Origin of the sequence: Corynebacterium meitnerae, assembly GCF_027570075.1 — a bacterium.
Lineage (GTDB): Bacteria > Actinomycetota > Actinomycetes > Mycobacteriales > Mycobacteriaceae > Corynebacterium > Corynebacterium meitnerae.
In genome coordinates this window covers 1-57,671 of record NZ_JAKMUS010000007.1, presented here as the reverse complement: position 1 = coordinate 57,671, position 57,671 = coordinate 1, and the positions used below count along the sequence as shown (strand labels likewise).

Below are 57,671 nucleotides of genomic sequence, written 5' to 3'. Positions count from 1 at the left end.
TTCACAACCAGGGCTTGCCTATGACCCCCGTGGGGGATGACATCTGGGTCGTTGGGCTGGAGGACGAACTCACCCCTGACTACCGCTTCCAGGTGACGTACCCGGAGGGCGATCCGGTCATCATCGCGGACCCGTACCACTTCCTACCCACACTGACATCCTTTGACCTTCACCTCATTGGTGAAGGCCGCCACGAGCGTCTCTGGGAAGTTCTGGGTGCGAACCAGCACACCTACAACACGTCAATGGGTCAGGTCTCCGGCACCGCTTTCGCTGTGTGGGCGCCCAACGCCAAGGGCGTAGCCGTCGTCGGTGAGTTCTGCAATTGGAACCCCAACCAGTACCCCATGCGCACGCTGGGTGCTACCGGTGTGTGGGAAATCTTCATCCCGGGTATTGAGCCCGGGGCGGAATACAAATTTAAGGTGCAGGGGGCAGATGGCCGGGTCGTCGATAAGGCAGACCCCATGGCGAAGCGAACCAAGACCCCGCCGGAAACCGTCTCGGTCGTCGCTGAGCGAGACAACTACACCTGGTCGGACCACAAGTGGATGGCGGCGCGCCCTGGCATTGACGCCACCAACTCGCCGATGAGTATCTACGAAGTGCACGTCGGCTCCTGGCGCGTCGGCTACGGCTACCGTGAGCTTGCCGAAGAGCTCGTCCCGTACCTCGTTGAGCACGGCTACACGCATGTGGAATTCCTGCCCGTCGCCGAGCACCCCTTTGGCGGTTCCTGGGGCTACCAGGTCACCGGCTACTACGCTCCGACTGCGCGCTGGGGCTCACCGGAGGACTTCAAGTACCTCGTGGACACGCTCCACCAGGCCGGCATCGGCGTCATCGTCGACTGGGTGCCCGCCCACTTCCCCAAGGATGAATGGGCCCTTGCGCGTTTCGACGGCACGGCACTCTACGAACACCCCGACTGGCGCCGCGGCGAACAGAAGGACTGGGGCACCTACGTCTTCGACTTCGGCCGCAATGAGGTGCGCAACTTCCTCGTGGCTAATGCTCTGTACTGGCTCGAGGAGTACCACTTGGACGGCCTGCGCGTGGACGCAGTGGCCTCCATGCTCTACCTCGACTACTCGCGCGAACCTGGCGAGTGGCTGCCCAACCAGTTCGGCGGGCGCGAAAACCTGGATGCCGTGCAATTCCTCCAAGAATTCAATGCCACCGTGCACCGCGAGCACCCGGGCATTGTGACCATCGCCGAGGAATCCACCGCATGGCCGGGAGTGACCGCACTGACGTCTGCTGACGGCCTCGGTTTCTCCCTCAAGTGGAATATGGGCTGGATGAATGACACCCTGCAGTACTTCTCCGAAGACCCAGTCCACCGCTCCTACCACCACAACGAGATCACCTTCTCGCTGGTCTACGCCTTCTCTGAGAAGTACGTGCTGCCGTTTAGCCACGACGAGGTCGTGCACGGCAAGGGCTCACTGTGGTCCCGCATGCCCGGTGACGCGTGGAACAAGGCCGCCGGTGTGCGCACCCTCTTCGCGTACATGTTCTCCCACCCGGGCAAGCAGCTCATGTTCATGGGATGTGAATTCGGTCAGACCACCGAGTGGGCTGAGGCCGGCTCCATCAACTGGGACAACCTTGAGGGCTGGGACAGCGAATACCACCACGGCATCCGCACCCTCGTGCGCGATCTCAACCACTTCTACCGGGACACCCCTGCGCTCTACAGCCAGGACAACACCCCGATGGGCTTCCAGTGGATCAAGGGGGATGATTCGCAGAACAACCTCCTCGCCTACATCCGCTGGGGTACTGACGGGACCCCGCTGCTGACGGTGATCAACCTGTCCGGGACCTCCCAGACGGACTACCGCCTAGGCCTGCCTCGTGCCGGTGAGTGGGAGCTCGTGCTCAACACCGATGACTCGCGCTACCAGGGTGCCGGCAACCAGCTGGCAGGTGTTGTGGGTACGGAGGACACCCCGTGGGATAGCTTCGAGCAGTCCGCGGTGTTCCACATCCCGGCGATGAGCGTGCAGTACTACCGCCTGCGCTAAGGACCGCGGCGTTTCTTTAACGCGAGGCCCAGCAGTGGCGATGCCAATGGCGGCGGTCATCAGCCCGCCCACCCGTATCCCGGGGCCATGCCACGATGTGCGCGACACCAGGTGGAATGTTCTGGTTACAGCGTGGGCAGATGTAGAACTTCGTGGCAGAGGCTGAGCCCATCTGACGCACGAGGTACATTTCGCCGTTTGCCCAGCTCGGCCCCTCTTCTTCCCGGGTGCCCCAGTACGCACTGCCATCGCGTGGCAGCTGACGCGGTGCTCTACCGGTGGCCCGGCGGTTTCGGCGTGGCATGACGGTTAGAAGAGGCGGAGTTCGTTGGACTCGATACCACGGAGTTCGTCGTAATCAAGCGTGATGCACTCAATGCCGCGGTCCTCCGCCAAGGTGCGGGCTTGTGGCTTGATTTCCTGTGCCGCAAAAACGCCGCGCACCGGCCGCAGCAGTGCGTCACGGTTCAACATCTCCACGTAGCGGGTGAGCTGTTCCACGCCGTCAATCCCACCGCGGCGCTTCACTTCAACGGCCACAGCAGCGCCGTTCTCATCGCGCGCCATGATGTCCACCGGGCCCAAAGGAGTGGGATATTCGCGGCGGACGAGGGTGAAGCCGTCCCCCAGCGTCTCAATATGATCCGCGAGCAGCTCCTGGAGGTGCGCTTCCACGCCGTCCTTGATCAGGCCAGGATCCTCGCCGAGTTCGTAGGTCACGTCCGCGTGAATCTCCTCAATGGTCACGCGCAGCTGCTCTCCCTTCGGGTTCTCCACGACCCAGAGAGCAGCACCAGTTTCCTCCCCGTCCACATCCACGATGGGTTCTTCCGTTATCGTGCACGGCGGAGTCATCCAGTTCAAAGGCTTATAGGCGCGATCATCCGCATGCACAGACAACGAGCCATCGGCTTTCACCATGATCAGACGGTCCGCGAGTGGCAGGTGGGCATCAAGCCGACCAACATAATCCACTGAGCACCGGGCGATAACAAGACGCATGGCCCCTACCCTAGCCGGGCTACAGGTTCGTGCGGAAAGCGCGGTGCCGCAAAACGTTCATGTCCGAGCGCACTTGACGACGATCCGGTGCGGACTCCAGCCACGACACCAACGCCATCGCCGTCAGCCGATCACAGCCAAACTCGAACTCACGACCGTCCCCAGAAAACACAATGACCACCTCAACCTCGGGCATAAACTCCCGCTCGGTCTCGGTGGCCTCTCGCCTACCAGTAACGGTAATGGAATGGCGGCTCAGCACTACGTCAGCGCCAAAGGACAGCGAACGTAGCATGTAAAAGCTCATCCTGGAACCGCTGTAACGCACAATGCCATGGCGCCAACCATGAATGCTCTCTGCCGGCAACGCACGCATCAACGCCTGGGTGCCGGACTTACGTACTGCAAAAAACCGCCACACGCCCGCCGCGACAAACACCGCCGCAACAAGGCCAAGAGCGATCCAGAGCACGTTCATAACCACATAGTGTACCCAGCTTCACAGCAACGTTTGAACAGCCAAAAGTTGGGGATTTGGCGTCAATAAGCAAAAAGCAAAACCCCCGCCATTCCGCATGGGAACAACGGGGGCTAGAAAATGCCGGAGAACTAGGCGCTGCCCTTACGACGCAGGGCCGCCTGCTCAGCCTCGTGGCGAGCCTTCGCAGTCGGATCATTCTCATCGAACGCTTCGTTAGCATTCACCTCATCGGCGAAGATAGCAAAGTCCGCGAGAATGGTGACCTTGTTGCCCGTCACAGAGACGAACCCGCCCTGAACAGCAGCGACAATCTTGTCGCCGCTGATCGGGGTGATGGTCACGACACCGTTATCCTTGAGCTGGCCCAAGAACGGCTCGTGACCAGGCAGCACGCCGATCTCACCTTCGGTGGTTTGAGCGGTGACGATGGACGCCTCGCCCTTCCACAGCATGCGGTCAACCGATACCAGTTGCGCGGTGATTTCAGCCATGAGCTACTCCTACTTCTCTTGCAGCTTCTTGTATGCAGCTTCGACGTCGTCCAGACCGCCGAGGTTGCTGAAGGCCTGCTCCGGGTAGTGGTCAAACTCACCGGTAGCGAGCTTGTCGAAGGCGTCAATGGTCTCCTCGAGCGGAACGTAAGAACCTTCGTCACCGGTGAACTTCTTAGCCACGAAGAAGTTCTGGCCGAGGAAGCGCTGGATCTTACGAGCACGCATAACGGTGATCTTGTCGTCCTCAGAGAGCTCGTCCATACCCAGGATGGCGATGATGTCCTGCAGCTCCTTGTTCTTCTGCAGAATGTTGATCACCTTCTGAGCAACCTCGTAGTGGCGCTCGCCGACGATACCCGGCTCCAGAATACGGGAGGTCGAGGTCAGCGGGTCCACAGCTGGGTAAATACCCTTCGAGGCGATGGAACGAGAAAGCTCGGTGGTTGCATCCAGGTGAGCGAACGTGGTCGCCGGAGCCGGGTCGGTGTAGTCATCTGCCGGCACGTAAACGGCCTGCAGGGACGTAATCGAACGGCCCTTGGTCGAGGTAATGCGCTCCTGGAGAACACCCATCTCATCAGCCAGGGTCGGCTGGTAACCCACGGCGGACGGCATACGGCCGAGCAGCGTGGACACCTCCGAACCTGCCTGGGTGAAACGGAAGATGTTGTCGATGAACAGCAGCACGTCCTGGTTCTGGACATCGCGGAAGTACTCCGCCATGGTCAGGCCGGACAGGGCCACGCGCATACGGACCCCTGGCGGCTCATCCATCTGACCGAAGACAAGGGCGGTATCCGGAAGGACGCCCATGTCATCCATCTCCAGGAAGAGGTCCGTACCCTCACGCGTACGCTCACCGACGCCGGCGAAGACCGACGTACCGGAGAACTCGCGAGCAATACGGGTAATCATCTCCTGGATGAGAACGGTCTTACCCACACCTGCACCGCCGAAGAGGCCGATCTTGCCGCCCTTCACGTACGGGGTGAGAAGGTCAATGACCTTAATACCGGTCTCGAGAATCTCGGTCTTACCCTCAAGATCCTTGAAGGCCGGCGGCTCGCGGTGGATACCCCAACGCTCGCCGTCCTTGCCCACAGACGGATCATCAAGGCAGTCGCCGAGTGCGTTGAACACGTGGCCCTTGACCTGGTCGCCGACCGGCACCGAGATCGGGTTACCGGTGTCAACAACCTTGGCACCGCGGACGAGGCCGTCGGTCGGGGCCATGGCGATGGTGCGCACGAGGCCGTCGCTCAGGAACTGAGCAACCTCGAGCGTCACGGTCTTTGCAACTGCTTCGAGCTCGACCTCGACGTGCAGCGCATTGTAGAGTTCCGGCAGTTCGCCGCGCGGGAATTCCACGTCGACGACTGCGCCGATGACGCGAACGACACGGCCGTTGTCCGAACCCTGCGGCTTCTGGCCTTCGCCAGCACCGGTGTTCGCGACGGTACCGGAGGCTGCGACGTTGTCCTCAGCCCCGGTCGGCTCGTCGTTACGCTCATCAAAAGATTGAGCTGTAGTCATGATTTAGTCACTTTCTCCGCTACCGGACAACGCGCCAGCGCCGCCGATAATCTCGGTGATTTCCTGGGTGATTTTTGCCTGACGCAACTGGTTGGCTTCACGGGACAGTTCGCCAGCCAGCTCGGTGGCGTTGTCCGTTGCGTTCTTCATGGCCGTACGGCGCGATGCAGACTCCGCTGCGGACGCTTCCAAGAAGATCGAGTAGAGCGACCTGGAAACGTACGCGGGAAGCAGCTGCTCCATCAGGGTCTCTGCATCCGGCTCAAAGTCCATGTCCGGCTGCACATTGCCCGAAGTGGTGAGCAGATCTTCCTGCTCGAACTCCACGTCTTCAAAGACGGGCTCGATCGGAAGCAGCTGGTGGACAGTGGCCTCCTGCGAAAGCATGGACACGAACTTCGTGTACACAACATGCACCTGGTCAAAACCGATAACCGGCTGCCCCTGCGGCGCACGCAGGCCTTCACGCCAATCCGCTTCGCCTTCGGAGCTTGCCTGGAAGCCCTGGATCATGTGGTGACGCACATTATGCGTCGCTTCCCACGACGGATCCTGGGACCACCCAGTCCACGCACCCGCGATCTCCTGATCACGGAAGTCGTAGTGGGTGACGCCCTTGCCACCGGTGACGTAGCGGACTACGTCATACCCGGACTCCTCGAGCATCTTCTCGAGCTCAGCAGCCTTCTTGAGAACGTTGTGGTTGTAGCCACCAGCCATGCCGCGGTCAGACGTGACCACGAGCACTGCGGCGACCTTGCCGTTCTCACGCTCATGGAGCATCGGGTGGTCCAGGGATGTTGCAGCGGCAAGCCGCTCCATGACGTCCTGCATCTCGTTGGCGTACGGCTGTGCCGCAGCAACGCGCTGCTGGGCCTTGGTGATGCGCGAAGTAGCGATCAGCTCCTGGGCCTTGGTGATCTTCTTCGTTGAGTTGACTGACCGGATTCGGTCACGCAATTCGCGAAGTGTTGCCATGGTGTGTGCTCCTCCCTTCTCTTAGTCGTTTCTTTTCAAAGTGTGAACTTCCGCGTTAACCGGCGTGTATCCGATTAAGCGCGCTTCTGCGACTTGCGAGGGATGGTGAGCTGGTTCTTGGACACCTCATCGGAATCCAAAGCATCAGCTTCCGGCTCACGCACGATGTGCTCGTCGTCGGAGGTCTGGAAGGAGGATGCGAAGCGCTCGTTGGCACGGCGCAGGGTCTCCTGGGACTCGTCGGAAAGCGCTGCACCACCGTCGATCTGCGCGTAGACCTCAGGGGCCTCAGCGCGGATGAACTCGTGGAGCTCTGCCTCGTAACGGCGAACGTCAGCGACGGGAACGGAGTCGAAGACACCCTCGTTAGCGAGGAAGATGGAGATGATCTGGAACTCCACCGGCTGCGGCGAGTTCTCAGACTGCTTCAGCAGCTCGACGAGGCGCTGACCACGCTCAAGCTGACGCTTCGACGCATCATCCAGGTCAGACGCGAACGCTGCGAAGGACTCGAGGTCGCGGTATGCGGCCAGATCCAGACGCAGGTTACCTGCAACCTTCTTCATACCCTTAGTCTGCGCTGCACCACCGACACGGGACACGGAGATACCCACGTCAATAGCCGGGCGGACACCCTGGTTGAAGAGGTCGGACTGGAGGAAGCACTGACCGTCCGTAATCGAGATGACGTTGGTCGGAATGAAGGCACCGACGTCGTTCGCCTTGGTCTCAATGATCGGAAGTGCGGTCAGGGAACCTGCCCCCAACTCGTCGTTCAGCTTCGCTGCACGCTCCAGCAGACGGGAGTGCAGGTAGAAGACGTCACCCGGGTACGCCTCGCGGCCCGGCGGACGACGCAGCAGCAGGGAGATGGCACGGTATGCCTCAGCCTGCTTGGTCAGATCATCGTAGATAACCAGGACGTGGTTGCCCTGGTACATCCAGTGCTGGCCCAGAGCTGCACCGGCGAACGGTGCGAGCCACTTGAAGCCTGCAGAGTCGGAGGCCGGAGCAGCCACGATGGTGGTGTACTCCAGGGCACCGTTCTCCTCGAGGGTGCGACGCACACCTGCGATGGTGGAGCCCTTCTGGCCGATGGCGACGTAAATACAACGGACCTGCTTGGTCTTGTCGCCGGTCTCCCAGAAAGCCTTCTGGTTAAGGATGGTGTCAATGCAGACCGCGGTCTTACCGGTCTTACGGTCACCAATGATCAGCTGGCGCTGGCCACGGCCGATCGGGGTCATCGCGTCAATAGCCTTGATGCCCGTCTGCATCGGCTCCTCGACCGGCTGGCGGTCGAGAACGCCGGCAGCTTGAAGCTCGAGCACGCGCTCTTCTTCAGACTCGATCGGGCCCAGGCCGTCAATCGGCTGACCCAGTGGGTTGATCACGCGGCCGAGGAAGTTATCCCCGACCGGGATGGACAGGACCTCGCCGGTCCTAACAACTTTGTCGCCCTCGGAAATCGTCTCAAAATTACCCAGGACCACGACACCAATGGAGTCGGTCTCAAGGTTCTGAGCGACGCCGATGACGCCATTCGGGAACTCAAGCAGCTCGTTGGTCATGCAGCCCGGCAGCCCGGAAACCTGGGCAATACCATCTGCAGCCGACGTCACCGCGCCGACCTCCTCACGGGAGGCCTCCGCGGAGTAGCTCGAGGTGTAGTTCGCTATCGCGCTACGGATCTCATCGGAGGAGATCGTCAGCTCCGCCATGTTCTTCCTGCTCTCGGTAGATTCTTCCAGCATATTTTTGTTCTAGTAAGCCGTGTTGGCAGCCATGTCGGCACGCAGGCGGGCAAGCTTGCCACGCGTGGAGCCGTCAATCTGCTCGTCGCCAACGCGGATGGTCACACCGCCGAGGAGGCTGGGGTCAACCTCAGTGTGGATAGCCATCTCGCGGCCGTAAATCTTGCCTAGCTTTTCTGCCAATGCGTCGCGCTGAGAAGCGGAAAGCTCGGTTGCGGAGGTGACCTCTGCAACGGTCTTGCCGGTCAACTCGGCCGATTCGCGGGAGATGCCCGCAATATCGTCGACCGGGTTCTTCTCGGGACGACCCACCACCTGGAGTGCCAGGGCTTCGGTGTACATAGTCACCTTGCCGTAGAGCACGTTGGCCAGAAGGGATCGCTTCTGGTCTGCGGTGGCAGTGCGGTCGGACAGCAGCTGGGTGAGTTCGCTTTCGCGCTCGAGGAGGCGGGAAAGTGCGAAGAGTTCCTCTTCGACAGTTTCCAACTTGCCTTCGCTCTCTGCGCCGCGCAGAAGTGCGCGACGGCCCAGGTGGACGAGTCCTGCACGGAACTCGCGCGGCGTGGACCAGACCTGTGCTGCTGCCTCACGCAGGATGTTCAAGGTCGGCTCGGCAACCTTGTTGCCGAAGACCTCGCTGATAATCCCGGTGCGCTGCTCTTCCTTGAGGGAAGCATCAGCAACGGCAACGCGCAGAGTGCGGTCCTTCTCAAGCTGGTCCACAACAAGGAACAGCTCGGTGCCGGTCTGGGCTGCTACGGAAACGGTGTCAGCGCTGTCGGTGTCACGAATGAACGCGTCCAGTTTCTGCGCAACATTCGACAGTGCTTCGCGGCTCGCTGCTCTCATCGACGCCCTCACTTCCGGGTAGCCGAGCGTGCGGACACGGTGTCCAGCTGGCTCAGGAAGTTGTCGATGGTGTTGGAGCGGCGGGTGGAATCCGACAACTCAGCACCGAGGAGCTCCTCAGCGAGGTTGATAGAGTTCTGGCCCAGCTCGTTGCGAAGCTCTGCGACGACCTGCTCACGCGAGGCCAGCAGCTGCTTCTCACCAGATTCGACAATGCGACGGGACTCTTCCTCAGCCTTGACGCGTGCCTCTGCTTCGATCTCCTTGCCCTTTTGACGGGCAGCTTCGCGGATCTCCGCAGCTTCGGCGCGTGCCTCAGCGAGTTGAGCGTTGTTCTTTTCCAGAGCAGCCTTTGCCTGCGCTTGTGCGGTCTCAGCCCGCTCGATACCGCCCTTGATCTTGTCTTCGCGCTCCGCGAGCACTTCCTGGAACTTCGGAAGCACAAACTTCCAGAAGAGCAAGAAGATGACGAGGAAGACGACGAGAGACCAGACGATGTCGTAAGCCTTCGGCAGCAGGATGGAGTTACCGCCCTCAAGCGGGAACTGCTCTGCCCCCTCGGCTGCAAGTAGGTAGATGACGTTCGTCATGCGGTGCTCCTGATCTAAATGGTTTTACGAAACTTCTGGGTTGAAGAGTTTCTTTAGAACAGGAAGCCGGCGACCAGGCCGATCAGTGCCAGGGCCTCGACGAAGGCGATACCCAGGAACATGGTGGTACGCAGCTGGCCAGCCATCTCCGGCTGACGTGCCATGCCCTCGACGGTCTTGCCGACGAGGATGCCGATGCCGAGGCCCGGGCCGATGGTTGCGATGCCGTAGCCGATGGTGCCGAGGCCGGTGTACTTGGTAGCTTCTGCTGCCTGGGCGAGGATGATCTCGTTCATGGAAAGTCGTTCCCTTTCTTGGTGCCCGGCCCTTTGGTCAAGGCCCGAGCGGTGACAAAGTGTTTGTGGGGTTATTCAGTTGGCCAGTGTCAGTCAGTTCGCGCCTGACTAGTGCGAATCTGCGTGCAACGACAGCTCGATGTACACCGCGACCAGAAGGGCGAAGATGTACGCCTGCAGGAAGATAACAATCAACTCGTACAGGGTGAACAGGATCGCTGCGATCAAGGTCATGCCACTCAGTGCCGTCCAAGCGTTCAGCTGCCAGAAGAAGAAGTTCGTAGCAGAGTACAGAAGGACGAGAATGATGTGGCCAGCCAGGAAGTTCGCCATAAGACGAAGAGCCAGGGTGACCGGGCGCAGAATGAATGTCGAGAAGAACTCGATCGGCACAACCAAAAGGTGAAGTGCCGGAGGCAAGTTAGGAATCACGAGTGAGTGCTTCACGTATTTGCCGAAGCCGTGACGGGCAGCGCCCGCGTAGATCATCGTGAAGTACCCGACCACTGCCAGCACGATCGGAAGACCGATACGGGAGCTAGGCGAAATGTTCAGGCCAGGGATGATCGTGGCCACGTTCATGAAGAGCACTGTGAAGAAGATCGTGGCGATAACCGGAAGGAATCGACGACCCTCCTTCTTGCCCAAGATGTCCTCAGCGATGTGCAGGCGGACAAAGTCCACTGCGACCTCACCAAGGTTTTGCAGACCAGACGGAACCAGCTTCGGGTTCCGGAAGGCGATTGCAAAAAGAACCACAAGGATGAGCGCCATGAACAGGCGCACAATCATGATGCGGTCCAGCGCGAACCAACCGCCGAGGAAGTCCTCCCCCAGCATTTGGCCGTAGTATTGCCCCGGGAAAAATTCTGGGTCCAGTTCGGGTACGTGGAAGCTACCCTTCATGGCCAAAGTTGCAACGCTCAGCGTTCTCTCCCGTTCTCGGGCCGCACAATTTTCATGTGCGGTGCGATGGACGTCTTCAAAATCTGCCTCCCGCGGCGGACTCCGTCGCACATCAGCTACCGCGGTGCAGGGGATGATCTAGAAGAAGCGGGCAGGTAACCCCAAAAGGTGTAGCTCTCTCCTTCTAACCCGCGATTAGCCTATCAGCCGATCCGTAGAAACGGGCATGTTGGGGGGAGCTTGTCGCACCCAAAAGTGGGCACTCTCCCACCGGACCCCATTAAGGCTGGTCATAGGCGTTTGTTAGCTCAGTCACAGGAGCTCTTCAGGGGGAGAGAAAAAGGGCGCGGCAGTGTCGCCCCGCGCCCTTTTTATCCGAAGACTTAGCCCACGTATGTGGCACGCGTGGTCATGATGCCCCAGACCTCAGAGCCCAGGACAACGATGAGCGCCAGGATCACGGTCACGCCGAGCGCAGCTGTGTCATAAAAGTCCATGCCTCGAAGAACAAAAAGCACCGCGATCAAAACGACGAGCTTGAGCGTCCAGCTTCCCAGCACAACGGCCATCGTGGTGCTTGGCGACGTATTCGAGGTGGCCAGAACCGACACCACAGTCAGCAGAACAAATCCCCCGCCAATCGCGGCGCCAATAAGAACGCCCCAGATGCCAGGCAGATCACGCATTCCGCCCCAAACTGCAAGGGAAACGATGGTCAGGACAACGAGGGCCCAGCCGCCAAGTTTGAGGGCGCGCTTGAGGGGCGCCTGCGGGTCGTCGAACTCAGCGGGGTTCTCTACGGGAGTGGTTGAGGAAGTCACGCTCCCATATCCTACTCGTTCGCGCTAACCGGCCCGATCTTGCCCTGAAAGACTGGCACCGCGGTAGCCGCTGCGGCCAGAAGAACGGAGACGATGAGTAACAGCGCAGCATAGCGTGCCGGGAAGATGGAGAAGCTCACGGTGCCAAAGCCGATGGCGGAAACCCACATGTACAGCACCAGGACGGTGCGGCGGTGGGTATGCCCCAGGGCGAGCAACCGGTGATGGATGTGCTGGCGGTCCGCGGAAAATGGGCTCTTGCCCTGGGACACGCGCCGGACCACAGCCATGACAAGATCCGCCACCGGCAGAGCAATCGCCGCCAGCACGACGATGAACGGGCTGATCAGGGCGACGACATCAGCGGTGCCGTACAAAGCAAGGTTGATCTTGCCGGATGCAGAAATCGACGCAGCTGCCAAGAGCAAGCCAATGAGCATTGCGCCGGTATCCCCCATGAAGATGCGGGCCGGCTCAAAATTGTGGGGCAAAATGCCAGCACACATCCCCACCATGCCCGCACAGATGATCGCGGGCGGATAAGCAGACACTGCCCCACCCTGGTCGTGGAGCAGCGTCAAAGAGAACAACAAAATCGCGCCACCCGCAATAAGGCCAAGGCCAGCGCAAAGCCCATCGATTCCGTCGACGAAGTTAAAGGCATTCACCAAGGTCACAATGATCAGCGTGGACAGGATGATGCCTTGGGTGCGGTCGAGGATGAGGGTGGTGCCGCCGTCGATAGGCAAAAAGATGACGTTGTAGGACAGGCCCATGACGGAGACAGTGAGTGCCGCTAAGAGTTGGCCCGCGAATTTCGCGAGCGCCCCGAGCTCGTAGAGGTCATCGATGACGCCGACGACGACGATGAGGAAGGCTCCCACCACAACCGCTGTCATTTCTGGTGTGACCGGGGCAAATCCGCGGGTGAGCGCCGGCAACTGCATCGCCAAGAAAATCGCAGACAAAAAGCCCGTGAACATGGCCACACCACCGAGACTCGGGGTGGGTTGCGTGTGTACATCACGGGCGCGAATCTCTGCGACGCGGCCGGTGCGCACGAGGTATGAGCGCACAGGACCGGTGGCCAAGTAGGTGATCACTGCCGCAAGGAGGATCACCAGGCCAAGCTCGCGCAGAGGTACGCCGCTTCCCGTCATGAGTTAGCGGTCCTTCCGCCGCAAGTCCTCCGGGTCAAGTCCAAGAACTTCACCAATACGCTCCGCCGCGATGGCGCCTTCACGCAGAATGACAGGACGCGGACCAGAAATATCGATGATGGTGGATGGCTCCCCCACCTCAGCCTTACCGCCATCGAGATAGGTCTGAACAGCTTCGCCGAATTGGTTGCGCGCGCCAACAGCGGTCACTGCCGGCGGCTGACCGGAGATATTCGCGCTCGACACAGCCATCGGACCAACCTCACGGAGGAGCTCAATTGCCACCGGCTGCAACGGCATGCGCAGGAGCACGGTACCGCGGGTATCGCCCAGGTTCCACGGCAAAGAAGGGGCTTCGGGCACAACGATGGACAGGCCACCAGGCCAAAACGCTTCAACGAGAGTTTTTGCGGTGTCCGTGAACTCTCGCACCAGCCCCTGAATCGTGGTCCATGAGCCCACGAGCACAGGAATCGGCATATCCGGGCCACGGCGCTTCGTGGCTAACAACTTGGCGCAGGCGTCCGGGTTGAATGCGTCCGCGCCGATTCCATACACGGTATCGGTGGGCAGCACCACGCACTGGCCAGCCTTAACAGCGGCTGCGGCAGCCTCAATACCTTCTTTGCGGCCCTGTGGGTCCAGGCAGTCATACACTCTGCTCGGCATCGGCGATGATCCTCCTTTTAGGGTTGTACCTTACTCGCGGTGACAAACCTGTCCCGACCAGTGAGGTCTTTTAGGTTTCGGACGTGTTCAAAGCAGCCTTGCTTTTCCACGAGTTCCCGGGTCACCGCCGCCGTCGAATCATCATGCTCAATCCCCAGCAGCCCGCCGGGCATGAGCAGACGCGCTGCAACCGGGATGAGGCCACGGATGGCGTCCATGCCGTCCTCACCAGAGAAAACTGCTGTTTCCGGGTCGTGGTAGACCTCCGGATCCAGCAATCCTGCTTCCTGCGGAGCAAAAGGCACGTACGGCGGGTTGGAGACAACCATGGCAACGCGCCCGGAATACTCGCTGAGCAGATCCGGATCCGTCATATCGCCCTCGATGATGCGGACAGCGGAGCCGTGCTCGTGTGCATTGTCCATGGCAGCTTCAACCGCAACCGGTGACAGGTCCACGCCGATGACCTCATCAGCCTGCACGCGCTGGTCAATGTAGATCGCCAACGCACCAGACCCTGTGCCCAAGTCCACGATGATGGACTCATCCGGCTGGCCTTCGTATTCCTCGCTGAGCTTTTCAAATTCCGTCACTGCCCATTCAGCAAGCACTTCCGTTTCCGGGCGCGGAATGAACACGCCGGGACCAACCCTGAGATCAAGAATCCCAAAGGGTGCTGAGCCCACAATGTGCTGCAGCGGCTCACGCTTCTCACGCCGCTTTACTGCCGCCTCATAGGCGACAGCGAAGGACGCGGGAATTTGATCTGGGGAATAAAAACGCAAGGCCAAACGGGATGACTCCCCCAAAAGCGCCGCCGCGATCACAGTCGCGTCGACGTCGGGGGATGCGATGCCGGCGTGGGTGAAGCGGCGCCGGGCATCGTCGATAAGCGATGCGAGCTCGGGTGAGTTCCAGCGCACTGGACTAGTGCTCCGCCTCGAGTCGCTCCTGGCGCTCATGCGTCTGCAGAGCGGTGATCAGGTCATCCATGTTGCCATCGAGCACCGAGTCAAGGTTGTTGGCCTTAAAACCGATGCGGTGATCCGAGATACGGTTCTCCGGCCAGTTGTACGTACGGATGCGCTCCGAGCGGTCCATGTTGCGCACCTGCGAAGCACGACCCTCAGCGGCTTCTGCCTCAGCCTTCTCGCGTTCGATCTGCTCCAGGCGAGCCTGCAGAACCTGCATCGCGCGCGCACGGTTCTGAATCTGCGAACGTTCCTTCTGACAGGTCACCACAATGCCCGTGGGCAGGTGGGTGATACGCACAGCGGAGTCCGTCGTGTTCACGCCCTGGCCACCCTTACCGGAGGAACGGTAGACGTCAACACGCAGATCCTTCTCATCGATCTGAACGTCGCCGACCTCTTCGGTCTCCGGGAAGACATAGACACCAGCAGCGGACGTCTGGATACGGCCCTGCGATTCCGTCACGGGGATGCGCTGCACGCGGTGCACGCCACCCTCAAACTTGAGCATGGACCACGCGCCATCACGGGATGGATTCTTCATGGTCACAGACACCGTCATGTCCTTCACACCGCCGAGATCAGACTCAGAGACGTCCAAGACATCCCAGCTCAAGCCATGCTTCTCAGCGTATTTCTGGTACATGCGGGCAAGGTCGGCCGCGAACAGAGCGGCCTCTTCCCCACCGGCACCAGCCTTGATCTCCATGATCACGTCATCCGGATCGTGCTCATCGCGTGGGGCGAGCAGATCCGCCAACTCCTCCTCCAGGCGGACAATCTCACCTTCAAGGCGGGTTGCCTCTTCGGCGAATTCCTTGTCCTCGGAGGCCATTTCCTTGGCTGCCTCGTGGTCCTCGCGCGCCTGGTTGAGGTCGTTGTTCACGTTGATGATCGGCTGCAGCTGCGCGTAACGCTTAGACAGCTTGCGGAACAGGTCCTGGTCGCCGACAACCTCTGGGTCTGACATCTGGGCTTGGATGCCCTGGTACTCAGACACATAGTCATCAACGAGTGATACGTGTGATCCGGCCATTTACTGGTACTCCTCTGTATCCACATCAGCGGCCATCGGCGCAGACTGCGCAACACCAACGAGGAACTCACCGTTGTTCTTGGTCTTCTTCAGCTGCTTGATCAGCAGGTCAATAGCGGCCTGCGGATCCAGCGCGGAGAGGATGCGGCGCAGCTTGTGCATGACGCGGGCTTCCTCCGGGGCGAGCAGCAGCTCGTCCTTGCGTGTGCCGGACGGGTTGACGTCCACGGCCGGGAACACGCGGCGCTCAGCGATCTTGCGGTCGAGCTTGAGCTCCGCGTTACCGGTGCCCTTGAATTCCTCGAAGATCACCGTGTCACCAGCGGAACCGGTCTCCACCATCGCCGTAGCGATGATGGTCAGGGAGCCACCGTCCTCGATGTTGCGGGCAGCACCCAGGAAACGCTTCGGCGGGTACAGCGCGTTGGAGTCCACACCACCAGAGAGGATGCGGCCCGATGCCGGCGAGGAGTTGTTGTACGCACGGCCAAGGCGGGTGATGGAATCCAGCAGGACCACAACGTCCTGGCCCATCTCCACGAGGCGCTTCGCGCGCTCAATCGCGAGCTCCGCAACCGCGGTGTGCTCGCTCGGCGGGCGGTCAAAGGTGGAGGCGATAACCTCACCCTTGACGGAGCGCTGCATGTCCGTAACTTCCTCCGGGCGCTCGTCCACGAGCACGACCATGAGGTAGCACTCCGGGTTGTTCTGCGCGATCGCATTCGCGATGTTCTGCAGAATCGTCGTCTTACCAGCCTTCGGCGGGGAGACGATGAGTGCACGCTGGCCCTTACCAATCGGCATGACCAGGTCGATCACACGCGTGGTCAGGATGTTCGGCTCCGTCTCCAGGCGCAGACGCTGGTTCGGGTACAGCGGCGTGAGCTTGTGGAACTCGGGGCGCTGCTTCGCGTCCTCAACGGTCATGCCGTTGATGGAATCCACGCGCACCAGCTGGTTGTAGCGCTGACGGTTACGGCCACTGCCGTGGGAGTGACTCTGGCCGTTCGCACGAACCTGACCAATCACCGCATCGCCGGAGCGCAGACCGCAACGGCGCACAAGGTTGTTATTGATGAACACGTCGGCCTGGTTCGCCCGGTAACCGGTCGTGCGGACAAACGCGGCGTTGTTGTCAACGATGTCCACGATGCCAGCGACTTCCTGCAGATCCTCCGGATCAAAGTCCTGGTTGTTGTTGCCGTTGTTATTGCCACCGTTGTTGCCGCCACCATTGTGGTTGTCACGGTTACGGCGGTTACGGCGATTGCGGCGACCACGGCGGCCATTGCCGTCACCATCGCGGTTGTCGCGGTTGTCGCGGTTGTTCCGACCACCACGGTTGTCGCGGTTATCACGGCCATCCCGATCAGAGCCCTGACCGTCGTTGTTGTCGCGGTTATCGCGGTTGTTGCGGTCCGATCGATCGTCGTTACGCGAAGAGCTCTCAGAGTTGTCGTTCTGCTCCTGCTCGGCATGCTTCGCGCGGTTGCGGCGCGCGCGGCGAGCTGCGGAGCGGGACTCATAACGCTGATCGTCCTGCTCCTGGCCCTGCTCCTTCTGAGCGGGCTTCTCCGGCTTTTCCTGCTTCTCCTGCTTGTTCTGTGGCTTCTTCTCGCGGCTGTCCTCAGCCGGTGCCTTTTCAGCGGCAGCCTGCTCGCTCGCGCGCTGACGTGCGCGCTGCGGTACAGAACCGGTGGTGATGGCTTGAATCAGCTCGCCCTTGCGTAGGGCGGAGGTCCCCCGAAGGCCTTTTTCGGCTGCGATCTTGCGCAGCTCCGGCAGCTTCAGCGATGCGAGGTCTTGGCTCGCTGCGTTACCCGTATCGGTCACGGATGTCCTTTCATCGTGTCGTCCGGCGCGTGCATTCCGCGCGGCGTGAACGTCCCCTACCTTCCTGGCGGTGATGGTGCACAAACTCTCATAGCGGTGACCCTGCGTCAAGGAAGGTGATGCACGTTAGATCGGACTCGCACAAACGCAATCCCATGTAGTGAATGGATTAACGCGGTGCGGTTGTAAGTAATTGGTGGATGCGGCGCGGCGCAGACAGATGCGAATACGCCCCTGACCGTGTGAGAATCCACCACGGTCGCGATCTAGTGGCTCATTGTAGACCACGAAACCACGGTGCGGTGGAATGCCCCGCTTAAAAATGTGGCGCGCTAGAGTTGTGGGCATGCTCGCCACCATGCAGGAAGTGCCTTTTTCCGTCGGCCGTATCTTAAGTTACGGCTCTTCAGTGCACTCCACGACAAAGGTGACCACGTGGCGCACGGGCACCGCCGAAGAAACCACGTTTGGGGCTATCGGCTCCCGCGCCGCCGCGTTTGCTCACGCACTCAATGACATTTTGGGGATTGACGGGGACCAGCGCGTGGGCACGCTCATGTACAACTGCGCGGAGCACTTGGAGGTGATGTTCTCCGTCGCCGCAAAGGGCTCGGTATTCGTGCCGCTGAACATGCAGTTGCTGGAAGATCAGATCACCTACATCATCAACCACTCCGAGATGGAGGTTCTGGTTGCGGATCCACGCTTGGCGCCGAAGCTCGCGCGCATTTTGCCGAAGTGCCCGAAGGTCCGCGCAGTCTGTTTCACCGGGACGAAGCCTGTCGCGCCGCTTACTGAAGACCTGCCGGACTCCGTGTCTGTGCACAGCTACGAGGCGCTTCTCGACGGGCAGTCGACCCTCTATGATTGGCCCGAACTGCCCGAAAACACTGCGGCAGCCATTTGCTATTCGACGGCAACGACGGGAGCACCGAAGGGCGTAGCTTATTCACACCGCTCTATCTGGCTGACTGCCATGAGTCTGCGGGCAACAGACTCTCTTGCCATTACTCACGGCGAGTCTTTCCTGTGCTGCATCCCGATCTACCACGTGCTCAGCTGGGGTGTTCCCTTCACTGCGTTTCTGGCGGGCACCCCGCTGGTGCTACCGGATTCGGACGTGTCTGCGCCGACCTTGGCCAAGCTCATCGCTGGCACTCACCCGCGCGTGGCCCATGGTGTGCCCACCCTGTGGATTCAGCTCATGGTCTACTACCTGCACAACCCGCCGGAGCGCATGTCGCTCACGGAACTTTACGTCGGTGGCTCCCCTGCCCCACCAGCCCTGATCAAGGTGTGGGAGGAACGCTACGGTGTGGACGTGGTCCACGTCTGGGGTATGACGGAAACCTCCACCGTGGGCACAGTTGCCCGCCCGCCTTCAGGTGCCGGCGGTGAGCGCCGCTGGGCTTACCGCGTATCCCAGGGACGGTTCGCACCATGGCTGGATTACCGCGTGGTCAATGATGGCCAGATCGTCTCCGGTTCTGACCGTAGCGATGGTGAGATCCAGGTTCGCGGCAACATGGTTGCTGCTGCTTACTACCACCCCACCAATGCGGAGACCCAGGAGTACGCCTCGGTGTTCCGTGGCAAGGAAGTCACGGAGGACGATGAGTTCTTCACCGCCGACGGCTGGCTTCGCACTGGTGATGTGGGCACGGTGACCTCCGACGGGTTCATGACGTTGTATGACCGCTCCCGCGATGTCATCCGTTCCGGCGGCGAGTGGATCTACTCCGCCCAGTTGGAAAACCTCATCATGGAGGCGGACGAGGTCGTTGAGTGTGCCGTCATCGGCTACCCGGACAAGAAGTGGGGTGAGCGCCCCCTGGCAGTCACGGTTCTGCATTCCGATGTCACACCGTCAATCGACCTAGCGAAGAAGCTCCGCCAGGACCTCCAGCAGGAGCTGCCCACGTGGATGGCGCCGGAGTACTGGACGTTTGTCGCCTCCATCGACAAAACCTCCGTGGGCAAATTCGACAAAATCGACCTGCGCGAACACCTGGCCAAAGACGAATTCGACATCATCGCCCTCCCCGGCCCCGGCACACGCCCAGACAATGAAACCGCGCCCGCAGCCGAAGCAGCGGACGCGGATGACACCAGCGAGGACACCATTCCGGTGCCCGACCCGGACCAGGACGACGACTAAGCCGACGTCGAAGGCCTAGCGTCTAAGAACGAAGCAGCTCCGCCGTCGCAGGGCCGGCGATATCGAGCTCGAGTACACGGAGGCCATCCTCACGCGCGGACTCGAGGATCTTCGGGTCAATCGGCTCCGTGGACAGCACCATCGCGGTCGGACCAGCGCCAGACAAGAAGGCAGCGTAGCCACGGTTGCGCAGACGGTTGACCCACTCAGCCGTGACCGGCAGAACGTCCGCACGATATGGCTGGTGCAGGCGGTCGCGGGTGCCTTCCCACAGGAATTCCGGGTGGGTCTGGATTGCCACTGTCATCACGGCGGTGCGGGAGACGTTAAAGCGGGCGTCCGTATGCGTCACGTGCGAGGGCAGCACCTTGCGCACGGCATTCGTCGACGCGTGGAAGTTGGGCACCAGTGCGGTGGCCTTGATATCCGGGTGCACCTTCAACGGCACAGCGCGGTACTCCGGCTGGGACACACCATCGACGGGGATGTCCGTCCAGGACACCACTGCCCCACCGACAACGCTGGCAGCAGCGTTATCCGGGTGGCCCTCGAAAGCAGAGCTGAGCTGAATCACGTCATCGGTGCTCAGTGGGCTCCCTGCGAGAGTGTTGCCAGCGATGACACCGGCAACAGCAGCGGAAGCGGAAGAACCCAGGCCGCGGGACTGCGGGATGTTATTGGTGCATGTCACCTTCAGTCCCGGTGCGTAAGCGTCAGCGGCGTGCAGGGCCGAGTTGATCGCCTTGACCACGAGGTGGGAGGCATCGCGCGGGAGGTCATTGGCGCCCTCGCCGAAAATCTCCACCTCAAGGCCAGAGGCCGTGACTTCTACTTCCACGGTGTCGTAGATACCTACGGCAAGACCGAGGGTGTCAAAGCCGGGGCCCAAGTTGGCGGTACTGCCAGGCACGGTGACGCGGGCGCGCAGGCCCACTTCAAGGTCAATGCTCACGAAGAGTCCTTCCGGTTAACGCGGCTGAGGAATGCTCAGTGGGGCTTAGGAGTCGAGGCGGATCACAGAGTTGATCTCGCGGACTTCGTCGATGTCACGCAGCTCGTCGACGATGCCACCGAGCTTGCGCTCCAACGACTTGTGGGTAACCACGATGAGGCGGGAATGCTCACCCGATTCCTCCTGACGCACAGCGGAGATGGAAATTCCCTGCGCAGCGAAGCGGCGGGAGATCTCCGCGAGTACGCCCGGACGGTCAACCACGGACATATCGATGTGGTAGCGCGTCGGCACATCGCCAAAATCAGCGACGGCGTAGTTCGCGTACGGGTTCTCGGCCGGGGCGCGGCCACCGTGGATCTTGTTGCGGGCTGCACCGACCAGGTCACCGAGCACAGCAGACGCGGTGGGAGCACCACCCGCGCCATTGCCGTAGAACATGAGGCGACCAGCGGCTTCCGCTTCCACGAAGACAGCGTTGTAAGACTTATCCACGCTCGCCAGAGGGTGCTCATTCGGCACCAACGTCGGGTGCACGCGGGCAGAGACGGAGGTGACCCCCGCGTCGTCGACAAGCCTCTCGCAAATGGCGAGCAGCTTGATGGTGAAGCCGGCGGCCTTCGCTGCTTCGATGTCCTCCGCGGTGATGGTGGTGATGCCCTCAGCGTGAACATCGTCATAGGTCACGCGGGTGTGGAAGCCCATGGAAGCGAGGATCGCAGCCTTGGATGCAGCATCGTGGCCCTCCACATCCGCGGTCGGGTCAGCTTCCGCGTAGCCCAGGCGGGTTGCCTCAGCCAGCGCTTCGTCGTAGCCCATGCCCGTGGAAGCCATGGCGTCAAGGATGAAGTTGGTCGTGCCGTTCACAATGCCGGAGATGCGCTGCACCTGGTCACCAGCCAGGGAGCGACGCAGCATGCCCACGACCGGGATAGCTGCAGCAACAGCTGCCTCGTAGTAGAGGTCCACGCCGGCCTCATTCGCAGCATCCGACAGCTCGTCCGCATGCGCAGCGATGAGGGCCTTGTTTGCGGTGACCACGGACTTGCCGGCCTTCAGTGCGGCGAGCACCAGCTCACGCGGGTACTCAATGCCACCGATGACCTCAACCACAACGTCAACATCGTCGCGGTCAATGAGTTCGCGGGCATTGTCCGTGACCGTGATATCCGGGAAGTTCTCCAGCACCGGACGCTTCTTGCTCAGGTCCGATACGGCTACGCCGCGGACCTCAATCGGGCCACCAATGCGGTTTTCCAGGTTCGAGGAGAACTCATTAATCAGACGCAAGACCTCTGTACCCACGGTTCCCATACCAAGCAGGGCAACACCAACTGGTTGCCCAATGCCCTTGCCTGGGTAGTTTCCGTTCCTGCCTTCGGCGCTTAGCGCAGTCATGGTTCTCCTGTGTCGTTGAAACGATGGACGGGTGGACAGCAATGCCCTAAGAGTTTACAAAGACTCCCTAGCGAGTATGTCTTCTACTGTCTCGCGGCGCACCATCGGAGTCACCGTGCCCTCCTTCACACTGACTACGGCGGGACGGCCGAAGCAGTTGTAGTTGGACGCCATCGAGTAGCAGTACGCTCCGGTCGCGGCGAGGGAGATGAGGTCCCCCGGCGCAATATCGTCTGGCCAGAGGGCATTATTGATCAAAATATCGCCGGATTCGCAGTGGGATCCGACAAGGCGCGTCGCGTGTGGCACGCCTTCGGTGAGGCGATTGACCACTCGCGCGTCATACTCAGCGCCGTACAAAGCGGTGCGAATATTATCGCTCATCCCTCCGTCCACAGCGATGTATCGGCGCGTTGCATCATCGGTCACGTGAACGTCTTTGACGGTGCCCACGGAGTACACCGTGACAGCTGCCGGGCCGGCAATCGCACGGCCGGGTTCGACGATGACGGTCGGCGGGGTGATACCCAACTCCCCTGCCGCATCCTCGACTGCGCGCAACAAATCCTTTGCCACAGCCTGTACGTCAAGCGGCTGCTCATCCACGGTGTAGGCAATACCGTAGCCACCCCCAAGGTCGAGGTAGTCCAGTTGCAGGCCAAGCTCACGGTAGATCTTGGCGTACAGGCCCAGCACGCGGGATGCAGCCAGCTTGAAGCCTTCGGCGTCGAAGACCTGGGAACCGACGTGGCAGTGCAGGCCAGTGAGCTTGAGGTTTTCAGCATTATGGGCCGTCTGCACAGCTCGGAAAGCGGAGCCGGACACGAGGGACAGACCAAATTTCTGGTCCTCATGGCTTGTGGCAATGAACTCGTGCGTGTGTGCCTCCACGCCCGGCTTCACGCGGATGAACACGTCCTGGGCCACGCCCTCCTCACCGGCAATTCGGTTCAGGGTGTCCAGTTCCTGGTGGGAATCCACCACGACGTGTCCGACACCGCGGGTAACACAGGTGCGCAGGAAGGACTCAGACTTGTTGTTCCCGTGAACGGTGATGCGCTCGGCTGGGAAATCCGCAGCCAGGGCGATGAGAAGCTCGTTCTCACTAGCCACGTCGAGGGAGAGGCCTTCCTCATTCACCCAACGGGCAATACGCGTGGTCAAAAACGCCTTGGAGGCATAGTGGACGTTCTTCGGCTCTAGGTAGGCCTGCGCCATATCGCGACAACGGGAACGGAAGTCCTCCTCATCCACCACCATGACGGGAGTGCCGTATTCCGCGGCGATGTCGGTCAGCTTGACCCCCGCGATGGACACCGAGCCGTCCTCCTCACGCTTGGCGTTGCGCGGCCACACGTGAGCGGGCAGATCATTGAAGCAGCCAGCCTCTTGGTGGCGCATGCGCAGTAGATCATCGCGCGACAAGTTCGCGGTGTTCAGTACGGGATCAAGCATGAATTACATCCTTTCGGGTGCGGTGACACCAAGCAGGCCAAGAGCGTTGGCCAGGACCTGGCGGGACGCGGCGGCAAGGGCCAGGCGTGCGGAGTGGATCGGTTCCGGGTTCTCACCCGCCTTGGGCAGGATCTGGCAGGCGTCGTAGAACTTGTGGAAGACGCTGGCCAGCTCTTCGGCGTAGCGCGCGATGCGGTGCGGCTCACGCAGCTCCGCAGCAGCCTTGACCACAGCGGGGAACTCACCGAGGGTGCGGATGAGGTCGCCTTCCTTCTCATGCGTCAGCAGAGACAGGTCCGCACCTTCAGCAGACACATTGGCCTCTGCTGCCTTACGCCCGATGGAAGCGAGGCGGGTGTGGCCGTACTGCACGTAGTACACCGGGTTGTCGTTGGACTGCTTCTCCCACAGGTCCAGATCAATATCCAGCGTCGAGTCCACCGAGGAGCGCACGAGTGAGTAGCGCGCCGCGTCGCGGCCGATGAGGTCCACCAGGTCGTCGAGAGTAATCACGGTGCCAGCACGCTTGGACATCTTCATCGGTTTGCCGTCGCGCACGAGGTTGACCATCTGACCGATGAGCACTTCCACAGCCTTCGGGTCATAGCCCAGTGCCTGAGCCGCCGCGCGCAGTCGCGCGATATAACCGTGGTGGTCAGCGCCCAGCATGTAAATCGCCAGCGTGTGGCCACGATCGAACTTGTCTGCCACGTACGCGATGTCACCAGCGATGTATGCAGCATCGCCGTCAGACTTGATCACCACACGGTCCTTGTCATCCCCAAAGTCCGTGGAACGCAGCCACCATGCACCCTCAGATTCATAGAGGTTGCCGTTGTCCTTCAAGGTCTGGATCGCACGCTCAACGGCACCGGACTCAAACAGGGAGTTCTCATGGAAGAACACATCAAAGTCCGTGCCAAACTCGTGCAGGGAGGACTTGATCTGCTCAAACATCATTTCCACGCCCTGCGCGCGGAAGGTCTCCTGCACAGTGTCAGCGTCGCCGTCTAAAGCATCAGGATGCTTATCGACGACCGCACGTGCAATCTCCTGAATATATTCCCCGCCGTAGCCATCCTCCGGCGTCGGCTCGCCCTTGGCTGCTGCCACCAGCGAGCGCGCAAAGCGGTCAATCTGACCACCGTGATCGTTGAAGTAGTACTCGCGGGTGACCTCCGCGCCGGCGAATTCCAGCACGCGTCCCAGAGAATCACCCACGGCCGCCCAGCGGGTGCCACCAAGGTGGATCGGGCCCGTCGGGTTCGCGGAGACGAATTCCAGGTTGATCTTCTCACCGCTGTACAGGTCTAAGGCACCAAAGCGCTCCCCCTGCTCCAGGATGTTGGCCACGATGCCGCCGGTCGCCGCAGCGCCCAGACGCAGGTTGATAAAACCCGGGCCAGCGATCTCTGCGGAGTCGATGGCGGGGTTGGCCACAAGGCCGTCGACAAGCAATTGCGCGAGCTCACGCGGGTTCATCCCAGCTTTCTTGGCCACCTGCAAAGCAACGTTGGTGGCGTAATCACCGTGCTCCGGGTTACGCGGGCGCTCCACGGTGACGGTGGCAGGAACGATCGATTCTGGTGTGGCGCCATCCGGCAGGTCACGCCCGGAAAGCGCTTCGAGGGTGACGGTACGGACGGTAGTGGCAAGGTCAGCTGGGGTCATGGGGGCCAAGTTTAGAGGAGCTTCCCGGCGCGATACCAAGCGGGGATCACCCATCATGTCTGCGGGCATGAGTGCGGGCATGCGGGTGGGATGAGGAGTAGCGTCGCCTGTATAGGGCGGTTGCCTGATTCCGCCTTGGTCCAGCTGGCCGAAAGCGACCCAGAAAGGAGCCAGCAGTGCGTGTAGCGCTATTTAGTACGTGCATCGGTGACGCGTTGTTCCCTGATGCGCATAAGGCGGCAGCTTTGGTGTTGTCGCGTCTTGGGTGTGAGGTGGTCTTCCCGCCGGAGCAGACCTGTTGCGGGCAGATGCACATCAATACCGGGTACCAGCGTGAGGCTGTGCCGATGATTCGGAATTACGTTGATGTGTTTGCGGACGATTCTATTGATTACGTGGTGACCCCTTCCGGGTCCTGCACGGGTGCGGTGCGTGAACAGCACACGCGTATCGCGGAGCGCTACGGCACTGCGGCGCTCGTGGATGGCACGAAGAAAACCACAAAGAAGACGCTTGATCTTTCAGAGTTCATCGTGGATGTCATGGGCACCACCGATGTAGGGGCGTTCTTCCCCCACCGCGTGACCTACCACTCCACGTGCCACTCCCGCCGCTTCATCAAGGTGGGTGACCGTCCGACGGATCTACTCAAGGCCGTCGATGGCTTGGAGCTCGTCGAGTTGGAGAACGTCGAAGAGTGCTGTGGTTTTGGTGGCACCTTCGCCCTGAAGAACTCCGATGTCTCGGCCGCCATGGTCTCCGACAAGGTGCGACACATCAAGGACACCCAGGCGGAGTACGTCACCGCGGGTGATTCCTCCTGCCTGATGAACATCGGCGGTGCGATGTCCCGCCAGCACACCGGTATCCGGGCAATCCACATCGCGGAGATCCTCGCTTCTACCCGCGAGCACCCATGGACACCGGAATCCGCTGCGTACACGAAGGAGAAGATGCTGTGAAGGTCGGATTGGGCACTCCCACGATGCCGCCGCACGCACCGCGTGACCTGGGGCATTTCCGTGAGTACGACAAGTTTCCTAAGAACGCCAAGACGGAGCTGAACAACTCCACTCAGCGCCGCAACCTCAACTACGCCACCACGCAGATTCGTCTCAAGCGCCAGGGCGTTGTTAATGAACTGGATGATTGGCAGGCACTGCGCGAGGCGGGTTCCACCATCAAGCGCGATACCCTCGCTCGCCTGCCGGAGCTGCTCGAGCAGTTCGAGGAGAATGTGACCAAACGCGGTGGCCATGTCCACTGGGCACGCGATGCCAAAGAGGCTTCCCAGATTGTCACGGACCTGATCAAAAAGACGGGTGAAACCGATGTTGTGAAGATCAAGTCCATGGCCACCCAGGAGATCGCGCTTAACGACGTGCTGGAGGCCAACGGCATCCACGCCCGCGAGACCGACCTGGCAGAGCTCATCGTGCAGCTTGGCGACGACTTCCCGTCACACATCGTCGTCCCCGCCATCCACCGCAACCGGGCGGAGATCCGCGATATCTTCACCGCGAACATGCCCGGTGCACCCGCGGACCTCACCTCCGAGCCCGCTGCACTTGCGGAGGCCTCCCGCTCCTTCCTGCGTGAGCAGTTCATGAAGGCCAAGGTGGCTATCTCCGGCTGCAACTTCGGTATCGCGGAGACCGGTTCCGTGTCCATCGTGGAATCCGAGGGAAACGGCCGCATGTGCCTGACGCTGCCGGAGACCCTCATCACCGTCATGGGCATCGAGAAGATCCTGCCGAAGTACGAGGATCTCGGAGTGTTCATGCAGTTGCTCCCTAGGTCCTCCACAGGCGAACGCATGAACCCGTACACCTCCATCTGGTCCGGTGTGACGGCAAATGATGGCCCGCAGGACTTCCACATCGTGCTGGTGGACAACGGCCGTACCGCTGCCCTGTCCAATGAGATTGGCCGCGAGGCACTCAAGTGCATTCGCTGCTCCGCCTGCCTGAACGTCTGCCCGGTCTATGAGCGCGCCGGCGGACACGCCTACGGTTCCGTCTACCCGGGCCCGATCGGTGCGATCCTTACCCCACAGCTCGCCGGCATGGATTCCGCCGATGACGTCACCGCTTCCCTGCCGTACGCGTCCTCGCTGTGCGGCCGCTGCGATGAGGTCTGCCCGGTGAAGATCCCGATTACCGACGTCCTGCTGGAGATGCGCCACCAGAAGGTGGAAAACCACCGCCCGCCCATCGAGGGCGCCATGTTTGCCACCATCGGGCAGCTGTGGGGCCACTCCGCACTCTGGGACAAGGCCGTGCGCATGGTCGCCCTCGGCCGCATCCTCGGTGGATTCAACGGTGTCATCGACAAGATGCCACCACCAATCTCCGCCTGGACGAACTACCGCGACGTGGCCGTGCCACCCAAGAAGTCCTTCCGCCAGTGGTTCGCATCGGACGAAGCACAGCAGTTGCTCGCCAACGCCCGCGCTGAAGGCATCCCCACCCACAAGGAGGAGGAAAACTAATGGCTACCGCTAAAGAGGACATCCTCTCCCGCATCCGCAATGCCCACCAGCTGTCCCATTCCCCGGCCAGCGTAGAACCGGTTCGCGAGTACCGCACCGAGTCCCCGCTTACCCGCGATGAGCTGCGCGAGATGCTCGTGGACCGCCTCGTGGATTACAAGGCCACCGTCAAGGAAGTCAGCTCCGGCGACCTTCCGGAGGCAATCGCTTCTGTCCTCAGCGAGCACAACGCTAAAGAGGTCCGCTACGCCCAAGGCTTGGACAGTGACCTTTTCGCTTCCTTCAGTGGCAACGCCCAACCCGACGACGTCACCGTCGATCCGCGAACGCTGAATGATGTGGACGCCGTTGTGACCAGCTCCGTCGTCTCGTCTGCTCAAACCGGCACCATCTGCCTCCAGTCTGAGGCCGGCGCCGGTAAGTGCGGCCGACGCGCCCTGAGCCTGGTCCCCGACCGCCACCTGTGCATCGTTCCCATGGATTCCGTGGTCTACGGCGTGCCAGAGATGTTTGCCAAACTGGACCCGGAACTGCCCACCACGCTCATCTCCGGGCCATCGGCCACCTCCGACATCGAGCTCGTCCGCGTCGAGGGCGTCCACGGTCCGCGTGATCTGATCGTGTTCGTGGTGGACTGACGCGGCAAAGCCTCCGGCGCCTTCAGCCCCCGCACGCTAGCCCCTGCACGCTCACTTCTGTGTAAAAATTTACATTGCGATGGTAACTACCCAACAGCAGAAATCCTCTACCTGGCACTTCACCTGAGCCACTTTTTCGCCATGTAAATCTTTACAGCCACGTGACGAAAAAAGACGGGTTAGGTGGGCGAGTTAAGGAAATACAGATCGGCCCGCACCTTCCTTTTGGAGGGGTGCGGGCCGATCTGCTGTCATTTTCCCGTGCCGCGCTTCTCACGCGCGCACCATTAACTATGGGGCATGAACCATGTAGAGCAATGATGAACAGGTGCCGGTTCCATCGGGGTTGTCTCCATGTTTCCTGGGAGCCGGAAAATCCCGTGGACGTTAGACTCAGCACAATGAGTACTCCCGATCCACTCAGCATTCGTCCGCAGCTCAAAGACATGCTCGTGGGCATCGTCGCCATGCTGGCGGTCTATGTTCTGCTGATCGGTTCCGCGTTTGGCCTGAAGGATGTGGGTGGCGGCACCAGCATCAAGGTCCTCATGCCGGTGCTGATCGTGCTCGCCCTCGTCATCCCCGCCATCACATTAGTCACCTACCTCAAACGCCGTGGTCTTCCCCTCGGGTTCCGTCCGCTAGGCGCACGGGGTTGGCACCTGGTGTGGCAGGTCCCCGCGGCGATTGTGGGGGCGACGGTGTGTACGTCGATCGTCAGCACGCTTCTTGGCATGGCGCCGGGTGAACGGTCAGATACATATGGCGAAGGCACCGCGCTCGTTCTATTCACTCTGGGTGCATATCTGCTCATCGGCCCATTCCTGGAAGAGGTTGTCTTCCGCCGCCTCATCATGGGCTACCTGGACCGCCTCATGCCCGCGGCTGCCAGCGTGCTGCTCTCCTCACTCGTGTTCGGGCTCGCGCATATCGCGCCGGCTGCGATCATTTACACGTTCTTCGCTGGTCTTTCCTTCGCCCTGGTCACCCGGTGGCACCGCTCACTGTGGGCCGGCTTCATCCTGCATATGTGCACTAACGTGCTGGTTCAGATCATTGCGATGGCGGGACTCTAACCGCGTTTTTTGCTGGCCAACGCCATAAGAAAAGCAACGGCCACGACGATGAGCCCCAGCGGGATCAAGAAGATAAAGAGGTTAATGATCGGCAGCGCCTGACCTGCCTGCACCTCTTCCCACGAGGCAAGCGCCGTCGAACCGAACCCGATAAACAACATTGCGCTGCCCACCAAGGCCGTAACCAAAACACCAGGACCCACCGGCTCCCTGCGTGAGACCACGAAAAGGTACGTATCTAGGAAGCCAACCCACGCGGTGGCCAGCGTCGCCCCCACCGCCATAGTCACCGCGCTGATCGCCGACCAGTACTCCGGATCACCAATAACGCTGTTGAGCAACACCGTCAGCACCGGAATGCCTATCGCGCCGGCGAGCAAGGTTCCAAGAATCGCTTGAGGTTTCATGGGCAAAAGGCTAACAGCTTCCTTCCATTCGCTCGTTTACACAACGAGACGCACCTCACATTCCCCGTTACCCTCGTGGGCAAAGCCCAAATCTGGAGAGAATCATGAAACCAGCTTCCATTGCAGCCACGATCACCGTTCTTTTCACCTCCGCCACCCTGCTGAGCTTGAGCTCATGCACCCTAGGAGCTTTCAACGGTTCCTCTAGCCCCGCCGAATCAGACAGCGCCCAGGCTTCGGAGGACACATCCAAGTCCGACACCAAGGGCACACAGCGCGCCAAAGAAGGCCGAATCTCCATCGAACTTCCCGACGGCTGGACCGAGAACCCCAACTTCAAGCCCACCATGAACGGGTTCACCACATCATGGGCCAATGACCAAGAAAACCCCACGGACATCGCCCGCATGAGCTCCAACCAAGGACAGGGTCCCACCGCCATGGCAAACATGGGCTACTTCGAGGCAAACGCCCAGTTCAGCACCACACACGGCACGGAATTTGAACTCGGTAAATCCCGCGACCTCAAGATCACAAACGCCGACGAAGCCAAACTGACCACCTGGACAACCAACGGCTCCAAAGGCGAGACCGTCAAAGGCGCATGGGTATTCGTCTCCTCCGGCACCGGCGGCGCCGCCGGCCTCGAGATCATGGCCACCACTTTGTCCGAGAAGGAGATCGAGAAGATCATCGACTCAGTCGAGTTCAACCCCGAAGGCTAAGAGCGCGGAAAAGACCAGACTCCTTCGCATCAGGGGCTCCCGGACCCAACCGGGTTAGTCGATCTTGTCATCCTCTTCTTTACGGACGGTTCTAACCAACTTGCCCTCTTACTTCGTAGAGAGAGCTTTCTGGATACTGTCGTCCAGCGCGCTGAATGTCGTTTTCCAACCGTTGTAAATGGTCAACCGGGGATCGTTCCCCTCCATGCGCGCTTTCGTCCGCAGCGGACGCGGAGTGGTCTCCATCAGGTCCACTCCCCGGCGACCTGCTCGAACCGTGGCGTTCCTCATTTTGAGAGTCATAGCCCATGCACCTTCTTCCTTTCGGTAGCCAGATCCGCTGGATATTGTTTCTTTGTGCCATTCAATCACAAAGAATTTCCCCCTATTGCGTCAGTGGCTCAACAGGAGGCCATAACGAAAAACCGGCTGATTCCCGCTCTGAAAAGCCAGAACAAAACCAGCCGGTTTGTCAACGATGTCGCAACTCATAGTGTCAACTATGACGCGACTCATTAGGGGAGTTCAGAAAACTCCCTCACCTGCACCAACCCCACACCCTAACACCCAGCGTTCCACGCTCCACTCCAAAATGTTCCAAGCCACCGCTCTCACCACGACTTTTACGCCACCGCACCGAACCCCGCCTCTACCCCCGTTTCGTCAAACCGCCGCGACTCGCCCGCGCCCACATTCCAACCGTTCGTGAAGGTACGCAAAAAGGCGGCGCCCTCCACCTGGAGAACGCCGCCTTACCGCGCGGGAAGCGCTTGAGTTCCTAACCCCTTGCTCCGCGGCGACGCTGCACCACGACGGTAGCGGCAAGCACACCAACCAGCAGGCTCAAAATGCCGACTACGAAACCGACGTTGGCGCCAGGCTGAGCACGCTCCGGGAAGATGTCTCTTCGCAAGTCTCCGCTAGAGAAATAACAGACCCCATTCATGCCGAACTCAGTCAGCATGAATGGGGTCTTCTAGCCAGCCGACTCCGTCAGGAGCCGACTTCTTCGGCTAAACCTGCTGGCGGATGGTTCCGCCGGGGTTTTCGTCGCCCCAACGCTTCGTAACGAAGCGACCCGTTGTTGCAGAGCGGGTTACGGTGCGACTGTTGCTGGTTCCTTTCCCGACTCGTTCAGTCGTGGTCTTGTTAGGCCACCGACCCCTAGCCGCGTTGGAAACGAACTTGCCGGTCTTTGCAGACCGATTAACACTTCGTCGAGCCATTCTCGACAACCTCCTATGGAGTCTGACGAGAGTGAGCGCGTTTCGTGGGTGAATCGCTGTCAACTCAGTTAGACTCGGTGTATCACGTCCAAGTGGTGACCGAGACTAATCTCTCGTCTCAACGGGGTCGAGCGCCAACTCGGCCCCGTTACTCAGTCTTAGGGGGCAAGCGTACGAATTTCCCCTTTTTGCTGGTAGTAGCACGTTTTTGAGCGAGTTTCCTTGCCATTTCTGCGGTCTGCTCATTCGACACTTTCGACCGCATTTGGCGCACCTCTTGAGTGCCAAACGACGAGCGCCCCAACGCCTCTTTGTAACGGCTAGTCATGCCACGCCTCCTTCGTTCCTATGCTTTCTGGCTTTCGCCCGCGCCCTTTCCAATGCTTTGTTCACATTGCGAGGAAGCATTCCGAGTCTGTCCGCAATGTCCTTCGCAGAAAGTCCCTCAGCATGCAGACGCACGACTTCCAACTCTCTCTCCGAAAGCAACCCGGCCACGCGGCGCAGTTCGTCGTCGCGTTCAAATTGCGTCTCCAACGGCATTTCGCGTGAAGGCAGGTTAAGCAGGTCATCTTCTTCAACCTCTTGTATGTAGCGTGCAGTCCTCTTGAGCTCTTTGGCACGTTGTTTCAGCACCCGGCACGCCTCCATCAAGCACCTGCCGACGAAGAAGGTCTTCAAACTTGCTCCACCAGTCGGTGACCAATTTCCTCCAACAAGCGCGTCTTCCCGAAACCCGAGGACGGATTCCACGACGATGTCTTGGGCAATTTCTTCTGCCTCATCTGGGGTGAGAAGGTCTAAACGGACGTCCTCGTCCTTGGGGACGAATTTCAATTTCTCACGGCATTTAGAAAGCAGTTCTTTCGTCAGAATCCACTTCTTGATACAGGCGAACCCGTACCCCATGAGCTCGATTTCGAAATCGTCGTAGTCCTTGCCTTGGAAGCCTTGTTCCCTGAGAACTTCATAGAGCTCCCGGTCACCCGCAAGGCGATCTGACTCCCCGCTCGGTTTTGTGGACTCCGTCCACGCGACGGTAGTCTTACGCTTACGCCGTCCTTCGTTGCGAAACCTGTCTAAGTCGCTCACTAGCCTCCCTAAATGTTCTAGGAGAAGATTTTAGCTTCTGGGTATTCCCTCTGGCTAGGCAGTTTCGTTGGCTCGGCCGAACACCCCCTGAGTCAACCGGGTCGCGGGCGGGGCATCAATTCTCGGGTAGAGCGCTCGTCCTTGGACGGGCAGAATCACCGCGCTGACTTCTACTCACCAGCCGGCACAAACCACCGCCGCGTCTGACACACCACGGCCGTCAGACCTTCCTTCCGGCAGTTATCCGCGATCTTCCGGGCGAGCGCGAGCTTGTTCGTGCGGCCGAGAAACTCGGTGCCACACTCTGTCCAGACCGCGTAGGTCTGTTTGCCGAAGCGAGGGTCGATCAACTCACGCGGTGCGTCCTCGTAGACACCGGTGTCGGCAACAAGGGTGTCTTTCTCCATGTGGGTTTCAGCGACAAGCCGCGAGCGCTCCCACATCGACAAGTCCCGCGGGTCTGCGTCGGCCTCAAGCGTCACGAGTCCGGTGGCGCGGTCGCAGTTCTTCACCAACGCGGTCAAGAACTTCTTCGCTTCTGCCACGTCGAACTCGACGTGTTCGCCGTCGGCGCCCAGCAGTCGCACAGTCTCGGCATTGCGGCCAAGGAACACGTTCATGTGGGACATTTCGTCGCGGTCGAGGAACAAGTCGAGATGGAGAAGGACCGATTCGGGGCGCCGCCGTTTCGGAACCGGTACGGAAAGAAACTCGATCTCTGATTCGTCAAATTGGTGGTGGCTCATACGCCAGCAGCCTGCCTAGAGCCCAGGGTGGTGAACAACCGCAGGGGTGCAAGGTTCGATTAAGGCTAGGACGTCTCTTTGAGTAGAGGGTCGTTGTCGGTTTCGATCCTGTTCCACCGCGCAAGGTACACCGCAACCCTCTCGCCGCGGGCTAACCGTTCGCCTGTTTCCCCGAGTGCTGCGGTCGCCGACCAATGGACGGACAAGAGGTGAAAGTTCTCGTCTCGGACTTCGAGTCGAGACCCCGTTGCGGGGTACGGGGCGGAGCCTTTCATGGTGAGAGCGTAGAAGTTGTCGGGGGCTGCTTCGGCGGCCCAGCTGTCGTGGTGTGAGGTCATGCTTTGAGCATGTCGTCGTAGCCACGTTGTCGCTAGGTCGGGGGTGTCGATCACTTGCTAAGTTATGGCGCAGCAAAAGCAGGCTAACTGGAAATTCTCTCATGCAGGATGTCCCGAAAATGGTCGCCTGACAAGACTTCGATGTCGTGTTTCTTCGCGAGATAGCGAACGCCCCCGTCGTCTGTAACGATCACCCATTTATCCTTAAGAAAGCAATCCCTTTGCTGCTCGCGGGTATGAAGTACCACTGCGGTTAAGACTGGATCGGCAGCACCCTTATTTTTCCAGAGATTGACTACTCGCTTGTCCTTGATGTCGATTGTTGTCATCACCTCCATCAATATCCTGAGTAGCTCCACTGTGGTCGGGTACCTCAGTTTTCGAAGGTCTTCGATGTCGGGGAAACCGGAGGCTTCATCGAGTACGGCATCTGGGAGCAAGCAACTGGTCGTGAAGAATTGACTTGCTCGTTCGTGAACGTCGATCTTGTTGAGCACGTTTGTGTCAATGATGTATCGGGTTTGCAGGTACATCACTCTACAGCTTTCCGGAGGTCTAGAAGCTGACGTTTGACCAACTTGTTGTGGGTCACAACCAGCCGAAATTCACTCTCCGACAGTTTTCCGGCATCTAAGGCATCGAACATGCGCCGCACGAACTCGTGGTTAGCAAACTTCGCAATCGCGTTCTCGGGCTTATGGCGGCCCCGGTTTTCAGATTTAGGGGCGCTTTGAAACTCTCGACGCAGTTGGTCGAGGAAATCTGTTGCACGATCCCACGGCATGAGTTGTGACCTTGCACATCGAACCACCAAAGCACTCGGGGTCACCTGAAAATGCTTAGCGGCCTCCCTCACTCCCTCTAGAGTTTCGAGGTTCCCTGGGTTCAAGCGGTCACGAGGCATCAGAAAAGCGGCAGCGATGCCGTATGCCAAGACTCCTTCCGATTCGATTTCGAAACTCTCGGGGTTGCCGTCATTCCATTCCACAACTGAAAATTGCTTTTGAGCAATGAGCACAGTGAGCAGAGCTAAGGTAAAGATTTTCCGCCGAGGAACTTCTTGGTGATCGTCGTGTCTTCCCCTGGTCAAGTAAATGTAGGGGTAGCACTTGTCTCGAATAGTCACCCCACTGCACCCAATGTCGCGTGTGCTCTGGGGCATGAACTGATCCTCAACGCCTTGAGAAACCAAGACGTTTTGCGCTGCTAATCGGCTGATGAAGTAGTCGAGCGCTGCTCCTGCATCCTTGCACTGCTGGAATTGGGGATAGGAGAAATCCAACTTGTCCGCGAGCAGTTGAGCCTGATCTTCTGTACTCAGAGCACTCTGCTTTTGAAGCAATCCTAGAATCTTGTTGTCGGGCGCTTTGCCTCCATATTCGCGCAATTTCGCCTGTTTGCGCATTAAGTCCATGACAATCAAGTCAACTTCGCTCACATCGACGGACCCTCTCGTCCCGACACTGATGGAGTCCCGGCGAGGAACGCCTTTTCTTAGCTCCTGAGCTTTATGGCGAACCTGCTCATTAACGAGTTCCTCGGGTGCGAAAAAGAGGCACCAGGGAATCTCGGCTTTGTGCGCGAGCTTTTGCAGTTCGGACAGCGAGATTCTTCCCTTGTCAATTGCGTCTCTGTAGGGGGCAGAATACTTCTTGAAAGACTGCTCGAAGAGATGAAGAAAGACGGACTTCGGAATGTCAACGCCCTCTCTGTCTACGGTGACAGTAATACATTCGCTGGCGGCCGAGATTTGACCCAATCGTGCCTCCTTAGACCACGGTTTTCAGCCCAGCTCAATCATAGTTTAAGTTAAAACTAACTGACCGGGAACTGGTGGCCGCCGCCACCGAAGCCGTAAAGACCGTTAGAGAGACGTAAAGAAAATCCCCTGACTACTTATGCCAGGTACGTGGTCGCATCCCGGTTATACCGGGTTCCGCTCCCGGTTGAAAATCAGGGCTCCGACCCTGGCAAACGCTTCGGACCCCGTTTCTTAATACTGCCTACGCTGGAGTACATGTTCACTTCACTGCACCGAGCTCTCGGACTGTCCGCAGGCCCGATTACCGATGAGATGGTCACTCAGGCCGTCGCGGAAAGCGTCCCGGAATCCGAGTCGCTGGACTTCAAACGCTCGCTGCCGCCGAAAGAGTCCCTGGCCCAGTCGGATGTAAAGAAGGACTTGGCCGCCATGGCTAACTACGGGGGTGGGGTGCTCGTCTACGGTGTGACGGACAATAAAAGTCATGCGGGTAGCCGCCTCGATGTCGGCGTGGTCGATGACAATTACGTTCAGGCGTACCAGCGTGTTGCCTACAACCATGTCACGCCACCGTTGCACAACGTTGAGCTCATTCCCCTCGGTTCGGATGACGGTCCGAGAGCTCTAGTAGTCGTAGTCCCAGCAAGCCCGCAAGTGCCTCACATGCTCATTGACAAGGACAAGAAGTTCCAGGTTCCGGTTCGCCACGGAGCGGACACCGGCTGGCTTCCCGAGTCGGAAATCGCCCGTCTCTACCAACAGCGATTTGCCACATCCCGCGAGCAGCGCCAGATGCTGCTGGACCTCTATGGACGTACCAGCGACTTGACCGCATCAAATGGTTACTGGGCTGTTGCCGTCGCGCGGCCAACCACGGAAACCGTGCCGGTGCCTATGGAAAACCAGGACGTAAGCCAGTTCGTCAACCGGCTTGTGAACCAGCGGGACAATCTGTGGGGGTACAGGCGCCCTGAGACGCCGCTCGGGGCGTATTTCAGTAACGTTTACCCACGTCGAGGGTTTCGTAGCTGGCGCTACGTCCTACTAGCTGACGAGACGAACCGTCCCGAGTCGTACCTAGGCTTCCATGACGACGGCTCGGTGTCCGCTTTGGTGAACCTTCCGGTTACAGAGGAAAACGGAACGGCGGTTGCTGCATTCTTCATCGAAGCGTTTGTGGCCGACTTCATGCTCGCCGCGCGCGGAATGAGTAAACGAAGTGGTAGCGGCGTGTACGACTTGAGACTCGGGATTGAGTGGGAAGGTAGCGAGCCGCTTCGTCTACACAGACAGCATGAGTTCGCTACTTTCGACCCGCTGCCCGTGTCGAGGTTCGTTCCGGTCGACGCGACGGTCGATTTCTCGGATGACGATGTCTTCTTCGACCATGTGGAGGCGATTGGTCAGGACTGCCTCAACCAGGCCGGCATTGTCTCGCTCAATGTCATCCCGCGTGGAAGCGAGCACTTTGCCCAGGTTCTGGAGTGGTTCCCAGACCAGCCCAGTTCCGAGGAATAACTAGTCAGCTAACACTCGCATCTAGTGGGTTTGCCCCTGCTCCTCGAACTAGCCGTGCAATTCCGAGAGCTTTGGGGCGAGTTTTCTAGGCGTTGTACAAAGCCACGAGCGGGACCCTCCAGTCTTCGTGGTCCTCGTGTATGAGGGGTTTGTCGCTATTTATCCAAGCAGTCCAAAGCACCGGGAAGTCTTCGAATCGGTGAGTGTGCAACCCATTGAGGTCGAGGTACAAAGTGTCCGGGTGCCTTTCGTTGTGGCTGCGCACTTCCTCTTTGGTTCGCAGCCACGCCAATTCGGCCCCGTCTCGAATCATGTCGCGAATTTCCGTGGCGGCTATATTGAGCCGACCATTCGTAGACCAAACGAGCTCCTCAACAGCCTCCATAAAACCGATAAAGAACCTGTCCGTGGGCAGTGCGGTAGCGATTGTCTGGCCTTCGTTTTCCATGACCCAACAGCCGTCTTCTCGCTGCTCAGCGATAATCGCCCGCGGGTGAACATTACCTTGGTGGTAGTAGATGTCGCGCATGGCCCGGCAGTATAGACCAAGTTGGACGGCGGTCAGTTCCGCCCAACTCGGCAATCACTCTTACAGCTTCGGCATCCGCTCCGTCACCGAACCAGCAACCAAGTCGGCCCACGAGTCGGAAGATGCAATGTCGTCCTCGTAGGCAATGAGGTAGCCCCAGGTCTGGTCCTCGTACTCCGGCATGCCCACGAGTTGGCGCACCACACGCTCCGCGGCTGCGCGCTTGGCTTGCACGCGCTCGTCGTCTCGGCCGCGGTTTTCCTTGGCTTCGACAATCCAGTGAGTGCCTTCCTTGTCGAAAACGACGAAATCGGGCACGTACGAGTTGTGCGGGGTATAAGCCACCCTTGCACCTTCGTGAGCGTAGATACGTTTCCACCACACGACATTCGGGTCAAGGTCGAGCAAAGCCGCCAGGCGGTATTCACCGGTAAACGAGTCGAAGCGGGCCGCCTCGAACAACCCCTTTTTCCAGGTGCCGTAGAACTCGGCGTCGCTAAAGCCTGCCTTACTCGCGCTCTTCGCTTGCCGGTCAAGCAGTTGCAGCACCTTCTTGTCGAGCTCCAAAACGAACGAGTCGTCAATGGGCAAAGTAACCGGGTGGATAGTCACCGTCGTTCCGGTCTGGGCGTGCGCCTTTTTGGACTCTTCGACCACGAGTTCTCGAAGGTGCCGGGCCGCAGACTCCTTGGCTTTCTCCGTCCATTGGTCAATCTTGGTCGCATCCATAAAGGCCGGCACGATACGGCGCTTGAGTTGGCTGGTGTTTTCTGCCGTCGCGGCAACCGCGCCGGAACCCATGACGCGGCGGATAAGTTCCGCTGCCACCTGGGAAGACGTCTGTTTGAAACTCGGCACGGCGAAGCGCTCATCGTTGTCGAGCTCAATAGCGTTGCCCTCTTCTGCGACACCAATCTTGGTGCGGGCCAAGTATTCGTCGGTGTCGGTGACTTTGCGTGCTTGCTCGACAACGGCGGCGTTGGTGACGTCGACCAGTTCAAACTGCTTCTTCGTCTTCGTCATGGTCGAAGAAGGGAAGTCAAAGGTGGTGCCGGCGAACTCTTTATTGACATAGACAACGACCGGTGTGAAAACCTCGACGCCCTTGGTCACGTCGTCTTCGTCGGTTAGTGCTCGTGTGCCCACGGTGCGTCCGCCTGGCGCAATGGTTACTTCGTCAGAGGTAAACGTGCCCTCGCCAGGTCGCACCTCCGTGCTGCCAGTCTCACCGGTGGCAGTGGAGGTACCACCGGCGGTGCCGGTGCCAGGGCCCACTTGCGACGGGTTGGTCGTTCCAGGCGGAGTGATGATTTCTGTGCCGTCGCCGTCTCGCACCGCGTCTTCGATACCGAACTGCTTAAGGACATTCTCACTTTCCAGCAGTTTGACGAAGGATTCGTGCGACAAGATGTCTAGTTCGTCAATGGCCGGCACCTTAGTCAGCGCCCCGAACGGCAAACGGAGACCTCGGCCCATAACCTGTTGGGTCAGCACCTCCGAGCCCATTGTGCGCAGCGTACACATCACCGCAATGCGCTTCGTGTCCCAGCCCTCGCGCAGCTTGTTGACCGACACGATCACGCGAACCGGAGAGTGGTCCGTGTCGAGATAACGCAAGAATGACTGGGTGGTGTTGTCGTTGTGCTCGTTGTCGACTTGGAGCACCGCGAGCGGGTCGCCCACGAAGCCCGGGCCGCGAAGCCGCTCGGCAACCTCAGTTGCGTGAGGCACGCCGGAGCAGACGACGAACAGCAGCGGTTTAGTCTTCTTGCCGTCCGGGTGTGCGGCCCTGTAGTTCGCGTACGCCTCCTCCTTGATAGCCAGGAGCGACAACGCGTCTTGGAGTTGACGGTCTTCCGAGTCGTAGCCCGATTCACGGTAGACCAGTACCGGTTGCTTGACGTAACCGTCTTGGATAGCACGCCACAGCGGGTAACGGTAGACAATGTCGTCGTCCTCGTCCGGCGAGGCTGTCAGCCCCACGGTTACAGCCGGTTTAAGCGCGGTCAGAGAGTTGCGGAACGTTTTCGCAGTGGTGCCGAAAAGATGGGACTCGTCGGCAATAATGACCAAGTCCTCGGTGTCGATAAGCCTCTGCGCTAAGGCTCCGGACTCCTCTTGGAACTTCCAGGTCCTACGGCGCGCTGCTTCCTCGCCCGTGGCGACGTTCTTGCCGCCTTCCTTTGGGGGAAAGAGTTGGTGGACGTTGAATACATAGAGCGTTGAGGCACCCTCGCCGACAAACAAGTCGGCGGCTGCCTCATTGACGCGCAAGTTCGACACATCACCCGGAGTGACAAGCCGAGGCGGAATATCGAAGCCGCCAATGTAGCGGTGCGAGCCCTCTGAGAAGTCGAGGATGGTCTTGTCCTGGACAACCTTCGTCGGGGTGACCACCATCACGTTGGGGTGGCCTTGGCGACGTAGGTACTCAATAAACGCGGCCATGACGTAGGTCTTGCCAGCACCCGTTGCGAGGTTGAGCACCAGCGGTTCTAAAGCGTCGTATTTGCCTTCTTCGATTCGCTTCACCAGGTCGGCAAGCGCTTCGGAGTTCGGTGCGCGGAGAGTGAACTTCGAGGTGAGTTCTGCAACCAGGTTCTCGTCGTAGGAGAGATTCAATTTCTGTGCCATGCTCACTTCTCCTCCTCGGCAGCGTCGGAGTACGGGAAAATCTCAAGCGGGACGTGAACGACTCGCGAGCCATTCTTGAACGACCGGACATGCTCGCCGGCAAAGTCGTCAACCACGGTCGCAGCGAACAGGACGGAGTGACCTTCTGGGAGGTGAGCCATGAGTTCGTCGATCTTCTCCTCGTCAAGCACGCCCTCGACTACAACGAGATGCTCGCGGCCGCGCTCGCCGTCGAAATGCAGGTCTTCGGGAGTGAGTGCAAAGCGGAGCTGTGCCGCTACAGAGCGCACGAGCAGGTCGCCGGTAGCGTGCTCGGTCAGGGTGGTCAAAGCCACCTCCTGGTCGTAGTGGAAACAGGCAGGCTCAAGGTGTGCGACCTGAAAACCACCGCCTCCTCGCCAGTTGACCACCCTCTTGACCGGCTTGGTCTTGGTCATGGCCTTGAGTCGCTTCACCACTGGGTTCTTTTTGAGCTCGTCGTCGTTCTTGATGGTCTTATTCAGCAGGGAAGTGAACTTCTGCGCTTCCTCCGGAGTCAAGCCTTCTGGCAGACCATTCTCGGTAGCATCCGCGCGCTCCTCCTTTTGAAGTGTGATGCCGCCCTGGTCTTCGTTGTTGACAACCTTCTCCAGGCGCTGGCGTGTAAAGCGGTTGAACGTGTCCTCCACGAGTTCACAGGTCACCCAGCGGCGGCCCATCTTCTGGGCGACGGCAGCGGTAGTTCCCGAACCGGCGAACACGTCGAGGACGACGTCACCGGGGTTCGTTGCGATATGGATGATGCGTTCAAGGAGGAGTTCTGGCTTTGGAGTGGCGAATGGGTTCCTCCCAGGGAATAAAGCCTTAATCTCGGATTTCGCAGCGCGGTTGTGGCCTACGTGCTCGTTGGTCCACCAAGTACGCGGTGGCTGGCCTTCCTTTGGTGGGTACGACTTACGCCCAAACGAAGTTTCCGTAACAAAGAACTCTGGCCAGTTCCCCTGCTTCATGCGTTCACTTGCACGTTGCATCGCATCCTCTGTACTGGCAGGGTTGATAAGAAGGTCACCAATATCTGCGCGGAGAACACTTCTAGGCAGACCAGTCTGGTGGGCGCGTCTTTCAAGGTCAGGATACCCCCACTCAAAGACCCCATATTGAGAGAGGGCCTCCCAAATACGGGGCGCCCCAAAAGCCCAGTGCCTGCCGGGTGCAGGGTACACAATCTCTTTCGTGAAGGGGTGCTGTATACCAAAAACAGCGGGGTGCTGCCTTTTCCCGCTCATGCTACCCGGCGCGCTTCGGTTGTCTGAGAACCAGATCCCGAGTTCGTCTCCGTCCGGGTTGGAAAATCGCTCATTGTCCGCGGCGGTGCGCTCCATGCGGTTAAGCGAAGTAGCAGACGACTTCCCATACACCAGAATTACGTCATGGTCAGCGGAAAACCCGGACACGTCATTTCTCGCCGAGTCCGCTTTTTGCCAAACAACCTCTGCCGCGAAGTTTTCGCTCCCAAACACCTCATCGAGCAGAACTCTCATCCGGTGGTTTTCCACATCGTCCAAATGAACCCAAATCGAACCGTCCTCGCTGAGTAGGTCGCGCAGGTGTAGCAGTCGGTCCCGCATCATTGTCAACCACACGGAGTGTTCGAGGTTGTCCTCGTAGTTGGCGAAGGTCTGAGCGGTGTTAAACGGCGGGTCAATGTAGATGCACTTGACCTTTCCGACATACTTTCCAGACCAATCCGGAATGCGCGTTAGTGCTTCGAGTACGTCGCCAGACTCGCCCAGAATGAGCAAGTTGTCTGCCTGTGGCTCCAGGTCCGCGCGTTCAGAGTAGGTTGTGCCCTCCTCTTTCTCTGCCCTTGTCCCGGTCACCGTTTCGTCCACCGTTAAGACTCTCGTTTCGCAGTACCTCGGGTCTCGGGGGTCTACCCATGTGTAGCCATAGCGGCCTTGCTCGGTTGGAATGAGTGCCTTGTCTTTGTTCGTCCAGGTCAACTCAAGGCGTTGTTGTCTGCCCAACAGTGTCTCCTTAACTCTCTTGGCGTGCGCCTTCGTTGCTTAACACAGTAGCCGGGGGCACGACACTGGCCCGACAGAACAGTCCCTGGGGCAAACCTGCTTTCGAGTCGCACAACTCCGTTGCTTTCCAGCCTCCGACACTTAAAGTAGGCGTATGGCAACGACCCAGGTGTGCAGTGCCGAGGGCTGCGACGAGTTCGCGCTTTTTCGCACTCGAACAAAGCCGGCATGGTGCGAAAAACACCTTGGCGACATTTACGACCGAGCTGGCTTGAGACTTCTCGAACCGTTTACAAAGCCCAAGGAGTATTTACTTACCCGCTGTACTTGCTGTGGATTTGAAGGGCACTACCGCTTCGAATACGTTTTGCAGACCGTTAGCCGGCACGAGAAAACTTGTCGAGCGTGCTACTGGCGAGGATGGGCCCGTGACCAGCGCGCGCTACTAGACAAAGATTCGCCGCGGGAGTCCATTGAGCTCGTCAAAGCCACAGCGGAGGAGAACGGTTACACCTATCTAGGTCCTCTCACAGAACCATGCTTGGAAAACGACCCACACAGAGTGAAGTGCAAGCGCTGCGGAATGATTACCGCAGAGCGGGTGGGCGACATTGGCTGGGGCTGCACATGTGTGAAGTCCAACAAGACAGCAACGGCCGGCACTTCGAAGGCGGTGGGGTCCAACCTGGTCAAAAACGCCACAGACGAGTGTGTGTCCTGGTGGGACCAGGAGAAGAACTCCGAGCAGTTGTGGCGTACGGCAAAGAAGGGCTCTCGAAAGACGGCGTGGTGGACTTGTCCGAACGGACACACGTTTGAGAGCCGAATTGACGAGATGTTCAAACGCGGCAGTTGCAGGCAGTGCGACGAGGAGAAGTGGCGCGAGAAGAAGGCTCAGGACGCTATCCGCGCTTTGTCCTGGCGGCTGGCTCACGCGTTCAGCTCCGTCGCGGACGTGCCAGAGCTCGCCGCTGTGTGGAACGAACCGAACATCGACCCGGCTGACGTTCCAGCGTTGTCGGATCAGACGTTCACATTTCGTTGCGAAAGGGGACACACAATCCGCACAACGCCGCAGGACGCGAGTTTCTACGAGTGCCGGAAGTGCATCGGGATCAAGACTCGGGAACGCAATCTTGCCGCCGCGAAAAGCGGCGAGGTGAAGTCCAGGCTCACGCCGGAAATCACCTCGCAATGGCACCCGACGAAAAACGAGGGGTTACTGCTCGGGGCCATCCCACCGACGTCAACGCGCAATGTATGGTGGCTCGACCCTGTGTGCGGTCACGAGTGGCAGGACGTAGTGGGAAACAGGGACAAGTACGAGCGCTACCGTTGCCCGTTCTGTGAAACTATCCTCGACTCTCTCGCGTACCACTACCCGGACGTTGCGGCGCAGTGGTCGGACGAGAACGATGCGAGTCCCTGGCAGCTACGCCCGAACACGTCGAAGCTGAGCCCGCCGCCGTTGTGGGTGTGCCCGACTGACCCGACGCATACGTGGAGGGCTATGCCCGCGCAGAGGATCAACGGCTCTGGCTGCCCCGAGTGCAAAACCGTAGGAAAGTCCGCAGTCGAGCTGCTCTACGTGAAAGCAGCGAAGAAGGTGTGGGGCAATTCCGCATCCGGCAAGCGGGTGCTCTCCGACCAATTCACGAACCACTCCTCGTGGAGTGTTGATGTGCTCGTGGAATTGCCAGACGGCCGGACGCTCGGCATCGAGTACGACGGGTCGTACTGGCACAACGCCAAGTCGAAACTAGACACGGTAAAGTCGCACGACTTGTTGCGCCACGGTCTTGTGCTGTGCCGGATTAGGGAACACCCATTACCGAGTCTGCACATTGATGACCCGAACTACGTTGAGCTCGTGACGTATGCCGGTTCGAACGATCCGCAAGCCGAGTTGGAGGGCTTGAAGCGGCAGTTGGAGGCCACCTCCTGAGTGAAGCACCGACGGTCCCCGACCCAGGTAACCGCGCAGAACACATTTCAATAAACGCCTAGGCATAACACCCCCACATTAGGATTTTTACTACCCTCGAATTTGGGCGACTTCTAGTGCAACTACGCACACTCTCTCGCCAACACGCCGTCGTCATAGCCGCACTCCGTGCCGACGCATCGAAACGTACCCCCTTGTGCACCCCGAGGGGATCACTTTTTCGACTGTGAAAATCTTCTAGCCATGCAGAACGAACTCGATTTCCCCAGCTCAACCGCCGACTCTCACGGGCTGTCGAAGTCGCCTTTGGATCTGAATCCTCGCCGAGAGGGCGCCTTCTGATACGGTCACATGGGCGCTTGGACTGCGGCTTCGTCAGCGGCAATCGTGTCGGCAGACGATCACACGTCGCTGGTGACCCACCGGGACAAAAGGAGGGGCGCTGTCCGAAGTCACAACATAGTTGACACCTGCTAATAGCCGCGTGATGCGCAGACGGATGGGGATCAGCCAGGCAAGGCACCAAGCAGTCTTAGTCGCCTACATTCCCCGTTCGGCATATGACGGGCCGCTGAGGCTCTGCCATCGGCGCGAGAGTCTCTCCCGCGCTTCACAGCCGAAATTATCACCGAGCGCTACATAGAGACATCCCACAACTACCAAAAACCATACTGGCGAAAAGGCAACCCACCCCTGACCTAAAAACCACAACCGGCGCCTTGGAAAATAAAAACCAAGACGCCGGTTTGTCCACCATGTCGCGACTGATCTGTCAACTATGACGCGACTCATGACAAACGCGTCCCCGACAGGATTCGAACCTGCGACCTTCGGTACCGGAAACCGATGCTCTAATCCACTGAGCTACGGAGACAGTCAAACTGTGCAGCGTACTGCACATGCTGTGACAGCGCTCCCTAATCTAGCACTCCCCTATTGGCACCTGACAAACCGGCCCGCTGAAGAAAATTCACAAATGTTGTTGACATGTCACCGTCTTGCACTTACTATTGAGCACAGTCCCATTGGGGACACGTCAACAGCTTTAGGAAAATAGTTTAAGGAGTCACCATGACCAACACTCTGACCGGTACCTACGACCTTGACACCACCCACTCCACCGTTGGATTCACCGTGCGCCACGCCATGGTGACCAAGGTCCGCGGTAACTTCAACGACTTCGAGGCAACCCTGACCGTGAACCAGGAGAACCCGGCAGAGAGCAAGGTGGAGGCGACGGTGGAGACGGGTTCCGTCGATACGCGTAACGCTGACCGTGATGCACACCTGCGCACCCCGGACTTCTTCGACACGGACAACCACCCGCAGATGACGTTTGTGTCCACCGCATTCGACGTCGACGCCTCCGGCAACGGCACCGTCACCGGCGACCTGACCATTAAGGGCACGACCAAGTCCGTCACCCTAGACGTGGAGACCTTCGGCACGGAAGTTGACCCTTACGGCAACACCCGCGTTGGCTTTGAGGCACGCACCACCATTAACCGCAAGGACTTCGGCATTGACTTCGAAGCACCGCTGAACTCCGGCGGAGCACTGGTTGGTGAGAAAATCGCCATCGAGATCGACGGCTCCGGCATCAAGCGCGCTTAGTTAGCTGCGGGGGCATCCACATCGTCATTGGCTTCAACAGCCAGGATGCCCTCAAAGAACCGCGAGATCGCGGGAATATCGGCGGGGGCCAAATGGTCAAAGACCGCGCGGCGCACCGTCTCAACATGGTCAGGCGCAGCCTGCTCCAGGTGAGTCATCCCCCTTTCGGTGAGGCACACCATCACGCCCCGGGCATCGCCCGGGCTTTTTTCTTTGGACACCAATCCGCGGCGTTCCATACGCGTGATCTGGTGGGACGTGCGGGAACGGTCCCAGCCAAGCTCCGCACAGACTTCACGCAGGCGCAAGCGCCGATCCTCAGCTTCGGACAGCGTAACCAGCACCGCAAACTCCGGGCTCGAGAGATCCGCACTTTCATTCAATGCGGTATCCACTACTCGTTCGAGGGTCCGGTCGGCTGCCAGAAGCAACCGCCAGAACGCCTGCTCTTCATCGCTGAGCCAGCGGGGTTCGGCTGTCATACTGGCCTAGACTAGCCAACCCTCAGATGGGCGCGCGAATCCACCCGCGAATTACCGCCGGCTCTTCAGCTCCTGGATCGAAGCACTCTTGGCAGCGGCAACACGGTCGAAGCGTTGCGGGAAGCAGGTCAACACAAACACCTGGGAGCGTGTACCCACTTGGGTGAACAATGCGTTCATCAACTCCAGGCGCGTGGGGTCCGTGGCCCCCAAGGCATCATCGACGACCACCGGCATCGCATCCGGTGAATTCCCCGCCACCATGTCCGCGATGGCGAATCGCGTGAGCAGCGCCATCTGCTCCTTTGCGCCACCGGAAAGCTGGTTCATGTCCACCGTCGTGCCGTCGAGCGTGCGGGCGGTGACCTGCAGCGACTCATCCAGAGTGAACTCGGTGCCCGGGCTAAAGACGCGGGAGGCGTAGCGCTGCAAAGCCTGTGCGAACGGTGCCGCATACTTGGCCCGTGCCGCATCACGGTGCGCAACAAGGGTGCCGTGCAGCAGCTTGATGGCAGCTGCTTGGCGGCGCAGCCTGTCCCGGCGCACCCGTGCTGCCTCCAACGCGGCTTCTGCCTTGTCCAGGGCCTCAGCTTCGCCTTCCGCACTGGTCACGCGGAAACCGAGCTCCAGCTTGCGGTCGCGGGCAGCGTCATAGCGCCGGGTGAGGTTAGCTACGCGGTTGGCAGCACCCTCGCGGAGGCTTTCTGCCTGCTCCGGATCAACCTCCGCAACCTGGGCGATGAGTTCCTCGACAACTGCCTGAGCTTCCTTTTCAGCGTGTACCGCCTCCTCAGCGGCCGTGGCCAAGTCCGCATCGCTGACCTTCTCCCGTGCGGCATCGAGCTCAGCCTGGGCAGCGTCACGGATCGCAGTGTGATTAGCCACGCGCGCTTCAATATCCGCGAGCTTCGCCGCATCAGGCTGGGCAGCCAGCTGAGCGAGCTCCACCTCAAGAACATGCGCTGCTTCGCCGGCGTCCTTCTCCGTGGCACGTGCAGCTTCCAGCGCAGCATCGGCATCCTCAACGCTGAGGATCACACCGTCATTGCCGGCACTGTCCTCGGAGGACACTCCCGCAAGTTCACGCAGACGCACCAGCTCTTGGCGTAGTTCCTCCGGCTCCTTGCCACGAAGGATGTCAGCGCGACGAGCACGGTGGGTGGCAAGGGTGGCGGTGGTGTCCCGGTGTGCGTCGCGAAGCTTCCGTGCTTCCTCCAGCGATTCACATCCTGCGGCTTCCAGCGCACGCGCGAGCTCAGCCTCGGCATCCTCCACCGCATGGGACGCATTGGTTGTGCCGGGGGCAGCCCGGTAGGTCAACGTCACATCACCGATGGTCAGCTGGACACCGTCATGCAGGGCGAGGGATGTCGCCTCATCCCTGACTTCCACCTCTTCCCCATCAACGGTGACCGTCGACGCGGTGGTGGCGGTGAGATCCAGGCGAGCGGCCGCGGCATCGAGCAGTCGGCGTTGCAAGGCGACGTTCTGGGTAGCTCCCTCGATCGCGCGAACATCATCATCCGTCACAGGACGCGCGGGCAGGGCTGCAACGAGGTCCGCGATCTCCTTGTCTACCCGGTCAAGCTCATCAACCTGATCCTCGACATCACCGATGCGCTCATGCGCGATGGCAAGCTCGCGGGCGCGCTCCTTATCCGCAGTGGCCTGACGCGCAGCAACCAGTGCTTCACGGGCATTGGCGTGGGCGGTCTTCTTCTCCGCCACGCGCTCGTTTTCCGCCTCGGCCTTCTGCCGCGCGGGTTCCACGAGTGCGGTCAGTTCTTTCAGTTCCGTTGCTGCTGCCTCTGCGCGCTCCGTCAACGTCGTGCGGTACTTCTGGTCCGCCTCGGCACGTTCACGGTCCGTAGTAGCGCGCGCAGCCTTGTCTTTCGCCTCAGTGAGCTTGCCGGCAACTTCGCGTGCCTGGGCAGCTTCGGCTTCGCGCTGTTCGAGTTCCTTCTCCGCGTCGGGCAGTTCGGCTGCGATGGTGCGCATCTCCTGCTCACTGCGCGCGTACTCATCCACGTCATCCTCATAGGCAGCCTTGCGGGCCGCGGATTCGCGCACGGTTTCTTCCGCCGCAGCCACCGCGGCATCAGCGTCCTTGAGGTTCTGTTTCTCCGCACCAGATTTCGGGGAGAAGAACTTCTCGTATTCCTTCTGCACTTTCTGCATCAGGCCCGAATCCTCAAGCATGTCCGCCCCTGCGGCTGAGCCAGCATCCGTGCCTGTCTGCTCCAGCGCGCGGGTAAAGGACGGAATGCCAGCTGCTTCAATGACATCGGTGAAGGAACCTTGGCGCATAAACAACGCGCTAAAAAGCTGCTCATCCACATGCTCTTCGAGGATCTCCCGCAGGCGATTGTGCGCCTGTTCACCGGTGAGTTCCTCGCGTACGGGCGCGGTGATCTTCAGCTCGGTTTTACCCTTCGCACCTTTAGCAAAGCTCTTGTACACCGTGAAGGTGTATGGCCCCACCGTGGCGCCGAGTTCCACCGCAGGGGTCTCGTCGCGTCCGATCGGATTCAGTGCGCGAATATTCGCCGCGGTGGACGTGTGCTTCGCGGTGAGCACCGCATCGAGGGCATCGAGGATGGTGGATTTGCCGGCCTCATTATCACCGTGGATGAGAATCACGCCGGTATCCGGAATATCCGTCAGCGCGAGGTGCTCCACGCCGCGCACATTGTCAATGACCAGTTTGTGGATGCGCATTAGTTCGCCTCCTTGCTCAGACGAAACAGCAGGTTCACGGCGTCACGCGCAGCGGTGTCTCCCCCTGGAGCGCCACTCGCGCTGTCAATGAGCTCCGACATCGCGTCACGCGCGTATCCCGTGATGGGGAGTGCCTCAAGCTCGTCATCGCCGGGCTCTAGGTGCAAATCCATGATCCGATCGCGTGGGTACAGCGCGCCGAAAACATGCTCCTGCGCCGCCAAGCCCGCTTCCAACTCCCGGGTGGCCTCCAAGCCCAAGGTGCCGGCCAGCGAATACTTCACCACCGTGCGCCCCTTCTCCGGGTACGCCTCCAGCTCAGCCAGCAGGTGCTTCACATCCTCACCATCAGCCACATCCCAGTGCAGCGCGTCAAAGGTCCACTCGCCCACCTGATGTTCGGTCACCTCAATGCTTTGCTTATCGACGCTCACCACCAACGCCTTCCCCGAATTCACCTCATTCCCGGCCACGTTCTCCCGCCGGTCGTGGAAATCCGTGGTCTCCGGCGAACCAGAAAACCAGATTCGGCCGGTAGGCCCGATAGGACCGGCGGAGTGGGTGTCCCCGAGCGCAACGTAGTCGATGACACCGTCTTTCAGCGCGCGCTCCAGATTCGGACGGGACAGCAGAACCTCGGCTTCATCCCCGCTGCGCCCCTCCGTCTGGCCGTGGGCCACGAGAATGCGGATGGCATTCGTGGGTTCTAGGTCCGCAATGGCCTTCGCCGCCAGATCCTCGGAAGCATAGCGCGCCAGAAGCGGTGCGCCGACGATCTCCACTCCAGGACGGTGCTCCACCGGGGTGCTATCGCGAAGTACCGTGATGTTGTCGCGCTCATCCGCTTTCTCCAAGGCAGCGCCGGGCACCAGCGGGTCGTGGTTACCAGGCAGCAGATACACGGGCACCGGCAGCGCGTCAATCGCATCCAAAGCACGGCCCATCGTGGTCTCACTCAACGCATTGGCATCAAACACATCACCGGCGACAACGATGAACTCTGCGCCAGCTTCCACCGCGAGGTCACCGAGGCGGGTGATGGCGCGGAGCCGTGAATCGTCGAAACGCGACTGCGCTTCCGCATTGAGGAACCACCGCGTCATTCCTAGCTGGAAATCCGAAGAATGGATGAAAACAAGCCCGTCACTCATGCTGTCCACTTCTATCAGAGGGGTGCGACACGCCACCCGAGACTGTCGAACACTCGTGCTCTAGTTGCGTGTCAACGCGTCATACAGATCCTCCAGATCCGACACCGCGCGCAATTGGTCAATATTGGTAAAAGAGATCGTCTGCATGGCCTTATGCAGCAAATCCAAGTCCGAATCCTCAATCATCGGCGCCACCTTCGGCTGTGGCAGCGCCGGCAATTCGTGGCCGGCCCAGAAAAACTCTGAGCCCTCCGCCGCAGAATCCTTCGCCCGCTGCCCCGCGGTTTCGCGTAGCTGCTGATCGAGCGTATTCACATCCAGGTTGCGCAGGCGGAAGACCATGCTCGGATCCGAATCAACGAGCTCCGCCGCCTTCAGCGACACCGCCACCGCGTGCTTGCACACATCACTGAGATCAGGGCAATCACAACGGTAGCGGAACCGCTCATCACTGCTGGCAAACAGAATGTCCAGCAGACCACGGTCAAAGCGGCCCCGGCGCGCCAGGTCCAGCAGCGAGGGCTGACGCGTAATCATGTCCAGCGCCTCTGTGATCTCCGGCCCCTCGCGGTACGGCAGGAGGACCATCACGTTAAATGGCTCATTCTGGGAGCCTGCGACTGTGCTGACAAAACGTCCACTTTCCACGCGGAGGTCCAGAACGTTGCCGCCCTCCGCGTATCGGCGCCCGCGGGTAAATCTCCCCTGGTCCGTCGCGCGCATAGCCGCGTTGTAGAGCAGCTGCGCCGGATCGCTGAACTCTGGCTGCTCGTGCGTCTCCCCCGCACGTGTCTTCAGCACCTGTTTAGAGTCCACGCGCTCACCGGTGACAAGACGGGCTTCCTCGGCGGAACTGACCTTCTTGCGTTGGCCAAAGTTCACCCAGGTGACATTGCCCTCTTGGGGTCGTTGCACCATCGTCTACTCCTTTCCCCGATCGCGGTAGCTCATCAGTGTTGCCAGGTCATCCGCACCCAGCTCCGTGATCCAACCTTCGCCTTCGCCGATCACAGCACCGGCGAGCTGCAGCTTGCCGTCCAGGATGTCCTGGATGGATTCCTCCATCGTGCCGCGCGTGATCATTTTGTACACCTGCACGTTGCGGTCTTGCCCGATACGGTACGCGCGGTCCGTCGCCTGGTTTTCCACCGCTGGGTTCCACCACCGGTCCATGTGGATGACCATCGACGCGGCGGTGAGGTTCAAGCCAGTGCCACCAGCGCGCAGGGACAAGATCATCGCCCGCGGACCATTCGGATCTTGGAAGTCCGCCACCATCTGATCGCGCGCGGTCTTACTCACCCCGCCATGCAGGAACGGGATGTGTTGGCCGAGCCTGTCGCTCAGGTAGGGCTGCAGAATGTCACCGAAGGCTTTGTACTGGGTGAATACGAGCACGCGCTGATCAGTCTCAATCGCCTGATCAATGAGCTCCATGAGCATGGCCACCTTGCCGGAGCGGTGCTTGCCCTTCTCCGTCACCGGCGAACCATCAGCCAGGTAGTGCGCCGGGTGGTTACAAATCTGTTTGATCCGGGTGATGGTGGACAGCACCAGCCCCTTGCGCCCAATACCCGTGCGACTTTCCAGTTCCTTCTGCATCGCCTCCACCAGCGCGGTGTACAGCGCAGCCTGCTCCGGCGTCATATCCACCGTGACCACCTGCTCCGTCTTTTCCGGCAGATCCTCCACGATCGCCGGATCCGACTTCAGACGGCGCAGCACAAACGGCGCGGTGAGCCGTTGCAGCCGATCCTGCATGGCATCCGCCAGCTCCTCATCCCGGCGCGACTCAATCACCTTGGCAAAGTGATTGCGGAAAAACGCCTGGGAGCCCAGAATCCCCGGGTTCACAAAATCGAGGATGCTGCGCAGTTCCGCCAGCCTGTTTTCCACCGGCGTGCCCGTCAAAGCAATGCGGTGGCGAGCCCGAATCGCACGCACGCTTTTCGACGCCTTCGTCGCCGCATTCTTAATCGCCTGCGCCTCATCCAACACCACGTGGTCCCAGTCCACTTGGCCGAGGGTTAGGTAGTCACGGCCGGCGACACCATAGGAGGTGATGAGGAGGTCCAGCTCCCCAATCCACTCCACGAGCTTGTCACCCTTCAAGCGATTGGAACCGTGGTGGACACCTACTTTCAGGTCCGGCACGAAACGCTCAGCCTCCCGCGCCCAATTGCCAACCACGGAGGTGGGTGCGACGACGAGCGTGGGGCCAGTCTTCTCCTTCTTTTCTGCTTCCACCGCGAGCAAGGCGAGCAGTTGCAGTGTCTTACCCAAGCCCATGTCATCAGCCAGCACTGCGCCGAGCTGGTTACGCGACATGAAGTAGAGCCAGTCCACTCCCCTGCGTTGGTAGTCCCGCAGCTCGGCTTTCACCGTGTCCGGAATCTCCTGGCGGGTGGGTGCTGGCCGGTCAGTGCCACCAATGAGCGCTTGCATCCATACCGGGGAGTGCGCATCCCCCTCAATGTCCAACCCACTAGTTTCATGCTCCGCTGCGGCCTCCAAGGCCAGCTGGCGGAGTTCCTCAGCTGTGATAAGCCCCGTGTCCACTTCCTTCTTGCTCAAGGACTCAATATATTTGCGGGACTTGGCCAAGCTACGCGTATCCGCCAGCACCCACTGCCCGCGGAGATTGATCAACCCGGACTTGGAGGCCACGAGCCGGCGCATCTCCAGCTCCGTTAGTTCCGTATCCCCCAGCGCCAGCTTCCAGTCATAGGACACCAGCTGGTCCACCCCGAAGCGGCGCACAGCACCCGGATCACTTGTATCCGGCTCCGACACCGTCAGCTTCGCCGTTGTTTCCATGCGCTGCCAGGCTGCCGGCAGCATGATCCTCACACCGTGGAGGTTCAACATGCTCGCAGTGGTGTCCACCAGGCGCATGATCTCCTCGGTGGTGAGGTAGGAATCCCAGTCACCGTCACGCTGCGTCGTGGGCGTAAACGGGTGGCGCGGATGCTTATCCGGATCCAACAGATCAGACACACTCACTGCCGTGCGCAGCTGCTCCCGCAAGCTAGACAGAGATGCCCGGTCGAGCTCGCTCACCCGGATCGGGCGCGGCGCATCCCCACCGGCGCGTACCTGGGCACGCACCGGCCACTGCACAGCCTCGGGGGTTGCGGTGGGGTTCCCCACATCGTCGATAAGCTGCTCATCATCGGGCTCCTCCACGATGAACACGAGCTGCACATTGACCGCAGTAATCGAGCCGTTCCACTGTGCGATCTGCTTCGACACCGTCGAACCGCCGCGACGCAGTGCCGAGGAGGTAAGCAGCGCCTCCGCGAAATCGTGCCACGGGTAGGCGCGGGACTGCTCACGCTCATCGGCAAGAAGTGCCGTGGCAATCCAATGGACGAGATTCGTGGCCACATCCTCGTCCAGATTCATGTTGTTAGCGGTGATCACACCCGGCGCGGCCGCGATCATCGCCGCGAGCCACCCGCGCTCCTCCAGACCGGTACCCAACTGCCACTCCGGGAACCACAAGCCCTCAATCGGACGAACGCGGATGCTCACACGCCCGGCGCGAACGAAGCGGATGAGGCCGTTGTACAGGCGAATGATCCAGTACAGATCAGGCGCAATGGCTTCCCGTTGTGCCGTCGTGGCTGCCGGTGAATTCTCATCCAACATGGCTACCGTGCTGAGGAATTGGACGGTCTCACTCGGTGAGAACGCAGCCGTAGGAACCTTGAGCTGCAGCTGCTTTCCCTTTGGGGTTTGCAGCGTCACCGGATCGCGGCGACGGAACCGGCCATCCTGCAAGAAGCTCTCCACCACCGCCGGGAACGTGCCTTCCGGCACCTGGGACGGCATGACAATTTTGTGCCCCTCCACACGCTCAACCCACAGGTTGAGACCAGACCCGGGCAACCACAGGCCGTGCAGAAGGAATTTAGGCATAAGGTCTTTTCTACCACCGCACGGCGACACGCACCGCCCGAGCTTCCTCTCATAAAAAGGAGCCAGTGACCCCGCACACACCCCACGTGCGATATTCTGACCACACTTTCCACCTGTCACATGACAGGTGTGACATTTTCTCTTGCCTTACTACGCAGAACTATGCAGAACTCTGCAGAAAGGACGTGCGCATGTCAGCTAACACCTGGATCATCATCGCCGTCGTCATCTACTTCGGGGTCATGCTGGGCATCGGCTTCTACGGCTGGCGCAAAACCACCGCCTACGGCGACTACGTCATCGGTGGCCGTGACCTCCCCGCATTCGTCGCAGGTATCTCCGCCGGCGCATCAGACATGTCCGGCTGGCTCCTCATGGGCCTTCCGGGCGCCCTGTTCGTCTCCGGTATGAGCGAACTGTGGATTGTCATCGGCCTCTTCCTCGGTTCCTGGGCCAACTGGCAGTGGGTCGCGCCACGTCTGCGCGCCTACTCGGAGGTAGCCAACAACTCGATCACGCTGCCGAGCTTCTTCGAAAACCGCATGCACGATCAAACCCGTGCCCTGCGTGTCATCGCCGCGCTGATCATCATCTTCTTCTTCACGTTCTACGTGTCCTCCGGCATGGTGGCCGGCGGCCGTTACTTCGAGTCCACCTTCCAGGGTGACTACATCTGGGGCCTGCTCATCGTTGGCTCCATCACCGTGATCTACACCTTCATCGGTGGCTTCTTCGCGGTGTCCTACACCGACGTCGCCCAGGGCGTGCTCATGTTCGCTGCCCTGGCCATCGTGCCAATCATGGCCTTGTTCGCCATTGACAACCCCGGCGACATCTTCTCCTTCCCCACCAACCACGCCTACGGCCCGTGGCCGGAGGGCAACCCGGACTTCTTCAACTTCTTCACGGGCGTGTCCGCTGCGGCCATCATCGGCAACCTCGCGTGGGGCCTGGGCTACATGGGCCAGCCGCACATTGTCACCCGGTTCATGGCGCTGCGCAGCCCGGCTGAGGCACGCTCCGGCCGCAACTCCGGTCTGATCTGGGTGGGTGTGTGCTTCCTCGGCGCGATCTTCACGGCCATCATCGGCGCCAGCTTCTTCGGTCAGACCCAGCACTCCGTCGTCGACCAGGAAGGCTTTGAAACCATCTTCCTGGACATGACGCGCATCCTGTTCCACCCGCTGTTTGCCGGTCTGGTGCTCACCGCGGTTCTGGCCGCCATCATGTCCACGATGTCCTCTCAGCTGCTGGTGACCTCCTCCGCACTCGTGGAGGACCTGTTCAAGGTCTTTGCCAAGAAAGAACCGTCTCAGGCCACCCTGCTCATCGCGTCCCGCACGATGGTCATCATCGTGGCCATCCTCGGCATCGTCATGGCGCTCAACCCGTCCGACACCATCCTTGGCCTCGTCGGCTTCGCCTGGGCTGGCTTCGGCTCCGCCTTCGGCCCGGTGATCATCGCCTCCCTGTTCTGGCGTCGCCTTACCGCGCCGGGCGCTATGGCCGGCATGATCGTCGGTGCTGTCACCGTCTTCGTGTGGGGTTCCCTTCCGGCAACCTCCGACATCATCTACGAGATGGTCCCGGGCTTCATCTTCGCCACCATCGCCATGGTCGTGGTCTCCCTGGCCACCAAGCCCACCGCCGAGTCTGAGTCCGAGTTCGACACCCACGTCAAGGTCGTCGACTACGCACTCAGCCACCCGAATGAGGACTTCCACCAGGCACTTTCCAACATTTCTGCGCAGGGAGGGAACCAAACCGGTCCTCGCGCAGTCTAAGGAGGTATGAAGCCCTTCCACATTTATCTTGGGGCACTGACCGCACTCACCGTTGCGGTCGTGCCCCTTCCTTTTGTCCACACACCGCCTATTAGCACCACCTTGACTCTTCCTTCCCGGGAAACCGCTCCCGATTACACCCGGGCGAAATTCGGCGATGGCTGGGCCTACCAACCCACCGGCTGCACCACCCGCGAAACTGCCATGGCTGCCGCCTACGATCAACCAACCTGTTCCATCCCCTACTCCCAGTGGGAACCAGTGACCATCACCGACCCGTACACCGGCGACCCCCTCCCGCCGGAAGACGTGGAACTCGACCACGTCTTCCCCCTCCGCGCCGCCTGGGACATGGGTGCTCACTCCTGGTCCGATGAAAAGCGCCGCACCTTTGCCAACGATCCGGCCAACCTCATCGTCACCTCATCTGCCGCCAACCAGTCCAAGTCCGACAAACTCCCCAGCCAGTGGCTCCCCTCATCCCGCTCTTACCGGTGCGACTACTCCCGGCGCCTGGCCACCGTGGCCAATGCCTACGGTCTCCCCGTCACCCGCGCCGACAAAGCCGCCATGCGTCGGTCTTGTGCCACGCTTCCGGCAATGCTCGGGTTGCCGGCACTGCCGTTCTGACGAGGGTTGATGCCCGGGCCCGGGGTTTCGCCGAAAAGCGCGTGTAAGATTTTACGTGCTGCCGAAACTAAAATTTCATACCTGCAGGTCACAGATTTCTAGCGCGAGATAGTTACCGCAGCAATGTAAAATTTTACACAGCCACCCCTCGCCGACCCCCACGCAGCGCATGCAAAACACACCCCACCCCGTAGAGTGGTGACCCATGACTACTTTTCTCATTTTCCTGCACGTCGCCGCAGCCATCATCCTGATCGGCCCCGTCATGGTGGCTACCTCCGCGTTCCCGAAGGCAGCCAGCGAAGCCAACACTGGCGACGCCCAGGCAATCGGCCGCGCGGCATTCCTACACCGCACCTCCACCACTTATGGCCTGATCTCGCTGCTCGCACCCCTCCTAGGCGGCGCCGTGCTGGCCTTTGACTTTGAGGCATACCGCTCCAATTACTTCCTCCACACCGCCATCGTCCTGTCGGTCCTGGCATGGGGCTTCCTGTTTGCCATGGTCATCCCGCAGCAGCGCAAGATCGTAGGTTCCCTCGGCGCACTCGACCCGGCTGAGGCTGACACCCGCGACGTGACTACCAACATCGAGTCTGCCCGCGTCAAGGCAGCTGCCGGCGCCGGCATTTTCAACCTGCTTTGGGGCCTGGTTCTCATCCTGATGTTCCTGCCGTCCCCGGCATAAACCCAGGTAACCCCCAAGATCCACCGCAACCAAAAGTGGCTCCCCACGACGGGCGCCGCTTTTCCTTATTCCCTAGACCAAGAGATACAAAACGTACAACAGCAAAAGCAGGACGGCGGTTATCGCGCCAAACACTGCCAAAGTAATGGCCATTCGGCTCGCGGACTGTCGCACGTCCGAGGGGTCGTGCGGATTAAACCGTATGGGAATCTCCGTCCCAAGCGGTATCGCGGGCGCTAGATGAAAATCCAAGGCGCCACGGTGAACACGGTTCTCCTGGTCGGCGAACTCGACCACGGGCTGCCAAATCTTGCCACCGTCGCCTTCCTCTTCGAGGTTGTCCACCACCACGGCCACCGCGGGTTTACTGCCCCTGAGGGTATTTACTAGCGCGATTGCAACCACGGCAGTCAGAGCACCAGAGATGACTGCAAAAATGGCCACGATAATGATCACAGTTAACATGCTCTACTTCGCCTCCCCGACATAAAACCGCACCTGCTGGCCAATCTG

General features: G+C 60.1%; 48 protein-coding genes and 1 tRNA gene (1 of these 49 running past the window's edge). 13 read left to right on the top strand and 36 right to left on the bottom strand.

The genetic code is table 11. The annotated features are described in order from the left end of the window. Window positions 1–2,030: the 3' portion of a 1,4-alpha-glucan branching protein GlgB gene (gene glgB / locus L8U60_RS05865; protein WP_269965437.1), read on the top strand. 163 nt of this gene lie to the left of the window's left edge; the window shows 2,030 of its 2,193 coding nt (coding positions 164–2,193); the start codon falls outside the window, past its left edge; the stop codon is at window positions 2,028–2,030. 16 nt (window positions 2,031–2,046) lie between these two features. On the opposite strand, the gene L8U60_RS05860 is transcribed toward glgB, so the two are convergent. The 17 genes from L8U60_RS05860 to rho all read right to left on the bottom strand — a co-directional run bounded on the left by L8U60_RS05860 (window position 2,047) and on the right by rho (window position 17,403). Beyond that, the gene (locus L8U60_RS05860) at window positions 2,047–2,334 is read right to left on the bottom strand and encodes a hypothetical protein (protein WP_269965436.1); all 288 of its coding nucleotides are present in this window, start codon (window positions 2,332–2,334) and stop codon (window positions 2,047–2,049) included. A 5-nt stretch (window positions 2,335–2,339) separates the two neighbouring features. Continuing rightward, window positions 2,340–3,032 (bottom strand): endonuclease NucS, encoded by a 693-nt coding sequence (nucS, locus tag L8U60_RS05855; RefSeq protein ID WP_269965435.1) that lies wholly within the window; start codon window positions 3,030–3,032, stop codon window positions 2,340–2,342. Between the two features lie 19 nt (window positions 3,033–3,051). Further along, window positions 3,052–3,510 carry a DUF2550 domain-containing protein gene (locus L8U60_RS05850; RefSeq protein ID WP_269965434.1) on the bottom strand — a complete coding sequence of 153 codons (459 nt, stop codon included), beginning with the start codon at window positions 3,508–3,510 and terminating at the stop codon, window positions 3,052–3,054. A gap of 131 nt (window positions 3,511–3,641) precedes the next feature. Then, the gene (locus L8U60_RS05845; RefSeq protein WP_269965433.1) at window positions 3,642–4,004 is read right to left on the bottom strand and encodes a F0F1 ATP synthase subunit epsilon; all 363 of its coding nucleotides are present in this window, start codon (window positions 4,002–4,004) and stop codon (window positions 3,642–3,644) included. A 9-nt stretch (window positions 4,005–4,013) separates the two neighbouring features. After that, on the bottom strand, window positions 4,014–5,540 hold the full coding sequence (atpD, locus tag L8U60_RS05840; RefSeq protein ID WP_269965432.1) for a F0F1 ATP synthase subunit beta: 1,527 nt from the start codon (window positions 5,538–5,540) through the stop codon (window positions 4,014–4,016). 3 nt (window positions 5,541–5,543) lie between these two features. Next, a complete protein-coding gene (locus L8U60_RS05835) occupies window positions 5,544–6,518 on the bottom strand; it encodes a F0F1 ATP synthase subunit gamma (protein WP_269965431.1) in 975 nt (324 codons plus the stop codon). Between the two features lie 74 nt (window positions 6,519–6,592). After that, the gene (gene atpA / locus L8U60_RS05830) at window positions 6,593–8,272 is read right to left on the bottom strand and encodes a F0F1 ATP synthase subunit alpha (RefSeq protein WP_269965430.1); all 1,680 of its coding nucleotides are present in this window, start codon (window positions 8,270–8,272) and stop codon (window positions 6,593–6,595) included. A gap of 9 nt (window positions 8,273–8,281) precedes the next feature. Beyond that, entirely contained in the window at window positions 8,282–9,121 is an 840-nt protein-coding gene (locus tag L8U60_RS05825; RefSeq protein ID WP_269965429.1) for a F0F1 ATP synthase subunit delta, read from the bottom strand. 8 nt (window positions 9,122–9,129) lie between these two features. After that, window positions 9,130–9,711 (bottom strand): F0F1 ATP synthase subunit B, encoded by a 582-nt coding sequence (locus L8U60_RS05820; protein ID WP_269965428.1) that lies wholly within the window; start codon window positions 9,709–9,711, stop codon window positions 9,130–9,132. A 53-nt stretch (window positions 9,712–9,764) separates the two neighbouring features. Next, entirely contained in the window at window positions 9,765–10,007 is a 243-nt protein-coding gene (locus L8U60_RS05815) for an ATP synthase F0 subunit C (RefSeq protein ID WP_034664082.1), read from the bottom strand. A gap of 108 nt (window positions 10,008–10,115) precedes the next feature. Next, the gene (atpB, locus tag L8U60_RS05810; protein ID WP_269965427.1) at window positions 10,116–10,913 is read right to left on the bottom strand and encodes a F0F1 ATP synthase subunit A; all 798 of its coding nucleotides are present in this window, start codon (window positions 10,911–10,913) and stop codon (window positions 10,116–10,118) included. A gap of 383 nt (window positions 10,914–11,296) precedes the next feature. Then, the gene (locus L8U60_RS05805) at window positions 11,297–11,734 is read right to left on the bottom strand and encodes a Cg1360 family ATP-synthase-associated protein (RefSeq protein ID WP_269965426.1); all 438 of its coding nucleotides are present in this window, start codon (window positions 11,732–11,734) and stop codon (window positions 11,297–11,299) included. An 11-nt stretch (window positions 11,735–11,745) separates the two neighbouring features. Next, window positions 11,746–12,894 carry an MraY family glycosyltransferase gene (locus L8U60_RS05800; protein WP_269965425.1) on the bottom strand — a complete coding sequence of 383 codons (1,149 nt, stop codon included), beginning with the start codon at window positions 12,892–12,894 and terminating at the stop codon, window positions 11,746–11,748. A gap of 3 nt (window positions 12,895–12,897) precedes the next feature. Further along, window positions 12,898–13,563, bottom strand: a complete 666-nt coding sequence (locus L8U60_RS05795; protein ID WP_269965424.1) for an L-threonylcarbamoyladenylate synthase — start codon at window positions 13,561–13,563, stop codon at window positions 12,898–12,900. Window positions 13,564–13,580: 17 nt separating this feature from the next. Next, complete coding sequence (gene prmC / locus L8U60_RS05790; RefSeq protein WP_274708500.1) at window positions 13,581–14,525, bottom strand: peptide chain release factor N(5)-glutamine methyltransferase; 945 nt, start codon at window positions 14,523–14,525, stop codon at window positions 13,581–13,583. Beyond that, a complete protein-coding gene (gene prfA / locus L8U60_RS05785) occupies window positions 14,491–15,570 on the bottom strand; it encodes a peptide chain release factor 1 (RefSeq protein WP_269965422.1) in 1,080 nt (359 codons plus the stop codon). Before prfA ends, prmC begins: the two co-directional genes overlap by 35 nt. Further along, window positions 15,571–17,403, bottom strand: coding sequence for a transcription termination factor Rho (gene rho, locus L8U60_RS05780; protein ID WP_269965421.1), 1,833 nt, complete (start codon window positions 17,401–17,403; stop codon window positions 15,571–15,573). It abuts the gene before it with no gap. 346 nt (window positions 17,404–17,749) lie between these two features. On the opposite strand from rho, the gene L8U60_RS05775 reads away from it, so the two are divergent. Next, complete coding sequence (locus L8U60_RS05775; protein ID WP_269965420.1) at window positions 17,750–19,561, top strand: long-chain fatty-acid--CoA ligase; 1,812 nt, start codon at window positions 17,750–17,752, stop codon at window positions 19,559–19,561. 22 nt (window positions 19,562–19,583) lie between these two features. Here L8U60_RS05775 and thrB read toward each other — a convergent pair whose 3' ends face one another. From thrB to argS, 4 genes are read right to left on the bottom strand one after another with little or no spacing between them, the layout of a single operon-like run. After that, window positions 19,584–20,513, bottom strand: coding sequence for a homoserine kinase (gene thrB / locus L8U60_RS05770; protein ID WP_269965419.1), 930 nt, complete (start codon window positions 20,511–20,513; stop codon window positions 19,584–19,586). Between the two features lie 45 nt (window positions 20,514–20,558). Beyond that, window positions 20,559–21,911: a homoserine dehydrogenase gene (locus L8U60_RS05765; protein WP_269965418.1), complete on the bottom strand. Its 1,353-nt coding sequence runs from the start codon at window positions 21,909–21,911 to the stop codon at window positions 20,559–20,561. Between the two features lie 54 nt (window positions 21,912–21,965). Continuing rightward, window positions 21,966–23,312, bottom strand: a complete 1,347-nt coding sequence (gene lysA, locus L8U60_RS05760) for a diaminopimelate decarboxylase (RefSeq protein ID WP_269965483.1) — start codon at window positions 23,310–23,312, stop codon at window positions 21,966–21,968. A 57-nt stretch (window positions 23,313–23,369) separates the two neighbouring features. Beyond that, entirely contained in the window at window positions 23,370–25,037 is a 1,668-nt protein-coding gene (gene argS / locus L8U60_RS05755) for an arginine--tRNA ligase (RefSeq protein ID WP_269965417.1), read from the bottom strand. Window positions 25,038–25,213: 176 nt separating this feature from the next. Here argS and L8U60_RS05750 point away from each other — a divergent pair, with 176 nt between their 5' ends. The 4 genes from L8U60_RS05750 to L8U60_RS05735 all read left to right on the top strand — a co-directional run bounded on the left by L8U60_RS05750 (window position 25,214) and on the right by L8U60_RS05735 (window position 29,242). Beyond that, window positions 25,214–25,999, top strand: a complete 786-nt coding sequence (locus L8U60_RS05750) for a (Fe-S)-binding protein (protein ID WP_269965416.1) — start codon at window positions 25,214–25,216, stop codon at window positions 25,997–25,999. Then, a complete protein-coding gene (locus tag L8U60_RS05745) occupies window positions 25,996–27,528 on the top strand; it encodes a LutB/LldF family L-lactate oxidation iron-sulfur protein (RefSeq protein WP_269965415.1) in 1,533 nt (510 codons plus the stop codon). Before L8U60_RS05750 ends, L8U60_RS05745 begins: the two co-directional genes overlap by 4 nt. Beyond that, a complete protein-coding gene (locus tag L8U60_RS05740) occupies window positions 27,528–28,166 on the top strand; it encodes a LutC/YkgG family protein (RefSeq protein ID WP_269965414.1) in 639 nt (212 codons plus the stop codon). Before L8U60_RS05745 ends, L8U60_RS05740 begins: the two co-directional genes overlap by 1 nt. A gap of 401 nt (window positions 28,167–28,567) precedes the next feature. Continuing rightward, window positions 28,568–29,242 (top strand): CPBP family intramembrane glutamic endopeptidase, encoded by a 675-nt coding sequence (locus tag L8U60_RS05735; RefSeq protein WP_269965413.1) that lies wholly within the window; start codon window positions 28,568–28,570, stop codon window positions 29,240–29,242. On the opposite strand, the gene L8U60_RS05730 is transcribed toward L8U60_RS05735, so the two are convergent. After that, window positions 29,239–29,649, bottom strand: coding sequence for a hypothetical protein (locus tag L8U60_RS05730; RefSeq protein WP_269965412.1), 411 nt, complete (start codon window positions 29,647–29,649; stop codon window positions 29,239–29,241). The two genes, L8U60_RS05735 and L8U60_RS05730, sit on opposite strands and share 4 nt — an antisense overlap. A gap of 104 nt (window positions 29,650–29,753) precedes the next feature. Between L8U60_RS05730 and L8U60_RS05725 the strand changes: the two genes are divergently transcribed. Continuing rightward, window positions 29,754–30,374 (top strand): hypothetical protein, encoded by a 621-nt coding sequence (locus L8U60_RS05725; protein ID WP_269965411.1) that lies wholly within the window; start codon window positions 29,754–29,756, stop codon window positions 30,372–30,374. 1,550 nt (window positions 30,375–31,924) lie between these two features. On the opposite strand, the gene L8U60_RS05720 is transcribed toward L8U60_RS05725, so the two are convergent. The 4 genes from L8U60_RS05720 to L8U60_RS05705 all read right to left on the bottom strand — a co-directional run bounded on the left by L8U60_RS05720 (window position 31,925) and on the right by L8U60_RS05705 (window position 35,535). Further along, entirely contained in the window at window positions 31,925–32,692 is a 768-nt protein-coding gene (locus L8U60_RS05720) for an RNA polymerase sigma factor (protein WP_269965410.1), read from the bottom strand. A gap of 170 nt (window positions 32,693–32,862) precedes the next feature. Further along, window positions 32,863–33,438: a hypothetical protein gene (locus L8U60_RS05715; protein WP_269965409.1), complete on the bottom strand. Its 576-nt coding sequence runs from the start codon at window positions 33,436–33,438 to the stop codon at window positions 32,863–32,865. A gap of 421 nt (window positions 33,439–33,859) precedes the next feature. Next, window positions 33,860–34,273: a hypothetical protein gene (locus L8U60_RS05710; protein WP_269965408.1), complete on the bottom strand. Its 414-nt coding sequence runs from the start codon at window positions 34,271–34,273 to the stop codon at window positions 33,860–33,862. Between the two features lie 35 nt (window positions 34,274–34,308). Then, complete coding sequence (locus L8U60_RS05705; protein WP_269965407.1) at window positions 34,309–35,535, bottom strand: ImmA/IrrE family metallo-endopeptidase; 1,227 nt, start codon at window positions 35,533–35,535, stop codon at window positions 34,309–34,311. A gap of 258 nt (window positions 35,536–35,793) precedes the next feature. On the opposite strand from L8U60_RS05705, the gene L8U60_RS05700 reads away from it, so the two are divergent. Next, on the top strand, window positions 35,794–37,056 hold the full coding sequence (locus L8U60_RS05700; RefSeq protein ID WP_269965406.1) for an AlbA family DNA-binding domain-containing protein: 1,263 nt from the start codon (window positions 35,794–35,796) through the stop codon (window positions 37,054–37,056). Window positions 37,057–37,141: 85 nt separating this feature from the next. Here the strand turns inward: L8U60_RS05700 and L8U60_RS05695 are convergent, their stop codons facing one another. From L8U60_RS05695 to L8U60_RS05685, 3 genes are read right to left on the bottom strand one after another with little or no spacing between them, the layout of a single operon-like run. After that, a complete protein-coding gene (locus L8U60_RS05695; RefSeq protein WP_269965405.1) occupies window positions 37,142–37,585 on the bottom strand; it encodes a hypothetical protein in 444 nt (147 codons plus the stop codon). Between the two features lie 60 nt (window positions 37,586–37,645). Further along, the gene (locus L8U60_RS05690) at window positions 37,646–40,219 is read right to left on the bottom strand and encodes a DEAD/DEAH box helicase (protein ID WP_269965404.1); all 2,574 of its coding nucleotides are present in this window, start codon (window positions 40,217–40,219) and stop codon (window positions 37,646–37,648) included. Between the two features lie 2 nt (window positions 40,220–40,221). Then, window positions 40,222–42,228, bottom strand: a complete 2,007-nt coding sequence (locus tag L8U60_RS05685) for a site-specific DNA-methyltransferase (protein ID WP_420840157.1) — start codon at window positions 42,226–42,228, stop codon at window positions 40,222–40,224. A gap of 580 nt (window positions 42,229–42,808) precedes the next feature. Here L8U60_RS05685 and L8U60_RS05680 point away from each other — a divergent pair. Then, window positions 42,809–44,170 carry a zinc-ribbon domain-containing protein gene (locus L8U60_RS05680; protein ID WP_269965402.1) on the top strand — a complete coding sequence of 454 codons (1,362 nt, stop codon included), beginning with the start codon at window positions 42,809–42,811 and terminating at the stop codon, window positions 44,168–44,170. 800 nt (window positions 44,171–44,970) lie between these two features. Here the strand turns inward: L8U60_RS05680 and L8U60_RS05675 are convergent. Then, a tRNA-Arg gene (locus L8U60_RS05675) sits at window positions 44,971–45,044 on the bottom strand. A 197-nt stretch (window positions 45,045–45,241) separates the two neighbouring features. On the opposite strand from L8U60_RS05675, the gene L8U60_RS05670 reads away from it, so the two are divergent. Continuing rightward, the gene (locus tag L8U60_RS05670; protein ID WP_269965401.1) at window positions 45,242–45,784 is read left to right on the top strand and encodes a YceI family protein; all 543 of its coding nucleotides are present in this window, start codon (window positions 45,242–45,244) and stop codon (window positions 45,782–45,784) included. On the opposite strand, the gene L8U60_RS05665 is transcribed toward L8U60_RS05670, so the two are convergent. The 5 genes from L8U60_RS05665 to L8U60_RS05645 are packed head-to-tail and all read right to left on the bottom strand — an operon-like array spanning window position 45,781 to window position 54,056. Next, window positions 45,781–46,266 carry a MarR family winged helix-turn-helix transcriptional regulator gene (locus tag L8U60_RS05665; protein ID WP_269965400.1) on the bottom strand — a complete coding sequence of 162 codons (486 nt, stop codon included), beginning with the start codon at window positions 46,264–46,266 and terminating at the stop codon, window positions 45,781–45,783. The two genes, L8U60_RS05670 and L8U60_RS05665, sit on opposite strands and share 4 nt — an antisense overlap. 51 nt (window positions 46,267–46,317) lie before the next feature. Next, the gene (locus L8U60_RS05660; protein ID WP_269965399.1) at window positions 46,318–48,984 is read right to left on the bottom strand and encodes an AAA family ATPase; all 2,667 of its coding nucleotides are present in this window, start codon (window positions 48,982–48,984) and stop codon (window positions 46,318–46,320) included. Then, a complete protein-coding gene (locus tag L8U60_RS05655) occupies window positions 48,984–50,135 on the bottom strand; it encodes a metallophosphoesterase family protein (protein ID WP_269965398.1) in 1,152 nt (383 codons plus the stop codon). The genes L8U60_RS05660 and L8U60_RS05655 overlap by 1 nt, the downstream gene beginning before the upstream one ends. A 60-nt stretch (window positions 50,136–50,195) precedes the next feature. Next, the gene (locus L8U60_RS05650) at window positions 50,196–51,053 is read right to left on the bottom strand and encodes an SWIM zinc finger family protein (RefSeq protein WP_269965397.1); all 858 of its coding nucleotides are present in this window, start codon (window positions 51,051–51,053) and stop codon (window positions 50,196–50,198) included. A 3-nt stretch (window positions 51,054–51,056) separates the two neighbouring features. Next, the gene (locus L8U60_RS05645) at window positions 51,057–54,056 is read right to left on the bottom strand and encodes a DEAD/DEAH box helicase (protein WP_269965396.1); all 3,000 of its coding nucleotides are present in this window, start codon (window positions 54,054–54,056) and stop codon (window positions 51,057–51,059) included. 191 nt (window positions 54,057–54,247) lie between these two features. Here L8U60_RS05645 and putP point away from each other — a divergent pair, with 191 nt between their 5' ends. From putP to L8U60_RS05630, 3 genes are all read left to right on the top strand, one after another. Further along, a complete protein-coding gene (gene putP, locus L8U60_RS05640; protein WP_269965395.1) occupies window positions 54,248–55,840 on the top strand; it encodes a sodium/proline symporter PutP in 1,593 nt (530 codons plus the stop codon). Between the two features lie 6 nt (window positions 55,841–55,846). Then, window positions 55,847–56,470, top strand: a complete 624-nt coding sequence (locus L8U60_RS05635) for an HNH endonuclease family protein (protein WP_269965394.1) — start codon at window positions 55,847–55,849, stop codon at window positions 56,468–56,470. Window positions 56,471–56,675: 205 nt separating this feature from the next. Continuing rightward, the gene (locus L8U60_RS05630; protein ID WP_269965393.1) at window positions 56,676–57,158 is read left to right on the top strand and encodes a DUF2269 domain-containing protein; all 483 of its coding nucleotides are present in this window, start codon (window positions 56,676–56,678) and stop codon (window positions 57,156–57,158) included. A 72-nt stretch (window positions 57,159–57,230) separates the two neighbouring features. Here L8U60_RS05630 and L8U60_RS05625 read toward each other — a convergent pair whose 3' ends face one another. Beyond that, window positions 57,231–57,623 carry a DUF3592 domain-containing protein gene (locus tag L8U60_RS05625; protein ID WP_269965392.1) on the bottom strand — a complete coding sequence of 131 codons (393 nt, stop codon included), beginning with the start codon at window positions 57,621–57,623 and terminating at the stop codon, window positions 57,231–57,233. Between the last annotated feature and the right edge of the window lie 48 nt (window positions 57,624–57,671).

What these genes read in the sequence shown, in the direction of transcription:
- L8U60_RS05860 (WP_269965436.1), bottom strand. Translation starts at nt 2,334, where the DNA reads ATGCCACGCCGAAACCGCCGGGCCACCGGTAGAGCACCGCGTCAGCTG.
- nucS (WP_269965435.1), bottom strand. Translation starts at nt 3,032, where the DNA reads ATGCGTCTTGTTATCGCCCGGTGCTCAGTGGATTATGTTGGTCGGCTT.
- L8U60_RS05850 (WP_269965434.1), bottom strand. Translation starts at nt 3,510, where the DNA reads ATGAACGTGCTCTGGATCGCTCTTGGCCTTGTTGCGGCGGTGTTTGTC.
- L8U60_RS05845 (WP_269965433.1), bottom strand. Translation starts at nt 4,004, where the DNA reads ATGGCTGAAATCACCGCGCAACTGGTATCGGTTGACCGCATGCTGTGG.
- atpD (WP_269965432.1), bottom strand. Translation starts at nt 5,540, where the DNA reads ATGACTACAGCTCAATCTTTTGATGAGCGTAACGACGAGCCGACCGGG.
- L8U60_RS05835 (WP_269965431.1), bottom strand. Translation starts at nt 6,518, where the DNA reads ATGGCAACACTTCGCGAATTGCGTGACCGAATCCGGTCAGTCAACTCA.
- atpA (WP_269965430.1), bottom strand. Translation starts at nt 8,272, where the DNA reads ATGCTGGAAGAATCTACCGAGAGCAGGAAGAACATGGCGGAGCTGACG.
- L8U60_RS05825 (WP_269965429.1), bottom strand. Translation starts at nt 9,121, where the DNA reads ATGAGAGCAGCGAGCCGCGAAGCACTGTCGAATGTTGCGCAGAAACTG.
- L8U60_RS05820 (WP_269965428.1), bottom strand. Translation starts at nt 9,711, where the DNA reads ATGACGAACGTCATCTACCTACTTGCAGCCGAGGGGGCAGAGCAGTTC.
- L8U60_RS05815 (WP_034664082.1), bottom strand. Translation starts at nt 10,007, where the DNA reads ATGAACGAGATCATCCTCGCCCAGGCAGCAGAAGCTACCAAGTACACC.
- atpB (WP_269965427.1), bottom strand. Translation starts at nt 10,913, where the DNA reads ATGAAGGGTAGCTTCCACGTACCCGAACTGGACCCAGAATTTTTCCCG.
- L8U60_RS05800 (WP_269965425.1), bottom strand. Translation starts at nt 12,894, where the DNA reads ATGACGGGAAGCGGCGTACCTCTGCGCGAGCTTGGCCTGGTGATCCTC.
- L8U60_RS05795 (WP_269965424.1), bottom strand. Translation starts at nt 13,563, where the DNA reads ATGCCGAGCAGAGTGTATGACTGCCTGGACCCACAGGGCCGCAAAGAA.
- prmC (WP_274708500.1), bottom strand. Translation starts at nt 14,525, where the DNA reads ATGAGCGCCAGGAGCGACTCGAGGCGGAGCACTAGTCCAGTGCGCTGG.
- prfA (WP_269965422.1), bottom strand. Translation starts at nt 15,570, where the DNA reads ATGGCCGGATCACACGTATCACTCGTTGATGACTATGTGTCTGAGTAC.
- L8U60_RS05775 (WP_269965420.1), top strand. Translation starts at nt 17,750, where the DNA reads ATGCTCGCCACCATGCAGGAAGTGCCTTTTTCCGTCGGCCGTATCTTA.
- L8U60_RS05765 (WP_269965418.1), bottom strand. Translation starts at nt 21,911, where the DNA reads ATGACTGCGCTAAGCGCCGAAGGCAGGAACGGAAACTACCCAGGCAAG.
- lysA (WP_269965483.1), bottom strand. Translation starts at nt 23,312, where the DNA reads ATGCGCCACCAAGAGGCTGGCTGCTTCAATGATCTGCCCGCTCACGTG.
- argS (WP_269965417.1), bottom strand. Translation starts at nt 25,037, where the DNA reads ATGACCCCAGCTGACCTTGCCACTACCGTCCGTACCGTCACCCTCGAA.
- L8U60_RS05740 (WP_269965414.1), top strand. Translation starts at nt 27,528, where the DNA reads ATGGCTACCGCTAAAGAGGACATCCTCTCCCGCATCCGCAATGCCCAC.
- L8U60_RS05735 (WP_269965413.1), top strand. Translation starts at nt 28,568, where the DNA reads ATGAGTACTCCCGATCCACTCAGCATTCGTCCGCAGCTCAAAGACATG.
- L8U60_RS05730 (WP_269965412.1), bottom strand. Translation starts at nt 29,649, where the DNA reads ATGAAACCTCAAGCGATTCTTGGAACCTTGCTCGCCGGCGCGATAGGC.
- L8U60_RS05725 (WP_269965411.1), top strand. Translation starts at nt 29,754, where the DNA reads ATGAAACCAGCTTCCATTGCAGCCACGATCACCGTTCTTTTCACCTCC.
- L8U60_RS05715 (WP_269965409.1), bottom strand. Translation starts at nt 33,438, where the DNA reads ATGAGCCACCACCAATTTGACGAATCAGAGATCGAGTTTCTTTCCGTA.
- L8U60_RS05700 (WP_269965406.1), top strand. Translation starts at nt 35,794, where the DNA reads ATGTTCACTTCACTGCACCGAGCTCTCGGACTGTCCGCAGGCCCGATT.
- L8U60_RS05695 (WP_269965405.1), bottom strand. Translation starts at nt 37,585, where the DNA reads ATGCGCGACATCTACTACCACCAAGGTAATGTTCACCCGCGGGCGATT.
- L8U60_RS05690 (WP_269965404.1), bottom strand. Translation starts at nt 40,219, where the DNA reads ATGGCACAGAAATTGAATCTCTCCTACGACGAGAACCTGGTTGCAGAA.
- L8U60_RS05680 (WP_269965402.1), top strand. Translation starts at nt 42,809, where the DNA reads ATGATTACCGCAGAGCGGGTGGGCGACATTGGCTGGGGCTGCACATGT.
- L8U60_RS05670 (WP_269965401.1), top strand. Translation starts at nt 45,242, where the DNA reads ATGACCAACACTCTGACCGGTACCTACGACCTTGACACCACCCACTCC.
- L8U60_RS05665 (WP_269965400.1), bottom strand. Translation starts at nt 46,266, where the DNA reads ATGACAGCCGAACCCCGCTGGCTCAGCGATGAAGAGCAGGCGTTCTGG.
- L8U60_RS05660 (WP_269965399.1), bottom strand. Translation starts at nt 48,984, where the DNA reads ATGCGCATCCACAAACTGGTCATTGACAATGTGCGCGGCGTGGAGCAC.
- L8U60_RS05655 (WP_269965398.1), bottom strand. Translation starts at nt 50,135, where the DNA reads ATGAGTGACGGGCTTGTTTTCATCCATTCTTCGGATTTCCAGCTAGGA.
- L8U60_RS05650 (WP_269965397.1), bottom strand. Translation starts at nt 51,053, where the DNA reads ATGGTGCAACGACCCCAAGAGGGCAATGTCACCTGGGTGAACTTTGGC.
- L8U60_RS05645 (WP_269965396.1), bottom strand. Translation starts at nt 54,056, where the DNA reads ATGCCTAAATTCCTTCTGCACGGCCTGTGGTTGCCCGGGTCTGGTCTC.
- putP (WP_269965395.1), top strand. Translation starts at nt 54,248, where the DNA reads ATGTCAGCTAACACCTGGATCATCATCGCCGTCGTCATCTACTTCGGG.
- L8U60_RS05635 (WP_269965394.1), top strand. Translation starts at nt 55,847, where the DNA reads ATGAAGCCCTTCCACATTTATCTTGGGGCACTGACCGCACTCACCGTT.
- L8U60_RS05630 (WP_269965393.1), top strand. Translation starts at nt 56,676, where the DNA reads ATGACTACTTTTCTCATTTTCCTGCACGTCGCCGCAGCCATCATCCTG.
- L8U60_RS05625 (WP_269965392.1), bottom strand. Translation starts at nt 57,623, where the DNA reads ATGTTAACTGTGATCATTATCGTGGCCATTTTTGCAGTCATCTCTGGT.